Raw genomic sequence first — 55,102 nt, 5'->3', positions numbered from 1 at the left:
GGCATCCTCAAGCTCCAGGAGAAGATCGCACGCGAGTCGCTGGCGGCGCGGTACTCGGGCCCGTCGGTCGGCCAGCTGACCAGCGGCCTGGTGGCCGCGCCCGAGCCGGGCGGTGAGAAGTGACCGGGAACGCGTACGACGCCCTGCCCGAGGCCGTGACCGAGGTCTTCGGCGAGGAGGCGACGGCGGAGCGGGCGTACGACCTGCTGACGGTGGACGTCCCGGTCGGCTCGTGGATCGCGGCGCTGGAGATCGCGCGGGACAAGCTGGGCTGCACGTACTTCGACTGGCTGAGCGCGGTCGACGAGCCGGGCGTGGGCTTCCGCGTCTGCGCGCACGTCGTGGCCCTCGAAGGCCGCACGGTGCGTCGGCTCCTGGTACGGACGACGGTGAGCCACGAGGCTGCGGTGCTGCCGACGGCGGTGCCGATCTACGCGGGCGCGGAGTGGCACGAGCGCGAGACGCACGAGATGTTCGGCGTCGCGTTCACCGACCACCCGAACCTCGTACCCCTGCTCCTGCCGGAGAACTTCGAGGGCCACCCGCTGCGGAAGGACTTCGTCCTCGCGGCGCGCGTCGCGAAGGCGTGGCCGGGTGCGAAGGAGCCGGGGGAGCCTGCGGCGGGTGCGGACCACGGCGGCCCGAAGCGCCGCCAGATGCTTCCCCCGGGCGTCCCCGACCCCAACGACTGGGGCCCGATGAAGGGCCAACTCCCACCGGCCCCGGCCCGCCCGGCTCGGACGCCGCGTGCGGGTGCTGGCGCGGGCGCTGGAGCGGCCGCGGGTGCCGGGGCGGGTGCCGGTGCCGGTGCCGGTGCAGGCGTGGAGCGCCCGGTGCGCCGTGCCCGCACGGCCGCCGGGGGCTCGGCGAGCCAGGCCCCCGAGACGACGGCCCCGGCCGCGGAAGGCGCCCCGGAGGCCGCGGCCCCGGCGCGCCCGCCGCGGCGCAGCCGCTCGGCGGCGGAGGGCTCCGCGAGCCAGGCGGGCACGCCGGCCGAGGAGCAGGCGCCTGGCGCGGCCGAGGGCACCCCGGAGGCCCCGGCCCCGGCGGCCCGTCCGCCGCGCCGCTCCCGCAGTGCGGCCGACGGCTCCGCGAGCCAGGCGGGCACCCCCGAGTCGCCCGCCGCGCCGCCCCGCACCCGGAGCTCGGACGCGCCCTGGCACCACGCCCGCCCGGCGTTCGACGACGAGGCCGCCCAGGCCCCCGAGCCTGAGGCGGCACCGGAGGCCGACGCGGCACCCGCCCCCGAAGCGGATGCCGAAACGCGCCCCGACGCCGAGCCCACCGCCCCCGAGCCCACCGACACGAACCCCGACCCCGACACCGACGCCGACCCCACCCACCCCGCCGGAGGCGATCCCGCGTGAACGACGTACTGGACGTCGCCCTCCGGCTGCTCGTCGTCTTCGCCGTGTTCCTCGTGCTGCCCCTCGTCGTCGGGCAGACCGAGCACAAGGTCATGGCGCACATGCAGGGTCGCCTCGGCCCCATGTACGCCGGTGGGTTCCACGGGTGGGCCCAGCTCGTCGCCGACGGGGTCAAGTTCGCGCAGAAGGAGGACGTGGTCCCGGCCAACGCCGACCGCCGCGTCTTCCAGCTCGCGCCCGCCGTCGCCCTCCTCCCGTACCTCCTCGTTCTCGTCGCCATCCCCATCGGCCCGAGCGAAGGCGCCGTCGGCCAGGTCCTCGACGCCGGCATCTTCTTCGTGCTCGCGGTCATGGGCGTCGGCGTGCTCGGCAGCCTCATGGCCGGCTGGGCATCGGCCAACAAGTTCTCCCTGCTCGGCGGCCTGCGCACCGCCGCCCAGCTGCTCGCCTACGAGCTCCCGATGCTCCTCACCGCCGCCTCCGTCGCGATGGCCGCCGGCACGGTCTCCCTGCCCGGCATCCTGAACGCCTTCGAGTGGTGGTGGCTGCCCTGGCAGATCGTCGGCGCCCTCGTCTTCTTCGTCGCGGGCCTCGCCGAGCTGCAGCGCCCGCCGTTCGACATGCCGGTCGCCGACTCGGAGATCATCTTCGGCGCGTACACCGAGTACACCGGCCTCCGGTTCGCGCTCTTCCTGCTCGCCGAGTACGCCGGCATCGTCGTCCTCTGCGGCCTCACCACCGTCCTCTTCCTCGGCGGCTGGCACGGCCCCTTCGGCGCCGAAGGGCTCGGCTGGGTCTGGACGCTGCTCAAGACCGCGGTCCTCGCCTTCGTCGTGATCTGGCTCCGCGTCAGCTACCCCCGGCTCCGCGAGGACCAGCTCCAGAAGCTCGCCTGGACGACCCTCGTCCCGCTCGCACTCGCGCAGATCGCGCTCACCGGCATCGTGAAGGTGGCGATCCAGTAATGCCCACCGCGTCTCCCGACCGTCCCCAAGGTCTCGGCTCCGCTCGAGCAGGGGAGACCCCATCCCCCTCATCGACGCCCTCCGGGCGGCCCCGTTCCTTTCCCGGCTCCGGCCTCGCCAAGGGCCTCGCCGTGACGCTCCGTACGATGACGAAGCGCTCGCACACCGCGCAGTACCCGGACAAGCAGCCCGAACTCCCGCCCCGTACCCGCGGTGTCATCGGGCTCTTCGAGGAGAACTGCACCGTCTGCATGCTCTGCGCCCGCGAGTGCCCCGACTGGTGCATCTACATCGACTCCCACAAGGAGACGGTGCCCGCCGCCGCCCCCGGCGGCCGTGAGCGCAGCCGCAACGTCCTCGACCGCTTCGCCATCGACTTCGCCCTCTGCATGTACTGCGGTATCTGCATCGAGGTCTGCCCCTTCGACGCGCTGTTCTGGTCGCCGGAGTTCGAGTACGCCGAGACCGACATCCACGAGCTCACCCACGAGCGCGACAAGCTCCGCGAGTGGATGTGGACGGTTCCGGAACCGCCCGCGCTCGACCCGCGCGCCGAGGAGCCGAAGGAGATCGGCGCGGCCCGCAAGGCGGTCGAGAAGGCCGCCGCGGCCGCCGCGGCCGAGGCCGAGGGGGACCAGGAGTGAACCTCGCCGCCACCCGTGCCGCCGAAGCCGCCACCACGCCCGGCTTCCTCTCGCCCTCCGGCGTCGAGATCGCCTTCCTGCTCGTCGGCCTCGTCACCCTCGGCGCCGCCGTCGTGACCGTCACCACCCGCCAGCTCGTGCACGCCGCGCTCTGGCTGGTCGTGGCGCTCGGCGGGCTCGCCGTCGAGTACCTGCTCCTGACCGCCGAGTTCATCGCCTGGGTCCAGGTGCTGATCTACGTCGGTTCCGTCGTCGTCCTCCTCCTCTTCGGGCTCATGCTCACCAAGGCCCCCATCGGCCGCTCCCCGGACGCCGATTCGGGCAACCGCCCCGTCGCCCTCGCGGTCGCGCTCGTCGCGGCCGTCTCCCTTGTCTGGGTGGTCGTCGACGCCTTCCGTACGACCTGGATCGACCTGGACGGACCGGCCCAGGGCTCCACCAAGGTGACCGGCGAGATGCTCTTCCGGCACTGGGTGCTGCCCTTCGAGGCGCTCTCCGTCCTGCTGCTCGCCGCCCTGGTCGGCGCGATCGTCCTGTCCCGCAAGAACGCCAAGGAGGCCCGGGACTGATGCATCTCGCCTACCCCGCCGTCCTCGCCGCCCTGCTCTTCTGCGTCGGCCTCTACGGCGTCCTCGCCCGCCGCAACGCGATCCTGGTCCTGATGTCCGTCGAGCTGATGCTCAACGCCGTCAACCTCAACCTCGTCGCGTTCGACGTCTGGCTCCGCGACACCCTGCACGCCGGCCAGGCGCTCACCCTCTTCGTCATCGCCATCGCGGCGGCCGAGATCGGCATCGGCCTCGCGATCGTCCTGATGGTCTACCGCAACCGCGGCACCTCGGACGTCGACCGCCTCCGCGACACAGCCGAGACCGAGACCGGGACGGATCCCGAGGCCGCGGCCACCGCGCCCGACGAGAAGGCCGAGGCCACCGCGTGACCACCACGACCCTCGCCGTCCTCGTCCCCCTCCTCCCCTTCCTCGGCTCGGCCGCAGGCCTGCTCCTCGGCCGGACCGCCCCCGGCTTCGTCCGCCCGCTCGCGGTCCTGCCGACGCTCGCCGCCGCCGTCCTGGCCGCGCTCGTCGCCGCCCGGCAGGGCGGCGGGAAGCCCATCGAGGCCGCCACCCAGCTGACCCCCACCGGCTCGGTCCCCATCGACCTGGCCCTGAACATCGACGGCTTCGCCGCGCTCGTCGCCGTCCTCGTCGGCGTGGTCGCCACCTGCGTGCAGGTCTACTCGACCGGCTATCTGCGCGACGACCCGCGCTACCCCTCGTACGCCGCGCTCGTCTCCCTCTTCACCTCCGCCATGCTGCTCGTCGTCTACTCCGGCGACCTGATGGTGCTCCTGGTCGGCTGGGAGATCATGGGCATCTGCTCGTACTTCCTCGTCGGCCACTACTGGGAGACCCCCGAGGCGCGCGCCGCCTCCCTCAAGGCCTTCCTGGTCACCAAGCTCGGCGACGTCCCCTTCCTGATCGGCCTGTTCGCGCTCGCCACCGACGCGGGCACGTTCCGGATCGACGGGATCCTCGGCGCCGTCGCCGCCGGTGCCCTGGACCACCCCACGCTGATCGCGCTGCTGCTCCTCGCGGGCGTCGCGGGCAAGTCCGCGCAGTTCCCGCTGCACACCTGGCTCCCCGACGCGATGGCCGGCCCCACCCCCGTCTCCGCGCTCATCCACGCGGCGACGATGGTCGCCGCCGGTATCTACTTCGTCGCCCGGCTGCTGCCCGTCTTCGCCGCGTCGGCCGCCGCGATGACCGTGCTCGCCGTGATGGCCGCCGTGACGATGGTCGGCTCGGCGCTCGCCGCGCTCGCCCAGGACGACATCAAGCGCGTCCTCGCCTACTCGACCATCGGTCAGCTCGGCTACATGGCCGGCGCCCTGGCCGTCGGCGACCGCGGCGCCGCCGTCTTCCACCTCATGTCCCACGGCGCCTTCAAGGCCCTCCTCTTCCTCGCCGCCGGCGTCGTCATCCACGCCGCCGGTACGAACTCGCTCTCGGCCATGTCCCGGATGGGCGGCCTGACGAAGCGCATCCCCGACGCGTACTGGACGATGACCGTCGCCCTCCTCGCGCTCGTCGCCCTGCCCCCGTTCGCCGGCTTCTTCTCCAAGGAAGCCGTCCTCGTGGCCGCCGAGCACACCGCCCTCGGGGACCGCACCGTCGCCCCCGCCGGGGCCGGCTGGGCCGTCCTCGTCGCGGGCCTGCTCACCGCCCTCCTCACCGCCGCCTACGCGATGCGGCTCTGGCTCCTGGCCTTCCGCGGCCGAGGCGCACAGGTTCCCGATCACGGGCGCCAGCCGCTCGCCATGACCGCCGTGCTGTGGGTGCTCGCCATCCCCTCCCTCGGCTTCGGACTGACCGTCACGTACCTCGACGACTGGTTCGACGGCCACGCCCTCACCCCGACCGTCACCACGGCCGTCCTCGGCACGGGCATCGCCCTCGTCGGCGCCGTCGTCACGTACGCGGTCTGGCGCACCCTCGCCACGAAGGCCGTCGCCGCCCCGGCCGCCCCCGCCCGCGAGGCGGCTGCAGCGCACGTCGCCCACCCCGACGCCGAAGCGGGCAAGGTCGAGGCCGAGGCGCTGCACCTGCCGCACCCCGCCGAGGACCCGCGCGACCCCGGTCGCGCCCTGCTCGGCCCCCTGCACGCCCCCGCAGCGGCCGGCTTCCGCCTGGACGCCCTCTACGCCGCCGTGTTCGTCCGCCCCGTCCTGGCCGCCGCCTCCCTGGTCCGCTTCCTGGACCGCGAGGTCGTCGACACCTACGTACGCGGCGCGGGCACCGGAACCCAGTGGCTCGGCTGGCTCGTCCGCCGCGCCCAGACCGGCAACGTGCAGACCTACCTGAGCGCCCTGCTCGCCGGCTCCGTCGTCCTGGCGATCGCCGCCGTACTCGTCGCCGCCGGAGCGTGAGACGTGATCGATATCAGCGAATCCGTGATGCAGTTCCTTCTCGCGTTGATCGTCGCCGGCCCGCTCCTGGGTGCCGTCGCCGCTCTCCTCCCGGCCCCGCCCGGGCTGAAGGGGAAGTCGCCCGACCAAGCCGTGCTGCGCCACGGCGTGGTCGTGACCGGCGTGATCCTGGCCGCCGCGATCGTCCTCGCGCTCGGCTTCGACCACGACCAGCCGTCGAAGATCCAGGCGAGCACGGACATCAAGTGGATCCCCGCACTCGACGTGCGGCTCCACCTCGGTGTCGACGGCATTTCCCTCCCCCTCCTGGTCATGACCGCGCTGCTGACCTTCCTCTGCGCGCTCTACAGCTACTTCAAGATGCCGAGCGGCCCCTCCCCCAAGGGCTTCGTGGCGCTCCTCCTCGTCCTCGAGTCCGGCACCCTCGCGACCTTCGCCGTCCTCGACCTCATCCTGTTCTTCCTGGCCTTCGAGATGGTCCTCATCCCGATGTACTTCCTGATCGCCCGCTGGGGCGGTGCGGGCAGGCAGGCCGCGGCCTGGAAGTTCATCCTCTTCACGCTGCTCGGTTCCGTCGTCATGCTGCTCGGCCTGCTCCTCATCGGCGTGAAGGCGGGCACGTTCGACATGGTGGCACTCGCCTCTGACAACGGCCGTGGGCTCTCCACATCCGTGCAGGTCATCGCCGTTCTCGCGATCGGGATCGGGCTCGCGGTGAAGACCCCGATGTGGCCGCTGCACAGCTGGCTCCCGGACGCGCACACCGCCGCCCCCACCGTCGGCTCGGTCCTCCTCGCGGGCGTCCTGCTGAAGATGGGCACGTACGGCTTCGTGCGGATCCTCCTGCCGATCACCCCGGACGGGATGCGGACCTTCGCCCCCTACCTGGCCGCCTTCGCCGCCGTCGGCATCATCTACGGCTCCCTCGCCTGCCTCGCCCTCACGCGCCCCGGCATCAACGGCGACCTCAAGCGGCTGATCGCGTACTCCTCCGTCGGCCACATGGGCTTCGTGCTCCTCGGCATCGCGACCATGACCCCCACCGGCGTCAACGGCGCGCTCTTCGCCAACATCGCCCACGGCCTCATCACCGGCCTGCTGTTCTTCCTGGTCGGCGCGCTCAAGGACCGGTACGGCACCGCCGACCTCGACACCCTCGCCGGCGCCACCGGCGCCGCCCTCTACGGCCGCGCCCCGCGCCTCGGCGGACTGCTCGCCTTCGCCGCCGTCGCCTCCCTCGGGCTGCCCGGCCTCGCCGGCTTCTGGGGCGAGATGCTCGCCCTGTTCGGCGCCTTCGAACCGGCCGAGGGCCTCAGCCGTCCCGCCTTCCTCACCTTCATGGTCATGGGCGGCATCGGCACCCTCCTGACCGCCGCGTACCTCCTCCTCGTCGTCCGCCGCGTCTGCATGGGCGGCCCCCGGCCGAGCGGGGAGAGCGCGATCGCCGACGTCCAGGGGTACGAGTTCGCCGCCTGGACCCCGCTCGTCGCCCTCACCGTCCTCGCCGGCCTCTGGCCCGCGATCCTCCTCGGCCTCACCGACCCGGCCGTGCAGCAGCTCCTCGCGGGAGGAAACTCGTGAACCCCACGAACCTCGTCCAGTCCGTCGACTGGCTCGCGATCGCGCCGCCCACCCTCACCGCCGTGGTCGCGCTCGCCGTCCTCGTCGCGGACCTCTTCCTCCCCGAGCGCCACAAGCAGCTCCTCGGCTGGACCGCGATCGCCGGGCTCGTCGCCTCGATCGCCCTCCTTGTCCCGCTGCGCGCCGGGAACCGCTCGACCTTCTGCCTCACCACCGAGCCGGCCGCGACCGCCGCCTGCAGCTACACCGTCGACCGCTTCACCCTGGTCATCCAGTTCTTGGTGTTCGGCGGCGCCCTGCTCGCGGCCCTGCTGTCGCTCGCGGACACGCGCGACCGGCTGCCGGCGGGGGAGTACTGGTTCCTGCTGCTCTCCTCGGCGGCGGGCGCGGCCCTGCTGCCCGCCTCCCGCGACCTCGCGACCCTCGTCGTCGCCCTCGAAGTCGCCTCGCTGCCCGCGTTCGCCCTGGTCGGCATGCGCCGCGGCGACCGGCGGTCCAGCGAGGCGGCGCTGAAGTTCTTCCTGTCCTCGGTCACCGCGACGGCCGTGACCCTGCTGGGCGTGAGCTTCGTGTACGCGGCGACCGGCACCCTCCACCTCACGGAGCTGGCCCAGGCGCTCGACGACGTCCCCGGCCAGCTGGAGACCCTCGCAGGGGCGGGCGTGGCGCTCACGCTCGTCGGCTTCGCCTTCAAGACGGCCGCCGTCCCCTTCCACTTCTGGGTCCCCGACACCTACGTCGGCGCCCCGCTGCCCGTCGCCGGCTACCTCTCCGTGGTCGGCAAGGCCGTCGGCTTCACCGGCCTCATCCTGGTGACGGTCGTCGCGTTCCCCTCGTACGCCGACATCTGGGGCCCGGCCCTCGCCGTGCTCGCCGCGCTCACGATGACCGTCGGCAACGTGGCCGCCCTGCGGCAGGTCTCCACGCGCGCGTGGAGCGCGGTCCGGCTGCTCGCCTGGTCCTCCGTGGCCCAGGCCGGCTACCTCCTGGTCCCGATCGCCGCCGCCGCGTACTCCAGCGACGACGCGATCGGCGCCACCCTCGCGTACGCCCTGATGTACGCCGTCGTGAACCTCGGCGCCTTCGCGGTCGCCGCCCTGGTCGCCCGTACGCACCCCGAGAACCGGATCGCCGACTACCGCGGCCTCTACGCGGCGAGCCCCCTGCTTGCGCTCACCATGGGCTTCTTCCTGCTGAACCTGGCGGGTCTGCCCCCCGGTATCATCGGCCTCTTCGCCAAGGTCACCGTCTTCTCGGCCGCGGTCGACGCCGGCCTCGGCTGGCTGGCCGTGATCATGGGCGTGAACGTCGTGATCGGCCTCTACTACTACCTGCGGTGGACAGCCCTGCTGTTCCGCGAGCCGGTCGGGGAGCGGCCCCACGCGCGCGTGCCCGCCGCGATCACCCTGGCGGTCGGCCTCGCGGCCGTCGCGGGCGTCGTGCTGTCGGGCTACCCGCAGTTCGTCCTCCGCTTCGCGGCGGACACCCTGTTCTGACCGAGCGAAACCCCCTCACCCCCCACAGAGAATTGCATCAAGGAGCTTCACCCGTGCTGACCGGTTTCAAGGACTTCATACTCCGCGGGAACGTCGTCTCGATGGCCATCGGTCTGGCCGTCGGATCCGCCTTCACCGCCGTCGTGACCGGCTTCAGCAAGGCTTTCATCACCCCGCTCATCGGTCTCGCCACCGGCTCGGTCGGCGACTTCAGCGAGGCGAAGTTCAAGGTCGGGCAGACGATCTTCCCGTACGGCCTGGCCATCTCCGCCGCCATAGCCTTCGTGATCACCGCCGCGGTGCTCTACTTCTTCATCGTCGTCCCCATGACGAAGGTGCAGGAGAGGTTCGCCAAGGAGGAGGCCGCCGAGAAGTTCGAGATGCGCGACTGCCCCCGCTGCTTCACCGAGATCCCGGCCGTCGCCACCCGCTGCGGACACTGCACCAGCGAGGTCGAGCCCTTCGACGCCACCCTGGAGAAGGCCGACCTCCCGGCCCCGCGCTGACCGGCCGCCGCGGGCCTCACCCGTACGGCGCACACCGCCCCCCGTGGGGGCAAGGGAACCGGAGCATCCCGCCTGGCGTTGACCAGTACGGGAGGGTCCACTGGACGAAGTGGGCCACCACTGAGCAAAGGGTTCCCCTGCCGCACCACTTGGAGGGCGTACCGTGCACCGCCGGCACAACGGGCTGAGGACCGCCGTACTCCTCGGAGGGCTCTCGGCCCTCATCATCGTCATCGGCAGCTTCTTCGGCCGTACGGGGCTGATCGTCGCGCTCTTCGTGGCGCTCGGCACCAACGCGTACGCCTACTGGAACAGCGACAAGCTGGCCCTGCGGGCCATGCGGGCGCGCCCGGTGAGCGAGTTCGAGGCCCCCGCGCTCTACAAGATGGTGCGCGAACTCTCCACCCAGGCCCGCCAGCCGATGCCCCGGCTCTACATCTCGCCCACCCAGGCGCCGAACGCGTTCGCGACCGGCCGGAACCCGCGCAACGCGGCCGTGTGCTGCACCGAAGGCATCCTCGCCATCCTGGACGAGCGCGAGCTGCGCGGGGTCATCGGCCACGAGCTGAGCCATGTCTACAACCGGGACATCCTGATCTCCTCGATCGCCGGAGCGCTCGCCTCCGTGATCATGTTCCTGGTCAACTTCGCCTGGCTGATCCCGGTCGGCCGGTCCAGCGACGACGACGGCCCCGGCCTGCTCGGCATGCTCCTGATCATGATCCTCGGCCCGGTCGCCGCCTCGGTCATCCAGCTCTCCATCAGCCGCTCCCGGGAGTACGAGGCGGACGCCTCGGGCGCCCAGCTCACCGGCGACCCGCTGGCCCTGGCGAGCGCCCTGCGCAAGCTCGACGCGGGCACGAAGCAGCTGCCGCTGCCGCCGGAGCCGAAGATCGAGACAGCGAGCCACATGATGATTGCGAACCCCTTCGGAGCGGGCAGAGGCGTATCGAAGCTGTTTTCGACGCACCCGCCGATGGCGGAGCGCATCGCCCGACTCGAACAGATGGCAGGTCACCGCCCGTGAAGACAATTCTGAACATCATCTGGCTGGTTCTCTGCGGCTTCTGGATGTTCCTCGGCTACATGCTGGCGGGCATCCTGCTGTGCATCACCATCATCGGCATCCCCTTCGGGCTCGCCGCCTTCCGGATCGGCATCTACGCCCTCTGGCCCTTCGGCTACACGGTCGTGGACCGCCGGGACGCGGGCGCGCCCTCCTGCGTGGGCAATGTCCTGTGGCTGATCCTCGCGGGCTGGTGGCTCGCCCTCGGCCACATCACGACCGGCATCGTCCTGTGCATCACGATCATCGGCATCCCGCTGGGCATCGCGAACTTCAAGCTGATCCCGGTCTCGCTGCTCCCCCTGGGCAAGGAGATCGTCCCCTCGGACCAGGCGACGTACGGCTACCAGCCCCACTGACGGCGTCGGCCCACGGGCTCACGGACGGGGGCGATGGTGGCGTCGTCCCTGGCTGACCGCGTACGCGACCGTGCCCACCGCCAGGACGCCGAGGCCCGCCAGGACGGCGCCCGGGGGCAGGGCGAAGGCGAGGGCCACGCAGCCGGCCAGGCCCAGGGCGGCGAGGGGGCGGTGGGCGCGGCCCAGGGTCCACGCGGAGGCGTTGGCGATGCCGTAGTAGACGAGCACGCCGAAGGACGAGAAGGCGATCCCGCCCCGCACGTCCGCCGTGGCCGCCACCACGGCCACCACCGCGCCCACCGCGAGCTCCGCCCGGTGCGGCACCTGGAAGCGGGGGTGGACGGCCGCGAGCGCCGCCGGCAGATGGCCGTCCCTGGCCATCGCAAGGGTCGTTCGGGACACCCCGAGGATCAGCGAGAGCAGCGAGCCGAGCGCGGCGACGGCCGCCCCGGCCACGACGACGGGCACCAGCCACCCCGCACCGGCCGCCCGGGCCGCGTCGACCAGCGGCGCGGGGGAGTCGGCGAGGGCCTGCGGCCCGAGGACGGCGAGGACGCACACCGCCACGGCCGCGTAGACGGCCAGCGCGATGCCGAGGGCGAGCGGTACGGCGCGCGGGATGGTACGGGCCGGATCGCGCACCTCCTCGCCGAGCGTGGCGATCCGCGCGTACCCCGCGAACGCGAAGAAGAGCAGCCCGGCGGCCTGAAGCACCCCGCTGACCGTCACCTCGGTGTCGAGCGCGAGGCGCTGGAAGTCGGCCTCCCCCGACCCGAGCACCGTGACGACGAGGGCGGCCAGGACGGCGAGCACGAGCGCCACGACGGCCCGCGTCAGGAGCGCGGACTTGTGGACTCCGCCGTAGTTCAGCGCCGTCAGCGCGACCACGGCCGCGACCGCCACCGCGTGGGCCTGTTCCGGCCACACGTACGCCCCGACCGTGAGCGCCATCGCCGCGCAGGAGGCGGTCTTCCCGACGACGAACGACCAGCCCGCGAGGTAGCCGAAGAACGGCCCGAGGCGTTCGCGACCGTACACATACGTGCCGCCGGAGGCCGGGTAGCGGGCGGCGAGCCGGGCCGAGGCCATCGCGTTGCAGTACGCGACGAGCGCGGCGAGCCCGAGCGCCGGCAGCAGCCCCGCTCCCGCCGCCCCGGCGGCCGGGCCGAGCGCGACGAAGATGCCGGCGCCCACCATCGAACCGAGCCCGATGACGACGGCGTCGAAGACGCCGAGGGAGCGGCGCAGTTCGGGTGTCATGCACGGCACACTACGTGCGGACGGACGGTTGCGTGGACGGGCGTCGGCGTGGCGCCTGTGGGGCGTCGGTGGGGCCCGCCGCAACCGTGCCCGGCGCCCTGGCGTCTTTCCTGCCATGAACGTCATCAGTTGGATCGTCCTGGGCCTGCTCGCGGGCGTCGTCGCCAAGGTCCTGCTCCCGGGCCGCGACCCGGGCGGGCTCATCGGCACGACCCTCATCGGCATAGCCGGCGCCTTCACCGGTGGCTGGATCTCGTCCACGTTCCTGGACCGCCCGATCAACACCGGCTTCTACGACACGGCGACCTGGATCTCGGCCATCGGTGGCGCGTTGGTGCTGCTGATCGCGTACCGCATCTTCTTCGGCCACTCGCGCTCGCGCTGAGGCTAGAGCCGCGGGAGCCCCGTCTCGCGGAGGGTGATGTTGAGCCGTCCGCTGAGCCCGAGCGCGGGATCGCCGGTGCCGGGAAGGACCTTGGGGACGCCGTGATAGGCGAACCGCGAGGCCCCACCAAAGACAAAGAGATCCCCGGAAGCCAACTCGACATCCGTGTACGGCTTCCCGCGGTTCTCAGTGTTCCCAAACCGAAACACGCAACGATCCCCGAGGCTCAACGAAACGACCGGAGCCCCGGACCGCTCTTCCTTGTCCTGATGGAGCCCCATCTTGGCGCCGGCACCGGCGTCGTAGAAGTTGACGAGACAGGCATCGGGCGCGAAGGAGGAGCCGACCCCATAGGCCTCTCGAACCCCGTCCCGCCCCAAATCACCAAGCCAAGCGGGCAGTTCCACCTCGACAACGTCGAGATACCGATACGGAACCCAGCGCCGCCCGAGGCACAGCGACCGTACGGACATGACGCCGCCGCCCGGCAGCACGGTGTGCTCGTACGTCAGGGGCCCGCGCCCCCACTCCCGGCAGGCGGCCACCAACTCCCGCTGCCGGTCGAGGGAGAGCCACCCGGGCACGTGCACGGCACCGGGGGCGACGACGGCCCGCGCACGCGGAAAGAGCCCGTCCATCAGCCGTCCCGCTCGAGCCCGAGCAGCAACTCCTTGCGCCCCAGGCCGGCCGCGTACCCGCGCAGGCTCCCGTCCGCGCCGACGACCCGGTGACAGGGCCGCACCACGAGCAGCGGATTGCGCCCGATCGCGGTCCCGACGGCGCGCACGGCGGCACCGGAGGACCCGACCTTCCGGGCGATGTCTCCGTAGGAGACGGTGGTCCCGTACGGGATCTCCTCCAGGGCACGCCAGACGCGCCGCTGGAACTCCGTACCGCCGTCCGCGAACGGGATGTCGAACCGCTCGCGCCGCCCGGCGAAGTACTCGCCCAGCTGCCCGGCGATGCCCTCGAACGCCTCGGGCGCGTGCCGCCACCCGTCCTCGACGGCGGCGCCACCCTTCTGCTCGGGCAACGACAGCGAAACCAACTCGACGCCCCCGCCCTCGCCGCCGTCCCGCCCGACGAGCAACATCTGCCCCAGGGGCCCGTCGACGTACGCGTACACGGTCATGGCGGTTCCTCTCCTCGCACTCGCTTCCCGTCCAGTGTGCGAGGCTCCACAGGCCCAAAGCTGGCGGTTTTCGGACATGGCGGTCACCGCCCGCCGAACCCCGGGCCCGGGGGAGTCGGACTCAGCGGTAGTTGACGAACTGGATCGCGAAGTCGAAGTCCTTGCCCTTGAGCAGCGCCTGCACCGCCTGCAGGTCGTCACGGCTCTTCGAGCTGACCCGCAGCTCGTCGCCCTGGACCTGCGCCTTGACGCCCTTGGGGCCCTCGTCGCGGATGGCTTTCGCGACCTTCTTGGCGTTCTCCTGCGAGATGCCCTCGACGACCGACGCGAAGAGCTTGTACTCCTTGCCGGACAGCTGCGGCTCACCGTCGACGTCCAGCGACTTCAGCGAGATCCCGCGCTTGATCAGCTTGGACTGGAAGATGTCGAGGATCGCCATCACGCGCTCCTCGCCGTTCGCCTGCATCAGGATCTTCTCGCCCGACCAGGAGATCGAGGCGTTGGTGCCCTTGAAGTCGTAGCGCTGGGAGATCTCCTTGACGGCCTGGTTGAGGGCGTTGTCGACCTCCTGCCGCTCGACCTTGGAGACGATGTCGAAACTGGAGTCGGCCATGACGTGTGGCTCCTTGCGTCGAATGCGTTGCGGTTGCTTGGCGTACGGGCCAAGCCTAGTCAGTCGATCACCCTCGAACCGCTGATCAATCCGGTGGCGAAGCACCCCCGTGGATCGGGTATTGTTTACGTCGTTGCCCCGGAGCACCGCCGAAAAGCGGCTCCGAGCAGCGACATCCCATGGCGGTGTGCCCGAGTGGCCAATGGGAACGGACTGTAAATCCGTCGGCTCTGCCTACCCAGGTTCGAATCCTGGCGCCGCCACGCGATAGAGAAGGTCCCCGGTGTTCGCACCGGGGACCTTCTTCGTTGTTCGGGGAGCGGGCGGGGTGGGGGTCAGTTGCCGGCTACGGCCTTTACCGCGACCGTTACCGGGGTCGAGCCGCCGATGAGTTCCAGGGTCAGGCCTGCCGTTGCCGGGGTGTCCAGGAGTTCCGACAGGACCGCCGCTACGTCGTCGCGGGCGATGGGGCCCCGGCCCGTGGCCGCCTCCAGGCGGATCAGGCCCGTGCCCGCGTCGTTCGTCAGCATGCCGGGGCGCAGGATCGTCCAGTCCAGGGCGCCACGCGCGCGTACGTCGTCGTCCGCCGCGCCCTTGGCGCGCAGGTAGGCGTCGAAGATCTCGTCGCCCTGGTGGGACGCGTCGGCGCCCATCGAGGAGACGACGATGTAGCGGCGTACGCCCGCCCGTTCCGCCGCGTCGGCGAAGAGGACCGCCGCCCCGCGGTCCACGGTGTCCTTGCGGTCCACGCCGCTGCCCGGGCCCGCGCCCGCCGCGAAGACCGCCGCGTCCGCGCCCCGCAGAGCCGCCGCGACGTCCTCGACGGCCGCCGACTCCAGGTCCAGGACGATCGGTTCCGCGCCGGCCGCCCGCAGGTCGTCCGCCTGGTCCGGGTTTCTGATGAGCCCCGCGGGCTCGTGCCCCGCCGCCGAGAGCAGCCGCTCCAGACGCAGGGCGATCTGACCGTGTCCTCCAGCGATGACAATGCGCATACTCACGACCGTACGACGGGACCGGCCGGAGGGCTTCCCGGCTCCGGACGTTCCGGCCGCACCTGGCGCGGCAGATCGAGCGCCGCCGCCGAATCGCAGTACTCCCGTACGGCGCTGGTGCGGGCCACCACCCGGCCCCGGTGCACCACGATCCGGCTGTACGCGAGCGACAGCACGCCCGAGAGGCGTTCACCGCGGACGGCCAGCAGCTCGGCCGGGAACCCGGCCTCCACCCGTACCTCCGCGAGGCCCATCGCCGTGCGCGCCGCCGCGCTCACCGCCCCGTACGCGTCCTCGACCGCCATCCCGCCCAGCGAGGCCAGCAGATACGCGGCCTCCAGCGGGTCCCCGCGCCCCACCGGGTTCGAGACGTCCCGCAGCGCCCCGCTGCCGGCCGCGAGCCGCACCCCCGCCGACCGCAGCAGCCGCACCGGCGCCGCGCCCCGCCGCTCGGTCGCCTCGCAGCCGCCCTGCGGCAGGCAGACCACCGTCACACCGGCCGCCGCCAACTGGTCCGCGGCCCGCCGCGCCGCGTCCGGGGGCAGCCGGGAGAGGCCCGTGCACGGGCCGATCGTCACGCCGGGCCGCAGCCCGCCCGCCATGGCCGCGAACCGTGCCAGCCGCGCCGGGTCGTCCGCGTCGGTGTGCAGGTCGACCGGGCAGCCCTGCTCGGCCGCCACCTCCAGGACCGCCTCCACGTACCCCGCCGGGTCCGGATCGAGGTCCGGGCAGCCGCCCACCACGCTCGCGCCCATCTTCACGGCGTCCCGCAGCATCGCCAGCCCGTCCGCGCCCGCCGTGCCGGTCAGCAGCCGGGGCACCGCGACCGTGGTCAGGTCCACCAGGCCGCGCAGCGAGCGCCGGGCCTGGAGCACGGCCTCCAGCGGGCCGAGGCCGTGGACGTCGCCGATCCGGACGTGCGCGCGCTGCGCGGTCGCGCCGTGGCCGAGCTGGAGCAGCGCGGCCTCGGTGGACCGCCGCTGTACCTCGTCGGGGGCGTACGAGACGGGGCCCGGGGAGTCGGCGCTGAGCGCGGTGTCGGCGTGGGCGTGCGGCTCGGCGGGGGCGGGGAGCAGGAGATAGCCGGCCAGGTCCACGCGCGCGCCCACGGCGGTGAGGCTGCCCGCCGTGCCCACGGCCTCGATCCGGCCGCCGACCAGGCGTACGTCGACCGTCCGGCCGTCCGTGAGCCGGGCGTTGGAGAGCAGCAGCGAGGTGGTGTCGGCGGTGGCGGCGGACCGGTCGTCGGGCGGCTGGGGCTGCTTGCTGTCGGCTGACATCGGCCTCCTCAAGGCTCCTCGAGCTCACGGTCAGGTTCAGCTCAAGATCAAGATCACGCAGCGTGGGGCCGAGCCTAGGGGCGGGGCGCCCGCCCTTCGAGGAGGTGGGCAATAGTCGTACTGATGAGTGCCACGTGTGGCGTACGTGTGGCGTACGGGACGGGCGTGGCGAGCACCCGCGCGGGCCCGTTCGAGGCACGCGCGCGTGCCCGTCGGTGGGGCTTCGAAACGGATTTGGGCGATCGGCGGAGGACCGTGTAATGTCTTCATCGCTCGCCCCAATAGCTCAGTCGGTAGAGCGTCTCCATGGTAAGGAGAAGGTCTACGGTTCGATTCCGTATTGGGGCTCTGGTGAGAAGGAACCCACCCTCGGGTGGGAACCGGATCATCAAAGCGGTGTAGCTCAGTCGGTAGAGCAAGCGGCTCATAATCGCTGTGTCACCGGTTCAAGTCCGGTCACCGCTACAGACAGTAGCCGATTGTGGGGTCGGTCCTTCGATCGGCTACTCTTCTATGCGTTCATCCGTCCATCCGTCCGTCAAGGAGCACTCACGTGGCTGCCACCGACGTCCGCCCGAAGATCACGCTGGCCTGCGTGGAGTGCAAGGAGCGGAACTACATCACCAAGAAGAACCGGCGTAACAACCCGGACCGTCTTGAGATGAAGAAGCACTGCCCTCGCTGCAACTCGCACACTGCGCACCGCGAGACGCGTTAATCAGGCTCGTTCACGAGGCCGTCCCCGCCAGGGGGCGGCCTCGTGTCGTTTGTCGGCAACAAATCCAGGAGGTATCGAGTCCATGGCGCTCGACCAGTCCTTCGTGGGCCGGACCTATCCGCCCACCGCGCCCTACGAGGTCGGCCGGGAGAAGATCCGCGAGTTCGCCGAGGCGATCGGCGACGCGAATCCCGCCTACGTCGACCAGGGGGCGGCGAAGGCCCTCGGCCACCCCGATGTGATCGCCCCGCCGACCTTCCCGTTCGCGATCACGTTCAAGGCGGCCGGTCAGGTCGTCGAGGACCCGCAGCTGGGCCTGGACTACAGCCGCGTCGTGCACGGCGACCAGAAGTTCGCCTACACCCGTCCCGTACGGGCCGGGGACCGGCTCTCGGTCGTCACGACCATCGAGGCGATCAAGTCGATGGCGGGCAACGACATCCTGGACATCCGCGGTGAGGTCCACGACGCGACCGGCGAGCACGTCGTGACCGCCTGGACCAAGCTCGTGTCCCGCGCGCCCGAGGAGGCCTGAGCCATGACCGCGAAGATCGCCTACGACGAGGTCGAGGTCGGCACCGAGCTGCCGGCGGCCACCTTCCCCGTGACGCGCGCCACGCTCGTGCGATACGCCGGTGCCTCCGGGGACTTCAACCCGATCCACTGGAACGAGAAGTTCGCCCGCGAGGTCGGCCTGCCGGACGTCATCGCGCACGGCATGTTCACCATGGCCGAGGCCGTTCGCGTCGTCACCGACTGGGCCGGCGACCCGGCCGCCGTCGTCGAGTACGGCGTGCGCTTCACCAAGCCCGTGGTCGTGCCGAACGACGACGAGGGCGCCCTGATCGAGGTCAGCGCCAAGGTGGCGGCGAAGCTGGACGACGGTCTGGTCCGGGTGGACCTGACCGCGATGTCGGCCGGCCAGAAGGTCCTGGGCATGTCCCGGGCCGTGGTCAGGCTGGCGTAACCGGATCGGTTTCGGAAGGGGCGGCCGCCTGTGCGCGGTCGCCCCTTCTTCGGGGTTGCGTTGTTAGTGATTGAGTACTAACTTCGAAGTATGGCCAGGATGAGTGCGGAGGAGCGACGCGAGAGCGTGATCCGTGCCGCCATGAGCGAGTTCAGTCGCGGCGGGTACTACGGCACGTCCACCGAGGCCATCGCCAAGCGCGTCGGTGTCTCGCAGCCGTACCTCTTCCGGCTCTTCCCCGGGAAAAAGGCGATCTTCCTCGCCGCCTCCGAACGCTGCATCGCCGACACCGTCAAGGTCTTCGCGGATGCCGCCGACGGGCTGTCGGGGGAGGAGGCCATGCGTGCCATGGCCAACGCGTACACCAGGATCATCGCCGAGGACCCGGACCGGCTCCTGATGCAGATGCAGGTGTACGCGACGGTCGCCGCCGCCGAGGCGGCCGGTGACCACGAGTTCGGCGAGGCCGTGCGCGCGGGCTGGATGGAGCTCTGGGAGACCGTCCACCTCGCGCTCGGCGCCGAAGTGACCGAGACCACGACCTTCCTGGCGTACGGGATGCTCATCAACACCCTCGTCGCCATGGGGTTCCCGCCCGAGCACCGGGTCTGGGAGGGCCTCTACCCCTCCGCCCGGAGCCTCGGACGGCTGGAGAAGTAGCGCCACGCGTCGTCCATCTCCGCGGCTTCTCATGATCACGGAAGTTAGTCATCAATAACTAAGTGGCGTCGGGAGAGGTAGAGCCATGAACCAGCCCGCAGCCCGCCGCGGTTCCGCCGTCTGGGCCCTCGTCATCACCAGCGTCGCCGGATTCATGGCGGCCCTCGACAACCTCGTCGTCACCACCGCCCTGCCCTCGATCCGCGAGGACCTCGGGGGCGCGCTGGACGACCTCGAATGGACCGTGAGCGCGTACACCCTCACGTTCGCCGTCCTGCTGATGTTCGGCGCCGCCCTCGGCGACCGCTTCGGCCGCCGCAGGCTCTTCGTCGTCGGCATCGCGATCTTCACCCTGGCCTCCGCCGGCGCCGCCCTCGCCCCCGGCATCGACGCGCTGATCGCCGCCCGGGCCGTCCAGGGCGTCGGCGCCGCGATCATGATGCCGCTCACCCTCACCCTGCTCACCGCGGCCGTCCCGGCCGCCAAGCGCGGGATGGCCTTCGGCATCTGGGGCGCCGTCAACGGACTCGCCGTCGCCTCCGGACCCCTCATCGGCGGCAGCCTCACCGAACACATCTCCTGGCAGTGGATCTTCTGGCTGAACGTTCCGCTCGGCCTCGCCCTGCTGCCGCTCGCCCGGCTGCGCCTCGTCGAGTCGTACGGCACCGGCGCCCGCCTCGACGTCGTCGGCACCCTCCTCGCCAGCGGCGGCCTCTTCGGCATCGTGTACGCGCTGATCCGCGGCCCGATCGACGGCTGGGCCTCCGTCACCGTGCTCACCGGGCTCGTCGCCGGAGGCGCGCTCCTCGCCGCCTTCGTCCGCCACGGCATACGCGGCAGGGCGCCGATGCTGCCCATGCGGCTCTTCCGCAACCGCGCCTTCGCCGGGATCAACGCGGCCAGCCTGCTGATGTTCCTCGGCATGTTCGGCTCGATCTTCCTGCTCAGCCAGTACATGCAGGGCGTCCTCGGCTACTCGCCCACCGAGGCGGGGCTGCGGATGCTGCCCTGGACCGGCATGCCGATGCTCGTCGCGCCGATCGCGGGCGCCCTGTCCGACCGGATCGGCGGCCGCCCGGTCGTCGCGGCCGGTCTCGCCCTCCAGGCCCTGGGCCTCGCCTGGTTCGCGCTCGTCGTGACCGCCGACGCCTCGTACGCCGTCCAGCTCCCCGCCCTGATCATCAGCGGCATCGGCATGGCGCTGTACTTCGCCCCGGCGGCGAACCTGGTCATGTCCAGCGTCCGCCCGTCCGAGCAGGGCGTCGCCTCCGGCGCGAACAACGCGTTGCGCGAGGTCGGCGGCGCGCTCGGTGTCGCCGTGATGGCCTCGATCTTCGCGGCGCAGGGCGGCTACGGCTCGGCCCAGCAGTTCGTCGACGGCCTGCAGCCGGCCCTCTGGGTCGGCTCGGGCGCCGTCGCCCTCGGCGCTGTGGCGGTCCTTTTCGCGCCGTCGAGGCGGCAGCGGGAGCGGGAGAAGGCCGAGGCGGAGGAGGCCGGGGCGGAGAAGCGGGATGCCGTTCCCGCCTGACGGCACCGTTCTGTGACAGGCCCCGCCCGCAGCGGCGGGGCCCGTCACATTTCCACTGGGGCAGTCGAAAGGCCCCGTACTCTTGAGCCCGTGCAGGAACTCCACGACGCCCCCCTCGCCCCCCTGACCACCTTCCGGCTCGGCGGCCCCGCCGCGCGGCTCGTCACGGCCGTCACCGACGACGAGGTGATCGCCGTCGTCCGCGAGGCCGACCGCGCGGGCACCCCGCTGCTGGTCATCGGCGGTGGATCCAATCTGGTCATCGGCGACAAGGGCTTCGACGGAACCGCTCTGCGCATCGCCACCACCGGCTTCACGCTCGACGGTACGAAGCTTGAGCTGGCCGCCGGCGAGGTCTGGACGGAAGCCGTCGCCCGGACCGTCGAGGCCGGGCTCGCCGGGATCGAGTGCCTGGCCGGGATCCCCGGCTCCGCGGGTGCCACCCCGATCCAGAACGTGGGCGCCTACGGGCAGGACGTCTCCGCGACGATCACCGAGGTCGTCGCGTACGACCGCCGGGCCGACGAGACCGTCACCCTCACCAACGCCGAGTGCGCCTTCTCGTACCGCCACAGCCGCTTCAAGGACGACCCGGACCGCTACATCGTGCTGCGCGTCCGCTTCGAGCTCGAGGACGCGGACGGGCTGTCCGCGCCGATCAAGTACGCGGAGACCGCCCGCTCCCTCGGCGTCGAGGCCGGCGACCGCGTCCCGCTCGCGCGGGCCCGGGAGACGGTCCTCGGCCTGCGCGCCGGGAAGGGCATGGTCCTCGACCCGGCCGACCACGACACCTGGTCCGCCGGCTCCTTCTTCACCAACCCGATCCTGACCGCGGGGGAGTACGAGACCTTCCTCACGCGCGTCGCCGGGCGGCTCGGCCCGGACGTGACCCCGCCCGCGTACCCGGCGGGCGAGGACGGGCAGGTCAAGACCTCGGCCGCCTGGCTCATCGACAAGGCCGGCTTCACCAAGGGGTACGGCTCCGGCCCTGCCCGCATCTCCACCAAGCACACCCTCGCGCTCACCAACCGGGGCGAGGCGACCACCGAGGACCTCCTCGCGCTCGCCCGTGAGGTCGTCGCCGGCGTGCGGGACGCCTTCGGGGTCACGCTCGTCAACGAGCCGGTGACGGTCGGCGTCAGCATCTGACCCTTTGGATCCGATGCATCGGATCCGATCTCCCTCTTCTTCTCTCTTGGATCCGATGTATGGGATCCAATATTTCCGTGGAACCCTTCGGGTCCCCCACGTTGTCGAGTGAGTGACAGGCTCCCGGGAAGCGGGGCCGCACGCTCGTCGAGGGGGGAGCCGTGGAGGGGAACGGCCCACCGGAGTTCGCCGACTTCGCGGAGTCGGCGTACGCCTCACTCCTGCGCACCGCCCGGCTCCTGACCGGGGACCCGCACGCCGCCGAGGACCTCGTCCAGGCGGCGCTGGTCAAGGTCTACCTGCGCTGGGGCGGCGCGGGCCGCTGGGACTCGCCGCAGGCCTACGCCCGCAAGGTCGTCGTCAACCTGTACGCGACCTGGCGTCGGCGCCGCTGGCACACCGAGGTCGTGCGCCCCGGCGACGACGGCGCGTCCGTGCCCGGCGCCCACGACATGGCCGACGGTGTCGACGCCCGCCTCGAACTGGCCCGCGCGCTCGCGACCCTGCCCCGCGGGCAGCGCGCGGTGGTGGTGCTCCGCTTCTACGAGGACCTGTCCGTGGAACAGACGGCCGCACTGCTCGGCTGCTCGCCCGGGACGGTCAAGAGCCGGACCAACAGGGCCCTGGAACGGCTGCGGGCCGCCGGCGCGCTCGCCGGATACGCGGAAACGGGAAGGGGCGCGTGATGGACGGTTCCGAGGACTCCCTGCGGCGCGGAATGCGCGACCTGGTTGAGGAGACGGACGCGGCCACCGCGCCCGTGAACACGGTCAACACGGAAAGTGCGGTCAACACCGTCATCGGGCGCGGGCGGCGGATCCGGCACCTGCGGCGGTCCCTCGCCGCCGGCGCGGCGACGCTCGCGATCGCGGGCGGCTCGGTCCTGGGCGTCCAAGGCCAAGGGGCGGACCCGGGCCCACCGTCCGCACCCGCGCCTTCGGAGCCCGTCGCCCCACCCTCGTACCCGTACGAGGGGAAGTACCGGCCCCAGCCGCCGTCGGGCCCCGGCGACCCGCTGGACACCGGGCCCCGCGCGCCGGTCGAGAACACGCGCTACCGCTACGACCTGTCCGCCGTCTGCGACCTGCGGTACGCCGTCTTCGGCGGGCGCGTCTGGGAGCGGGCCGACGACGGCGCCGCGGTCACGGTGCGGTGGGCGGGCGACCGCATGCGCGGGTACATGAGCTGGTCGGACGGCCGCAAGGACCGCGCCGAACCCGACACCGCGGTCTTCGAGACCGACACGCCCGAACTGACCGAACTCCGCTTCCGCCTGCTGGCCGGGCCCGCGCCGGAGTGCCTCGGTCAGGAGCCCGCGCGGCGGTACCGGGACGCGCCGGCGGCCACCCTCGGCCCGGAGCGGCCCGAACGGGGCGTGCGGTACCCGTACGACATGACCAAGGAGTGCGACCTGCGGTACGCGGTCTTCGCGGGGCGCCTCTGGCAGGCCGAGAGCGACGGGCGGTCGCAGACGATCGTCGACTGGGCGAACGACCTCCCTCTGGCGGCCTTCATGACCCTGAAGTCCGATCGGCAGGCGGTCCTGGAGTGGCCGGCCGGGGCTGCCGAGACCCCGCGCACGACCACGTACCACCCGGTGGACGCACGGGACGACGACTGCCAGCAAGACCAGTAAGGCCGGTAAGAGGCGCCCCGCGCCCTCCCGCCTCAGTACGCGACCCCCACGCCCTGGCCGACCGTCGCCCGGTCGTCGATCATCGCCAGCATGGCGTGGGCGACGTCGGCGCGGGCGAGGGAGCGGCCCCGGGGCGGGGTGCCGCCGACGACCGAGCGGTAGCGGCCGGTGACGGGCTTGTTCGTCAGCTTGGGCGGGCGTACGGAGGTCCACTCCGTGGCGCTCGCCGCCACCTCGGCCTCCATCACGCGCAGGTCGTCGTAGATGTCCTTCAGGACCGAGTTGATGATCGCGAGCACGGCCTTGTCGACGACGGTCTGGCCGTTCGGGACGGGGCCGAGCGGCGCGGCGCTGACCACGAGGAGGCGCCGGACGCCCTCGGCGTCCATCGAGGCGAGGACCGAGCGCGTGAGCTTCGCGGCGATTCCGGCGTCGGCGCGGCTGCGGGCGCCGATCCCCGAGAGCACGGCGTCCTTGCCCGCGACCGCTCCGTGCAGCGCGCCGGGGTCCGTGAGGTCGGCGCGGTAGACCTCCAGGCGGTCACCGGTGACGGTGAGCCGTGCCGGGTCGCGGACGACGGCCGTCACCTCGTGTCCCGCGTCGAGTGCCTGGCGGACGATCTCCTGGCCGACTCCGCCGGTCGCTCCGAAGACAGTGAGCTTCATGGCACACCTCGCATTCGATGGGGTGGGTGAGTGTTCACTCACCCACTAGGGTGGGTGAGTACTCACTCACCCGTCAAGTGCGGTTGGAGCCTGCATGGACCAGAAGCCGACCCGTGTCCGGATCATCGACGCGGCCCACAGCCTCATGCGCACCGCAGGCCTGGCCCGCACCACCACCAAGGAGATCGCCAAGGCGGCGGGCTGCTCCGAGGCGGCGCTCTACAAGTACTTCCCGAGCAAGGAAGACCTGTTCGTGACCGTCCTCAACGAGCGGCTGCCCCAGCTCGGTGGACTCCTCGGCACCCTCGTCACCGACCCCGGCGGCCGGAGCGTCGAGGAGAACCTCACCGAGATCGCCCGCCAGGCCGCGCTCTTCTACGAGCAGACCTTCCCGATCGCCGCCTCGCTCTACGCCGAGCCGAGCCTCAAGCGCCGCCACGACGCGGTGATGCGCGAGCTCGGCGTCGGCCCCCACCGCCCGATCGAGGGCCTCGCCGCCTACCTCCGCGCCGAGCAGCAGCACGGCCGCATCGGCCCCACCGCCGACCCGCTGGCCGCCGCCTCCCTGCTCCTGGGCGCCTGTGTCCAGCGCGCCTTCGCCTGGGAGATGACCGGCGACGGCCGGCCCCCGCAGGACGTCGACACCTTCGCGGCCGCGCTCGCCCGCACCCTCATGACGGGGATCAGCTAGCCGGTGTCGCCAGCCAGTCGTCGACGCCCGAGAGCAGCTTCCGCCGTACGTCCTCCGGAGCCGCCGAGGCGCGGATCGACTGACGGGCCAGCTCGGCCAGTTCCGCGTCCGTGAAGGCGTGGTGGCGGCGGGCGATCTCGTACTGGGCGGCCAGCCGGGAGCCGAAGAGCAGCGGGTCGTCCGCGCCCAGGGCCATCGGGACGCCGGCCTCGAAGAGGGTCCGCAGCGGGACGTCCTCGTGCTTCTCGTAGACCCCGAGCGCCACGTTGGACGCCGGGCAGACCTCGCAGGTCACGCCCTTCTCGGCGAGTTTGCGCAGCACCCGGGGGTCCTCCGCCGCCCGCACCCCGTGGCCGATCCGCGCCGCCCGGAGGTCGTCCAGGCAGTCCCGTACGGACGAGGGCCCCGTCAGCTCGCCGCCGTGCGGGGCCGCCAGCAGGCCGCCGTCGCGGGCGATCGCGAAGGCCCGGTCGAAGTCGCGGGCCATGCCCCGGCGCTCGTCGTTGGAGAGCCCGAAGCCGACCACGCCCCGGTCCGCGTACCGCACGGCGAGCCGGGCGAGCGTACGGGCCTCCAGCGGGTGCTTCATCCGGTTCGCCGCCACCACGACCCGCATCCCGAGACCGGTCTCCCGCGCGGCCGAGTCGACCGCGTCCAGGATGACCTCCATGGCCGGGATCAGACCGCCGAGCAGCGGGGCGTACGAGGTCGGGTCGACCTGGATCTCCAGCCACCCCGAGCCGTCCCGCACATCCTCCTGGGCCGCCTCGCGTACGAGCCGCCGGATGTCCTCGGGCTCCCGCAGGCAGGACCGGGCGATGTCGTACAGCCGCTGGAAGCGGAACCAGCCGCGCTCGTCGGTGGCCCGCAGCTTAGGCGGGGTGCCGCTGCTCAGCGCCTCCGGCAGATGGACGCCGTACTTGTCCGCCAGCTCGATGAGCGTCGTGGACCGCATAGAACCCGTGAAGTGCAGGTGCAGATGCGCCTTGGGCAGCAGATTGATGTCGCGGGAAACGTGCTCGGAAACGTGCTCCATTGAAGGATCTTGCCGCACCCGAATGGACGAACACAGCCCCTTTCCCCGATCGGGACCTTGCTAGAACGTAAAAACGGGCCCCTGGTTCCGAAGAACCAGGGGCCCGGGAGCGGAGGCGCGACTAGTCGCGGGCCTCCGCGAGCAGCTTCTGGATCCGGGACACGCCCTCCTTGAGGTCGTCGTCACCGAGCGCGTACGAGAGCCGCAGGTAGCCCGGCGTGCCGAAGGCCTCGCCCGGGACGACCGCGACCTCGGCCTCGTCCAGGATCAGGGCGGCCAGCTCGACCGAGGTCTGCGGGCGCTTGCCGCGGATCTCCTTGCCGAGCAGCCCCTTCACCGACGGGTACACGTAGAACGCGCCCTCGGGCGTCGGGCAGTAGACGCCCTCGATCTCGTTGAGCATGTGCACGATCGTCTGGCGGCGCCGGTCGAAGGCGTGGCCCATCTCCTCGACTGCCTTCAGGTCGCCCGAGACGGCGGCGAGGGCGGCGGCCTGCGCCACGTTGCTCACGTTCGACGTGGCGTGCGACTGCAGGTTCGTCGCGGCCTTCACGACGTCCTTCGGGCCGATGATCCACCCCACACGCCAGCCGGTCATCGCGTACGTCTTGGCGACACCGTTGACCACGATGCACTTGTCGCGCAGCTCGGGCATGACCGCCGGCAGGGAGACGGCGGAGGCGCCGCCGTAGACCAGGTGCTCGTAGATCTCGTCCGTCAGCACCCACAGACCGTGCTCGACGGCCCAGCGGCCGATCGCCTCGGTGTCGGCCTCGCTGTACACGGCGCCGGTCGGGTTCGAGGGGGAGACGAAGAGGACGACCTTCGTCCGCTCCGTGCGCGCCGCCTCCAGCTGCTCCACCGAGACGCGGTAGCCGGTGGTCTCGTCGGCGACGACCTCGACCGGGACACCGCCCGCGAGCCGGATCGACTCGGGGTACGTCGTCCAGTACGGGGCCGGGACGATGACCTCGTCGCCCGGGTCGAGGATGGCGGCGAACGCCTCGTAGATCGCCTGCTTGCCGCCGTTGGTCACCAGGACCTGGGAGGCGTCGACCTCGTAGCCGGAGTCGCGCAGCGTCTTGGCGACGATCGCGGCCTTCAGCTCGGGCAGGCCGCCGGCCGGCGTGTAGCGGTGGAACTTCGGGTTCTTGCACGCCTCGACGGCGGCTTCGACGATGTAGTCAGGCGTCGGGAAGTCGGGCTCACCCGCGCCGAAACCGATCACCGGGCGCCCGGCGGCCTTGAGGGCCTTGGCCTTGGCGTCGACGGCGAGGGTGGCGGACTCGGAGATCGCACCGATGCGGGCGGAGACCCGGCGCTCGGTCGGAGGGGTAGCAGCGCTCATACGGCCCATGCTCCCAGACCCGCTTCCCGCCCGGCACACAGGTTTCAGGGAGCGGACAGGAACGGTCATTCCTGGTCGCGGGTGGGGTGGCCGGGACGCTTGGCCGCTTTCTGTTCGACGTGGGGCTCATGAACACGTACACTCACTGCTCGTTGGCCCTCACCGACCACGTCTCACGATGCGGTAGGTTGGGGAAGCCACAAAGGGTCGTAGCTCAATTGGTAGAGCACCGGTCTCCAAAACCGGCGGTTGGGGGTTCAAGTCCCTCCGGCCCTGCTACACACACCGCCAGGATGTGTGCGCATGTACGTACTTCTATGCACCGCCGTGCGGATCCACCCGGCACGGCACTGCCATGACCCGGGATCAGGTGAGAAGCGTGACGGACGCCGTGGGCTCCATCGACATGCCTGATGCCGAGGACGAGGCTCCGGACTCGAAGAAGAAGGCCCGCAAGGGCGGCAAGCGCGGAAAGAAGGGCCCCCTGGGCCGTCTCGCGCTCTTCTACCGCCAGATCGTCGCGGAGCTTCGCAAGGTCGTCTGGCCCACTCGCAGCCAGCTGACGACGTACACCACGGTAGTGATTGTCTTCGTTGTCATCATGATCGGCCTTGTCACCGTGATTGACTATGGCTTCCAGGAAGCAGTCAAGTACGTCTTCGGCTGACTTCTTGTTCCACCCCATCAGTAACCAGGAAGAAGCAGCCACCGTGTCTGACCCGAACCTGAACGAGTCTGTGTCCGAGGACGAGCTCGACATCCTCGAGGCGGCCGACGAGGACCAGGCCGAGGCTGCTGACGCCGCTGCGGGCGAGGCTGCCGAAGAGGCCGCCCTCCAGATCGAGGACGACTCCGACGCGGACGAGTCCGACGACGAGGTCGAGTCCGACGAGGACGACTCCGACGTCGAGGCCGAGACCGAAGAGGTCGAGGAGGTCGTCGAGGCCGAGGTCGAGGAGGAGCCCGCCGCTCCCGTCGACCCGATCCAGGCGCTGCGTGACGAACTCCGCGGCCTGCCCGGCGAGTGGTACGTGATCCACACCTACGCGGGCTACGAGAAGCGCGTGAAGGCCAACCTGGAGCAGCGCGCCGTCTCGCTGAACGTCGAGGAGTTCATCTACCAGGCCGAGGTGCCCGAGGAAGAGATCGTCCAGATCAAGAACGGCGAGCGCAAGAACGTCCGGCAGAACAAGCTGCCCGGCTACGTGCTCGTTCGCATGGATCTGACGAACGAGTCCTGGGGCGTCGTCCGCAACACCCCCGGCGTCACCGGCTTCGTGGGCAACGCCTACGACCCGTACCCGCTGACCCTGGACGAGATCGTCAAGATGCTCGCCCCCGAGGCCGAGGAGAAGGCCGCTCGCGAGGCCGCCGAGGCCGAGGGCAAGCCGGCTCCGGCCCGCAAGGTCACCGTCGAGGTCCTGGACTTCGAGGTCGGCGACTCGGTCACCGTCACCGACGGCCCCTTCGCCACCCTGCAGGCCACGATCAACGAGATCAACGCCGACTCGAAGAAGGTCAAGGGCCTCGTCGAGATCTTCGGTCGCGAGACCCCGGTCGAGCTCAGCTTCGACCAGATCCAGAAGAACTGACCCTCACGGGCACATCTTCACATCGGTTTTCCGACCAGGTCAGAGTGGCTCACAGCCGCTCTGACCTGCTCGGTTTTTAGCCGCACGTCTATACCCGTTATCGTTGTGCGGTATGCCTCCATCCGGATGACCGGATGGCGGGCTGAACACTCTCACTAGGACCCGGAGAGAGCAATGCCTCCCAAGAAGAAGAAGGTCACGGGGCTTATCAAGCTCCAGATCAACGCTGGTGCGGCCAACCCGGCCCCGCCGGTCGGCCCCGCGCTCGGCCAGCACGGCGTCAACATCATGGAGTTCTGCAAGGCCTACAACGCCGCGACCGAGTCGCAGCGTGGCATGGTCGTGCCGGTGGAGATCACGGTCTACGAAGACCGCAGCTTCACCTTCATCACCAAGACTCCGCCGGCCGCCAAGCTGATCCTCAAGGCCGCGGGTGTGGACAAGGGCTCCGGCGAGCCGCACAAGACCAAGGTCGCCAAGCTGACGGCTGCCCAGGTCCGCGAGATCGCCACGGTCAAGCTCCCCGACCTGAACGCCAACGACCTTGACGCCGCGTCGAAGATCATCGCCGGCACCGCCCGTTCCATGGGCATCACGGTCGAGGGCTGATCACCCCCCTCGTGACCTCCAGTGGTAGGGCCTGCGCGGCCCGCACCACGACTCCATACCTGAACCAACAGGAGCAGAAGTGAAGCGCAGCAAGGCTCTCCGCGGCGCGGACGCCAAGATCGACCGGGAGCGTAACTACGCCCCCCTCGAGGCCGTCCGTCTCGCCAAGGACACCGCCACCACCAAGTTCGACGGCACCGTCGAGGTCGCCTTCCGCCTGGGCGTCGACCCGCGCAAGGCCGACCAGATGGTCCGTGGCACCGTGAACCTCCCGCACGGCACCGGTAAGACCGCCCGGGTCCTGGTCTTCGCGACCGGTGACCGTGCCGAGGCCGCAGTTGCCGCTGGCGCCGACATCGTCGGTTCCGACGAGCTCATCGACGAGATCTCCAAGGGCCAGCGCCTGAACGAGTTCGACGCCGTCGTCGCCACCCCGGACCTCATGGGCAAGGTCGGCCGCCTCGGCCGCGTCCTCGGCCCGCGTGGTCTCATGCCGAACCCGAAGACCGGCACCGTCACCCCCGATGTCGCCAAGGCTGTCAACGACATCAAGGGCGGCAAGATCGAGTTCCGCGTCGACAAGCACTCGAACCTGCACTTCATCATCGGCAAGGTCTCCTTCGACGAGACGAAGCTGGTCGAGAACTACGCCGCGGCTCTGGAGGAGATCCTCCGTCTGAAGCCGTCCGCCGCCAAGGGCCGCTACATCAAGAAGGCGACCCTGGCGACGACGATGGGCCCCGGCATCCCGCTGGACTCCAACCGCACCCGCAACCTCCTCGTCGAGGAGGACCCGGCAGCTGTCTGACCGGGCCGAGCCCCACAGGCTCACTGAGTGGTCAGCCGGCCCCCAGCCCCTCTCCGGAGGGGCCGGGGGCCGGCTTTTTTCATACGGGGCTGTCGGCGCGGTGGGATACCGTTCGGATGACCGAGTAGCTGAAGATTTTTTGGGGTGGGGACTCATGCGCAAGACCGCGTGGAAGCGCGCCGGCGTCTCGCTGGTCGCCGTGGCCGTCGTGGCCGGTGTCGCGGGCTGTCAGGACGGCGACGAGGGGAAGAAGAAGGCCGCGGACGCGCCCGCGAAGCCGCAGCTGCAGACCCAGGCGGCCGTCACGAAGGTCATCCAGGCCGCGTACGAGAAGACCTCGGCCGCGAAGTCGGCGAAGGTCAAGATGACCATGACGATGCCGGCCGGCCTCGAGGGCGGCGGCACCATGGAGATGACCGGCGTCCAGGGCTGGGACCCGGCCGCGATGGACATGACCGTCAAGGGCTCGATGCTCGCCGCGGGGGACCCCGACGCCCCCGAGCAGGTCCGCATGATCATGCTCGACGGCGCGATGTACATGGACCTCGGCACCAAGATGGCCGCCGAGACCGACGGCAAGCGCTGGATGAAGCTCGACCTCAAGGCCGCCGCGGACATGTCCGGGGACAAGGACCTCCAGAAGTCGATGACCGGCGGCCTGGAGAACATGAACCAGGACCCGGCCAAGCAGATCGCCCTGATGCTGGACTCGCCGAACCTGAAGCACGTGGGCCCGGAGAAGGTCGACGGCGTGGAGGCGCAGCACTACAAGGGCTCGCTGACCCTGGAGCAGATGGTCGCCACGAACAAGTCCCTCGACGTGCTCTCCGAGCAGGAGCGCAAGGACCTGATCGCGAACATCAAGAAGTCCGGCATCACGGGGTACGACACCGAGCTGTGGGTGAACGGCGACGGCTACCCGGTGAAGATGGACATCGGTATGAAGACGCCGCAGGGCGCGGTCTCGATCGTGGCCCACTACTCGGACTACGGCGCCAAGGCCGCGGTCGAGGCCCCGCCGGCCAAGGACACGGTCGACCTCTTCAAGATGCTCAAGGAGATGGGCGAAGCGGGCGGCGAGGGCGAAGGTCAGGCCTGAGCCGACTGAGCCGTACGGGCGGATTTGCTCCCGGCCGCCACCGTCACGTACTCTTCCACAGAAGCCAAAGACCGCTGGTCGTTGCCGTGCTCTCGCAAGAGGGTCCGGTGGCCGAAGGTTCGCTGAGATGCGAACGGCCCGCGCAGGTGATCGTGGAAGAGTTCCCGGTTCGTTTCGATCCGGTCGAGCTGAGCCCCGTGCGCCTGCGCCGGGGCGTTTCTCTTTGTTCAGCCCCTTCTGAGCGGTCCTCATCACCCGGAAGGAGGCCGACGCTCTATGGCAAGGCCCGACAAGGCTGCCGCGGTAGCCGAGCTCAAGGACAAGTTCCAGAGCTCGAGCGCCGTCGTGCTGACCGAGTACCGGGGTCTCACCGTGGCCCAGCTCAAGACGCTGCGCCGTTCGCTCGGTGAGAACGCCCAGTACGCCGTGGTGAAGAACACGCTGACCAAGATTGCGGCCAACGAGGCCGGGATCACCTCGCTCGACGACCAGTTCACCGGTCCGACGGGCGCTGCCTTCATCACCGGTGACCCGGTGGAGTCGGCGAAGGGTCTTCGTGACTTCGCCAAGGACAACCCGAATCTCATCATCAAGGGCGGTGTCCTTGATGGTAAGGCGCTCTCCGCCGATGAGATCAAGAAGCTTGCGGACCTCGAGTCCCGCGAGGTTCTGCTCAGCAAGCTGGCCGGTGCCTTCAAGGGCAAGCAGTCCCAGACTGCTTCGCTCCTCCAGGCGCTGCCGTCGAAGTTCGTCCGCACCGCGGAGGCGCTTCGCGTCAAGCTCGCCGAGCAGGGCGGTGCCGAGTAATTCGGCTCGCGCACTGATCCGCGCCGCCTAGTGCGTGGGTCGTAGCGGGCCGTTACGCCCGCCTCTATATACATCCGGCACCTGCCGATTTAGTGGAAGGATCGCCCATCATGGCGAAGCTCTCTCAGGAAGACCTCCTCGCCCAGTTCGAGGAGATGACCCTCATCGAGCTCTCCGAGTTCGTGAAGGCGTTCGAGGACAAGTTCGACGTCACCGCCGCTGCGGCCGTCGCCGTTGCCGGCCCCGCCGGCCCGGGCGCCGTCGCCGACGCCGTCGAGGAGCAGGACGAGTTCGACGTCATCCTCGAGGGTGCGGGCGACAAGAAGATCCAGGTCATCAAGGTCGTGCGCGAGCTCACCTCCCTGGGTCTGAAGGAGGCCAAGGACCTCGTCGACGGCACCCCGAAGCCGGTTCTCGAGAAGGTCGCCAAGGAGGCCGCGGAGAAGGCTGCCGAGTCCCTCAAGGCCGCCGGCGCCTCCGTCACGGTCAAGTAAGACCCTGCGAGTCTCCTGACTCGTTCTGGCGCCTCTCAGGCGCCTCGCCAAGGGCGATCACCCATCCGGGTGGTCGCCCTTCGGCGTACCCGGGGACGGGCGTGGCGGCGGGTGTGAGAGCCCTCCCGGGCGGAGTATGGTGATCTTCGCCGTGCGCCCCCGCTGACCGGGGGGCCTTGACGAACCGCACGCAGCGCGCAATTCTCAGGACGCGTCGTCACAACGATCCGTATCCGAGGCATGGATCGACGGCGGAACGGGCAGTATCGAGGTGCGCCGCACGGCGCGAGGTACCGCGGAGTTGAGAACAACGAGGGTCGCGAAAAACTCGCCCTGGACATCAGTGGGCCAAGTGGCTACACTGACCCTTTGCGCTGCCTGTTAGCTGCCCCCTGCCCGTCACCTGGGGCATACCCTCGCGAGAGCATTGTCGGCAGACCTGACCTGACCTGGGCTTTTGACCATATCGGGAAATGTCTGTCCCTCTGCGTCGCTGGGGACCGGTACGCGCGTAGTGAGTCCGAGCCCTCGGAAGGACCCCCTCTTGGCCGCCTCGCGCAACGCCTCGACCAATACGAACAACGGCGCCAGCACCGCCCCGCTGCGCATCTCCTTTGCAAAGATCAAGGAGCCCCTCGAGGTTCCGAACCTCCTCGCGCTGCAGACCGAGAGCTTTGACTGGCTGCTCGGCAACGCCGCCTGGAAGGCTCGCGTCGAGGCAGCTCTCGAGTCGGGACAGGACGTCCCCAGGAAGTCGGGTCTGGAAGAGATCTTCGAGGAGATCTCGCCGATCGAGGACTTCTCCGGGTCGATGTCGCTGACCTTCCGCGACCACCGCTTCGAGCCCCCGAAGAACTCGATCGACGAGTGCAAGGACCGTGACTTCACGTACGGCGCCCCGCTCTTCGTCACCGCCGAGTTCACCAACAACGAGACCGGCGAGATCAAGTCCCAGACGGTCTTCATGGGCGACTTCCCGCTCATGACGAACAAGGGCACCTTCGTCATCAACGGCACCGAGCGTGTCGTGGTCTCGCAGCTGGTGCGTTCGCCGGGCGTCTACTTCGACTCCTCGATCGACAAGACGTCCGACAAGGACATCTTCTCCGCCAAGATCATCCCGTCCCGGGGTGCCTGGCTGGAGATGGAGATCGACAAGCGCGACATGGTCGGTGTCCGCATCGACCGCAAGCGCAAGCAGTCCGTCACCGTCCTCCTCAAGGCTCTCGGCTGGACCACCGAGCAGATCCTGCAGGAGTTCGGCGAGTACGAGTCCATGCGCGCCACCCTGGAGAAGGACCACACCCAGGGCCAGGACGACGCGCTGCTCGACATCTACCGCAAGCTCCGTCCGGGCGAGCCGCCGACCCGCGAGGCCGCTCAGACGCTGCTCGAGAACCTCTACTTCAACCCGAAGCGCTACGACCTCGCGAAGGTCGGCCGCTACAAGGTGAACAAGAAGCTCGGCGCGGACGAGCCGCTGGACGCCGGTGTCCTGACCACCGACGACATCATCGCCACGATCAAGTACCTGGTGAAGCTCCACGCGGGCGAGACCGAGACGATCGGCGAGTCGGGCCGGGAGATCGTCGTCGAGACCGACGACATCGACCACTTCGGCAACCGTCGTCTGCGCAACGTCGGCGAGCTCATCCAGAACCAGGTCCGTACGGGTCTGGCTCGTATGGAGCGCGTCGTGCGTGAGCGCATGACCACCCAGGACGTCGAGGCGATCACGCCGCAGACCCTGATCAACATCCGGCCGGTCGTCGCCTCCATCAAGGAGTTCTTCGGCACCAGCCAGCTGTCGCAGTTCATGGACCAGAACAACCCGCTGTCGGGTCTGACGCACAAGCGTCGTCTCTCGGCGCTGGGTCCCGGTGGTCTGTCCCGTGAGCGGGCCGGCTTCGAGGTCCGAGACGTGCACCCGTCCCACTACGGACGCATGTGCCCGATCGAGACCCCCGAAGGCCCGAACATCGGTCTGATCGGTTCGCTCGCCTCGTACGGCCGCGTCAACGCGTTCGGCTTCATCGAGACGCCGTACCGCAAGGTCGTCGACGGCCAGGTCACCGACGAGGTCGACTACATCACCGCCGACGAGGAGGACCGCTTCGTCATCGCCCAGGCGAACGCGACCCTGAACGACGAGCTCCGCTTCACCGAGCCGCGCGTTCTGGTTCGCCGCCGTGGTGGCGAGGTCGACTACGTCCCGCCGACCGAGGTCGACTACATGGACGTCTCGCCGCGCCAGATGGTGTCGGTCGCGACGGCCATGATCCCCTTCCTCGAGCACGACGACGCCAACCGTGCCCTCATGGGCGCGAACATGATGCGTCAGGCGGTGCCGCTGATTAAGTCCGAGGCCCCGCTCGTCGGCACCGGCATGGAGTACCGCTGTGCCACCGACGCCGGTGACGTGCCGAAGGCCGACAAGGACGGTGTCGTCCAGGAGGTCTCGGCCGACTACATCACCGTCGCCAACGACGACGGCACGTACACCACGTACCGGATGGCCAAGTTCTCCCGCTCGAACCAGGGCACCTCGGTCAACCAGAAGGTCGTCGTCTCCGAGGGCGACCGGGTCATCGAGGGCCAGGTCCTCGCCGACGGTCCGGCCACCGAGAACGGTGAGATGGCGCTCGGCAAGAACCTGCTCGTGGCGTTCATGCCGTGGGAGGGTCACAACTACGAGGACGCGATCATCCTGTCGCAGCGCCTCGTGCAGGACGACGTCCTCTCCTCGATCCACATCGAGGAGCACGAGGTCGACGCCCGTGACACCAAGCTCGGCCCGGAGGAGATCACCCGGGACATCCCGAACGTCTCCGAGGAGGTCCTCGCCGACCTCGACGAGCGCGGCATCATCCGTATCGGTGCCGAGGTCGTCGCCGGCGACATCCTCGTCGGCAAGGTCACGCCCAAGGGTGAGACCGAGCTGACCCCGGAGGAGCGTCTGCTCCGCGCGATCTTCGGTGAGAAGGCGCGTGAGGTCCGTGACACCTCGCTGAAGGTGCCGCACGGCGAGACCGGCAAGGTCATCGGCGTCCGCGTCTTCGACCGCGAGGAGGGCGACGAGCTTCCCCCGGGCGTGAACCAGCTGGTCCGCGTCTACGTCGCCCAGAAGCGCAAGATCACCGATGGTGACAAGCTCGCCGGCCGTCACGGCAACAAGGGTGTCATCTCCAAGATCCTTCCGATCGAGGACATGCCCTTCCTCGAGGACGGCACCCCGGTCGACATCATCCTGAACCCGCTGGGTGTCCCGTCCCGAATGAACCCGGGACAGGTCCTGGAGATCCACCTCGGCTGGCTCGCCAGCCGCGGCTGGGACGTCTCCGGCCTCGCGGACGACTGGGCGAAGCGCCTGCAGGCCATCGGCGCCGACCAGGTCGCCCCGGGCACCAACGTCGCCACCCCCGTCTTCGACGGTGCGCGTGAGGACGAGCTCGCGGGTCTGCTCCAGCACACGATCCCGAACCGCGACGGCGAGCGCATGGTGCTCCCCTCCGGCAAGGCGCGTCTGTTCGACGGCCGCTCCGGCGAGCCGTTCCCGGACCCGATCTCGGTCGGGTACATGTACATCCTCAAGCTCCACCACCTGGTCGACGACAAGCTGCACGCCCGGTCGACCGGTCCGTACTCGATGATCACCCAGCAGCCGCTGGGTGGTAAGGCCCAGTTCGGTGGCCAGCGCTTCGGTGAGATGGAGGTGTGGGCGCTCGAGGCATACGGCGCCGCGTACGCCCTCCAGGAGCTGCTGACGATCAAGTCCGACGACGTGACCGGCCGCGTGAAGGTCTACGAGGCCATCGTCAAGGGCGAGAACATCCCTGAGCCCGGCATCCCCGAGTCCTTCAAGGTGCTCATCAAGGAGATGCAGTCCCTGTGCCTCAACGTGGAGGTGCTGTCCTCGGACGGCATGTCCATCGAGATGCGCGACACCGACGAGGACGTCTTCCGCGCAGCGGAGGAGCTCGGTATCGACCTGTCCCGGCGCGAGCCGAGCAGCGTCGAAGAGGTCTGACGGGAGTCCGGTACGGGGGCTCAGCGATGAGCCCCCGGCCGGCCCCAGGACCCCCGTTTCAGACCCCAAGACTTACAACCCTGAGAGGGATTGACGCATAGTGCTCGACGTCAACTTCTTCGATGAGCTCCGGATCGGTCTGGCCACCGCTGACGACATCCGTCAGTGGAGCCACGGCGAGGTCAAGAAGCCCGAGACCATCAACTACCGCACGCTCAAGCCCGAGAAGGACGGACTCTTCTGCGAGAAGATCTTCGGTCCGACCCGGGACTGGGAGTGCTACTGCGGCAAGTACAAGCGTGTCCGCTTCAAGGGCATCATCTGTGAGCGGTGTGGCGTCGAGGTCACCCGCGCCAAGGTGCGCCGTGAGCGGATGGGCCACATCGAGCTCGCCGCTCCCGTCACCCACATCTGGTACTTCAAGGGCGTCCCGTCGCGCCTCGGATACCTGCTCGACCTCGCGCCGAAGGACCTCGAGAAGGTCATCTACTTCGCCGCTTACATGATCACGTTCGTCGACGACGAGCGTCGTACGCGTGACCTGCCCTCGCTGGAGGCGCACGTCTCCGTCGAGCGTCAGCAGATCGAGAACCGTCGCGACTCCGACCTGGAGGCCCGCGCCAAGAAGCTCGAGACCGACCTGGCCGAGCTCGAGGCCGAGGGTGCCAAGGCCGACGTGCGCCGCAAGGTGCGCGAGGGCGCCGAGCGTGAGATGAAGCAGCTGCGCGACCGTGCGCAGCGCGAGATCGACCGTCTCGACGAGGTCTGGAACCGCTTCAAGAACCTCAAGGTCCAGGACCTGGAGGGCGACGAGCTCCTCTACCGCGAGCTGCGTGACCGCTTCGGCACGTACTTCGACGGTTCGATGGGTGCCGCGGCGCTGCAGAAGCGCCTGGAGTCCTTCGACCTGGAGGAGGAGGCCGAGCGCCTCCGCGAGATCATCCGTACCGGCAAGGGCCAGAAGAAGACCCGTGCGCTCAAGCGCCTCAAGGTCGTCTCCGCGTTCCTGCAGACCGCGAACAGCCCCAAGGGCATGGTTCTCGACTGCGTGCCGGTGATCCCGCCGGACCTGCGTCCGATGGTGCAGCTGGACGGTGGCCGCTTCGCGACCTCCGACCTGAACGACCTGTACCGCCGTGTGATCAACCGCAACAACCGTCTGAAGCGTCTGCTCGACCTCGGTGCCCCCGAGATCATCGTGAACAACGAGAAGCGGATGCTCCAGGAGGCGGTCGACGCCCTCTTCGACAACGGCCGTCGTGGTCGCCCGGTCACGGGCCCCGGCAACCGTCCGCTGAAGTCCCTCAGCGACATGCTGAAGGGCAAGCAGGGTCGATTCCGTCAGAACCTGCTCGGTAAGCGTGTGGACTACTCCGCGCGTTCCGTCATCGTCGTCGGTCCGCAGCTGAAGCTGCACCAGTGTGGTCTGCCGAAGGCCATGGCGCTGGAGCTCTTCAAGCCGTTCGTGATGAAGCGCCTGGTCGACCTGAACCACGCGCAGAACATCAAGAGCGCCAAGCGGATGGTCGAGCGCGGCCGCACGGTCGTGTACGACGTCCTCGAAGAGGTCATCGCCGAGCACCCGGTTCTGCTGAACCGTGCGCCCACGCTGCACCGCCTCGGCATCCAGGCCTTCGAGCCGCAGCTGGTCGAGGGCAAGGCCATCCAGATCCACCCGCTCGTCTGCACCGCGTTCAACGCGGACTTCGACGGTGACCAGATGGCCGTCCACCTGCCGCTCTCCGCGGAGGCGCAGGCCGAGGCCCGCATCCTGATGCTGTCCTCGAACAACATCCTCAAGCCGGCCGACGGCCGTCCGGTCACGATGCCGACCCAGGACATGGTCCTCGGTCTGTTCTTCCTGACCACCGACGGTGAGCTGCGCGACACCAAGGGCGAGGGCCGCGCGTTCGGCTCCACCGCGGAGGCCACCATGGCCTTCGACGCCGGCGAGCTCGCGCTGCAGTCGTCCGTCGACATCCGCTTCCCGATCGGCACCGTTCCGCCGCGCGGCTGGGTTCCCCCGGTCGCCGAGGAGGGCGAGCCGGAGTGGCAGCAGGGTGACTCGTTCCGTCTGCGTACGTCGCTGGGCCGCGCGCTCTTCAACGAGCTGCTGCCCGAGGACTACCCCTTCGTCGACTACTCGGTCGGCAAGAAGCAGCTCTCCGAGATCGTCAACGACCTCGCCGAGCGCTACCCCAAGGTCATCGTGGCGGCGACGCTCGACAACCTGAAGGCGGCGGGCTTCTACTGGGCGACCCGTTCCGGCGTCACCGTGGCCATCTCCGACGTCGTCGTTCCCGAGGCGAAGAAGGCCATCGTCGCGGGCTACGAGGCTCAGGACGAGAAGGTCCAGAAGCAGTACGAGCGCGGTCTCATCACCAAGGAAGAGCGCACTCAGGAGCTCATCGCGATCTGGACCAAGGCGACCAACGAGGTTGCCGAGGCCATGAACGAGAACTTCCCCAAGACGAACCCCATCTTCATGATGGTTGACTCGGGTGCCCGAGGAAACATGATGCAGATGCGGCAGATCGCCGGTATGCGTGGTCTGGTGTCGAACGCCAAGAACGAGACGATCCCGCGTCCCATCAAGGCGTCCTTCCGTGAGGGCCTCACCGTCCTCGAGTACTTCATCTCGACGCACGGTGCCCGTAAGGGTCTGGCCGACACCGCCCTGCGTACCGCCGACTCGGGTTACCTGACCCGTCGTCTGGTGGACGTCTCGCAGGACGTGATCATCCGCGAGGAGGACTGCGGCACCGAGCGCGGTCTGAAGCTGAAGATCGCCGAGAAGGGTGCCGACGGCATCCTGCGGAAGACGGACGACGTCGAGACCTCCGTGTACGCGCGGATGCTCGCCGAGGACGTCGTCGTGGACGGCAAGGTCATCGCGCCGGCCAACGTCGACCTGGGTGACGTGCTCATCGACGCCCTCGTGGGCGCCGGCGTGGAGGAGGTCAAGACCCGCTCGGTCCTGACCTGTGAGTCCGCCGTCGGTACCTGTGCCTTCTGCTACGGCCGTTCGCTGGCCACCGGCAAGCTGGTCGACATCGGTGAGGCCGTCGGCATCATCGCGGCCCAGTCCATCGGTGAGCCCGGTACCCAGCTGACGATGCGTACCTTCCACACCGGTGGTGTGGCCGGTGACGACATCACCCAGGGTCTGCCCCGTGTTGTCGAGCTCTTCGAGGCCCGTCAGCCCAAGGGTGTCGCCCCGATCTCGGAGGCGGCCGGCCGCGTCCGCATCGAGGAGACCGAGAAGACCAAGAAGATCGTCGTCACCCCGGACGACGGCAGCGACGAGACGGCGTTCCCGATCTCGAAGCGTGCCCGTCTGCTGGTGGGCGAGGGCGACCACGTCGAGGTGGGCCAGAAGCTCACCGTGGGTGCCACCAACCCGCACGACGTGCTGCGGATCCTCGGTCAGCGCGCGGTCCAGGTCCACCTGGTCGGCGAAGTCCAGAAGGTCTACAACTCGCAGGGTGTGTCGATCCACGACAAGCACATCGAGATCATCATCCGGCAGATGCTGCGCCGCGTGACGATCATCGAGTCCGGCGACGCGGAGCTGCTGCCGGGCGAGCTCGTCGAGCGCTCGAAGTTCGAGACCGAGAACCGTCGTGTGGTCACCGAGGGCGGTCACCCCGCCTCCGGCCGTCCGCAGCTGATGGGTATCACCAAGGCCTCGCTGGCGACGGAGTCCTGGCTGTCGGCCGCCTCCTTCCAGGAGACGACCCGAGTCCTGACGGATGCGGCGATCAACGCCAAGTCCGACAGCCTCATCGGCCTCAAGGAGAACGTCATCATCGGTAAGCTCATCCCGGCCGGTACGGGTCTGTCCCGCTACCGCAACATCCGGGTCGAGCCGACCGAGGAGGCCAAGGCCGCGATGTACTCGGCCGTCGGCTACGACGACATCGACTACTCGCCGTTCGGCACGGGCTCCGGCCAGGCCGTTCCGCTGGAGGACTACGACTACGGTCCGTACAACCAGTAAGCGAGTCGCTTGATCGACCGAAGGGCGGTCACCCCGTTGCGTACGGGGTGGCCGCCCTTCGGGTTTTTCACCGGCTCGCGATCTCCCACAGGGCGAAGCCCAGGCCTGCCGTGGCGGTGAGGGCGGCGACCGAGGCCAGGGGCCAGCGGGCGCGTTCCAGGGCGTCGAGGCGGGCCTCGTGGTCGGCGAGCTGTTTGTCGGTCTGGTCGCTGCGCTGGACGAGGAGGGCGAGCGAGCCGTCGACGCGGGCGAAGCCGGCCTCCAGCGTGCCGCGGAGCCGCTCCAGTTCCAGCGCCACCGCCACGGGGTCGTTCGGATCAGACTCGGTCATCCGCCGCCCCCGGGGTGGTGCGCAGCCAGGAGGGCAGCAGGTGCTGGACGGCCGGTACCGCCATCACCCGGGTCAGGGCGGCGGCGACGGCGAGCGCTCCGGCGACCCAGGGGAGGGTCGCGGGGAGGCCGGAGGCGTCGACGATCGCGGGGAGGACGACGGCGATGCCGACCGCGCTCTGCAGGACGGTGCGGACGGTCCGCTTCGTGTTCTCGGACAGGGCCATGGGGGCTCCTCGGGTTCAGGTGGTGTGGGGGACCTTGAGCGCGTTCCAGGAGGTGGCGCCCGGCCAGCCGTCGGCGTCGGTGCCGCGGAAGCCGAGCTTGCGCTGCCAGGCGGCGTACGACTGGCGGTCGGACTCGGACCAGCGGGGGCTCGGGCCGACCTGGTAGCGGCCGCAGCCCTCGGCCATCAGCCGGCGGCCCATCGCGGTGACGATCGGGGAGCTCGGGTTCGCCTTGAAGAACGCGGTGCCGGGGAACGGCTGGTAGCGCGGCGGGGCGGGCTTCTGCGGGGTGGTCGGGGGCTGCTTCGACGGGGCCGTGCCGAGCCGCTTCTGGACCCGTTCGCGCATGCCGGGCATCGCGAAGCCGCGCGGGTCGCTCTTCCAGTCCGACCACTCCAGGTGGCCGATGACGGACTTGGCGCCCCAGCCGTGGGCGCGGCAGAGCGCGGCGGAGGTCCGTTCGATGGCGTCGAGCTGGGCGGCCGGCCAGGGGTCGGCGCCGTTGCCGAGGTTGATGCACTCGAAGCCGTAGAAGCGGGAGTTGCCGTCGACGGCGCCGGGACTGCCCTGGTGCATCCGGGGGGCCGGGGGCCGGGCCCCGTACGTCTCGGTGATCACGGCCTGGAGGACCGAGGGGTCGCCGCCGCCGGCGTGGTTGGCGCGGCCGTTGGCGACGAGGTGGACGGTGCCGTCCTTGGCGATCACGCCATGGCAGAGCGGGCCCGGCAGTCCGGCGTAGCCGTTGTAGCAGAGCTCGACGGACGAGGCGGTGCCGCTGGAGACCGTGTGGTGGATCATCACGCCGACGACGGGACCCCAGGCTCCCGCCTGGTTGCGGTGGTGGGTGCGCCAGCTGTCGTGCTCGACGACCTTGACGCCTTCGGCGCGGAGCGCGGCGACGAGCCGGTCCGCGGTGAGGGGAGTGGCCATGGGTGACCTCCAGGCTTGCGGGCGGGGCGGGGGTGCGGGCATGCGGGCATGAAAAAAGCCCGCTCGGGGCGGGCGTCCGTACGGGTGTGGGGGGCTTAAGGAACGGGTTGCGGGGTCGGCTCCGGCTCGGGCTCCGGCGGGGCCCAGGTCGCGCAGAGCGCGGCGTAGGCGGCGCGGCGGTGCTCGAAGTCGGCGAGGGCGGCCGCGACGGCCTGCTGGACGGCGGTGGGGTCGGGGGTGACCGGGTCCGCGTCCAGCGGGTTGACGACGACCGTGGCGTAGCCGCGCAGGGCGGTGCCCGCCTCTCCGACGGCGGTGACCTGAGCGGTGACGTAGACCGCCGGGTAGGCGCCGGTCAGCTGGTCGGGTTCGAGTGGGCCGCCGAGGGTGTTGTCGTACAGGCGGACGCTGATGGTGTGGCGGCTCTCGGTGACGGTGCCGCGACCGGCGTAGTCGATGGCCAGGCCCCAGGGCTGGTCGGGGTCGGGGGTCATGGGTGGCTCCTTTCGAGTCGAGGGGTCGGGCGGGTCAGGTCTGGCGGCCGTGCAGGAGGACCGTTTGGGCGTAGACGTTGCCGGAGCCGCTCGTGACGATGCCGTGGATCTCGAACGTGCTGGTGGCGCCGAAGCCGCCCTGCATGTCGGCGGTGACCGGGCCGGTGTGGTCGAAGGTGGAGCCGGCGGCGACGGTCGGGCCGAACTGGACGCCGTCGACCATCACCCGGATCTGGCCGACGGCGGTGCCGGAGATCCGGGTGTACATCCGCAGCCGCGTCTTGGGCTGCCAGATCGGGTTCTGGGACTGGGCGATGGTGGTCCAGACGGTGGCGTTGGTGGCCGCCCAGTGTGCGCTGGCCATGCTCTGCGGCGGGAGCATCGACAGCCACGGCCGGGCGAGACCGCCGGTGAGGACGTCGTCCGAGAGGACCTCGTGGCCGAAGGAGTCGTTGACCCGCAGCACCGGCTTGGTCCCGCCCGGGCCGCTGCCGCTGATCTGGACGAGGGTGGTGGCCGTGTTCGGGTCCTGCGGGTCCGTCTGCCGCTTCACCGTGAGTGAGCCGTTGACGACGTCGTTGAGGACGGGGCGCGTGTTCACGGCGGTGGACAGGGCCTGGATCCGGCGCTCCATCTGGATCAGCCGGTCGATGATGTCCTCGGGGAGCTGGGTCATCATGCCTCCTCGATGTAGAGCTCGGCGGTGTCGGGGCGGCCGCGCTCCGGGGGGCTGACCTTGACGCCGATGATGCGGTAGCGGCGGTCGAGGCCTCCGGGGTGCCACTCGTCGGTGATCCGGATCCGGGCGGTCCGGCCGAGGAGCGCCGGCGGGACGATCCCGCCGAGCCTGATGGTGATCGCGGGGATCAGTACGGATCCGGCGGCCCCGGCCAGGTTGGCGGCGGCCAGGGAGTTCAGCGTCGGGACGTCGCTGACCTCGTTGTGGTCCGAGGACAGGTCGACCCGCGGCCAGCCGGCGTTCAGGAGCGTCGTGTCGACCTTCTCCGCCGACATGGTCGGCCGGGACTCGGCGGCGGCGTTGGTGTTCGCCGACGCGCCTCGGGCGAGGGCGGTGGTGCCGCCGCGGGTCGCGTCGTCCGGGAAGGAGTACGACAGGATGGCGCCGGGCCGGTCGAAGATCATGTCGGTCGCGCCGGTACGGATCTTCGGGTGGCCGAGCCGGAGCTGGCGGATGCGCTCGCCGGTGACCGGGTCGCGGTAGACGAGGATCTGCTGCTCGAAGCCGTTCTCCTGGGCGGCGAGCTGGTCGAGGGCCTCCTGGTAGACGGTCTCGTCGCCGAGCCGCCAGGCCGCCGTCCGTTTGACCGGGGAGGTCTCCGTGCCGACGGCGATACCGCTCCGGCCCAGTCCGGCCTGGACCTCCGTCCACAGTCGGCGGGCGATGGCCAGCTGGTCGGTCGGCGTGGCGTAGGTGATGTCGGTGCGGATGCGGCGGCGGGTGGCGTACGAGTCGAAGGTGGCCGCCTGGATGCCCAGGGTCAGCACACCGCGCCCGCTGGACTGGAGTGTGGTGGTCCAGACGATGCCGCCCCACCACAGGTCCCCGCCGCGTTCCAGGTAGACGGTGGTGCGGCCGGCCAGGACCTTGCGGACCCGGTCGGCCATCTCCTTGTTGGGTACGGGGACGGTGCCGGACAGGGAACCGGCCCGGCCGATGTAGTCCTCGAACTGGACGTCCCGCAGCGGCAGGATGTCGATGGTCTGGTCGGTGAACAGGTCGCAGAAGATCGCCCGGTAGGGCGTGTCGAGTGCCATCGCGGGCCCCCTTACAGGACGTAGGTGGCGGAGACGTACACGGTCCGGCCGGTGGGGATGACCGCGGTGGGTGTCCAGGAACGGAGCGTGACCTGGGCGGTGGTGGCGTAGATCGTGCCGACACCGCACCCTTGGGTGTCCGTGGCCGTCGTGTCGAAGGTCATGGCCGGGGACCAGCCGGTCGGCAGGGTGCACAGTGGCTGCTCGGCGATGCTGCCGTTGGCGGGTGCGGTGATGTTCGCGCCGGTACGTGTGAGCGAGACCCGCACCATGACGACACCGGCGCGGGTGCGGCGGCCGGAGAACGAGCCGAGACTCCAGCCGGTCAGCGCCGTCGCACCGGTGAAGACGGGCTCGATGTCGTACGGCGCGTGGTAGTTGACCCACGCCGTCCCGCTCCACCGCTGCAGCACACCGTTGTTCTCGCGGAACTGCCCGGGGTAACTGCCCGTCGACAGAGTCCCGTTGACGGCGATGCCGCCGATCTCCTTCGGGTAGGCGACCCAGGCGTTGCCGTCCCAGCGCTGCAAGTAGTGGGAGTTGTCGTTGTCCTGGTACTGGCCCGGGTACGCGCCGGTGGTGCCGGCGTTGTTGTACACGGGCAGGATGCCGCCGGCGCTCACGACCGTGGTGCGCAGGTCGGTGACGACACCGCTGTCGGCCCAGCCGACGCCGCCGGTACCGGCCGAGGCCCCCGGCTTGACCCGGATGGAGAACAGCGTGAGCGAGAGCGGGGGCGGGGTGGGGGCCACCGGTGTGGCGGCGGCCTCGCCCCGGACGATCTCGACGGTCGCCTCGTACTTGCCGCCCGCGTCGGCGTCGTGGTCCTGGACGCGGAGGACGACGAGGTCGATGCGCGGGTTGAGGGGATCGCCGTCGCCGAAGGTGAGGGTGATGTCCTCGTCCAGGGCGACGGGGTAGGCGCCATCAGTGGTGGCGCCCTGGATGACGGCCCTGCCGTGGTAGACGGTGGCCGTCATCGGGCCGTTGCCGCTCAGCCACAGACCGCCGACCCGGAACTTGCCGTCGTACGTGCCGGGCAGGACGCCGGAGCGGGAGGCGAGCGGGTTGGCGGGCGTCATGGCGCCGAGGGAGGTGATTCGGGTGTTCTGGCGGGTCTGCCCTGTGGGCAGGAGCCAGCCGGAGCGTACGGGCATGGGAACTCCTGTCGGACGGTCTGTGTGCCGGGTCAGTTCTGGGGGCTGACCACGACGAAGGTGTTGTCGAAGTGACCCTTGATCTGGGTCGTGTTGGCGCCGACCTTGAACATGCCGGTGATGGCGTACGTGGCGCCCGGGGTCATGCCGTAGAAGCGCGTCACGGACGACACCGACGCGTTGATCGAGCCGGTGTGGACCGCCGCGGTCTCGTCGTTCTCCGCGATCAGCGTCGTCGTTCCCTGCGTCAGCCGGAGACCCATCGAGACCTGGGTGGGCGTGGTCGACTGGGCGTTCATCCGTGCGCCGTAGGTGATCAGTACGGCTCCCGACGCCGGCGCGGTGAACTCGACCCTGACCGGGGTGCCGACCGTCTCCGAAAGCGTCGCGGTGTAGGTCGTCGACGTCGTCCATCCTGAGTCGTTGGACCCGCTGTAGTACGGCCCCGGGACCGCCGGCTTCCACGCCGAACCGTTCCAGCGCTGGAGCACGCCGCCCGCGGTGTCCCGGTACTGGCCCGTGTAGGTGGCCGTGAGGGTGCCCGCGCTGTTCGGGATGATGCCGCCGAGCGCGGACGGGTACGGCACCCAGGCGCCGCCGTCCCAGCGCTGGAGCGCGCCGCCGGAGTCCTGGAACTGGCCCGGGTAGGCGCCCGGGACGACCGGGCCCTCGACGGGGAGGATGCCGCCGAGGGAGACGACCGTGGTGCGCAGGTCCTTCAGGGCGGTGTTCCAGTTGATGCCGCCGTTGCCCGCGCTGGCCCCGGCGGGCACCGTCACCTCGTACAGCGGGAGGCTGCGCGGCGGGGCCGCCGGGGCCTTCGGCGTCGGTTCGGCCTTGCCCACGATGATCTCCACCAGGGCCTCGTTGCGCCCCGGACCGTCGTACAGCGGGTCGTAGACCTTGAGGACGACGAGGTCGACGCGGTTGTACTGGGCGTCGCCCGGCCCGAAGGTGACCGTCTCCGAGGCCGGCAGGGTCACCGGGTAGACGCCCTGGGAGATGTCGCCCTGGATGACGGCCCGGCCGTCGGAGACGGTCGCGGCCATGGCGGAGGCGCCCGTCATCCAGAAGCCGGAGAGCCGGTGCTGGCCGTTGTAGGAGCCCGGCAGGATGCCGGAGCGGACCTGGACGGGGTTGACCGCGGTGGTCGCGCCGATCTGGGTGAGGCGGGTGTCCTCGCGGGTCTGGCCGGTCTCGTTGACCCAGCTGCTGCGCAGGTTCATGGGGTTCTCCAATCAGGAAGGTGCGGAGGGGCGGCGGAGCTCAGGACTTGATCCACTCGGCGGTGAGGGTGCAGGCGTAGCCGGAGCCGCCGAGCGTCTTCACCGCCGCGGTGTGGCTCTGGTACGCGGCCAGTTGCAGCGTGTTCCCGGCGTTGAGCTTCAGCAGGGCGCTGCCGCCCACGGCGATCGCGCCGTTGCCCGCCGGGGTGAGCCAGGTGGCGCGCTGCACGCCGGAGCCGTTGACCACGAGACGGGCGCCGCGCATTCCGGTCTGGGCGTCGTTGGCGAAGACGGCGTGCCCCGAGACCCGCCACCAGCCGGTGCGCGGCACCGTGTAGGTGTGGGTTCCGTTCCAGCCGGTCGCCTCGTCGACGTCGACGTTCGGCAGGTTGAGCGCCGTCCAGGTGTTCGGCGTGATGCTCTGTACGTGGGCCGACAACGTCTGCGAGGCGCAGAACAGGATGCCCGCCCGGCCCTGCGCGTACTGCCAGGACTGGCCGTCCCAGCGCTGTAGGACACCCGATTCGTCGCGGTACTGCCCCGCGTACGTGCCGGCGGTCGCCGTGCCGCTCGGGGCGATGCCGCCGAGCGCCCGGGGGTAGGAGACCCAGGTCGTGCCGTCCCAGCGCTGGAGGGCGGAGCCGGCGTCGCGGTACTGGCCTACGTACGCGCCCTTGAAGCCGCTGGTGGGCGTGATGCCTCCGAGCGCGACCACCGGCCAGTGCTGGGCGGTGACCCCGCCGGTGGTCCAGGCGACGCCGCCGGTACCGGCCGAGGTTCCGGCCCGGACGGTGACCGTGTAGAGCGGGAGGGTGGAGCCGGCGCCGGAGGCCGGAGCGACCGGAACGGCCCTGGCCTCGCCCTTGACCAGGCGTACGACCGCTTCCGTCGTGCCGGTCTTGTCGTACAGGTCGTCGACGACGGCCAGCTCGATCAGGTCGATCCGGTCGTACTGCGGGTCACCGTCCTCGATCGTGAGCGTCTGCGGTGAGACGGCGGCGACCATGTAGGCGCCCTGGTCGGTGTCCTTGCCCTGCACGATCGCCCGGCCGGTGCCGATCACGCACTCCATCGGCGCGGTCCCGGTCAGGACGAAGCCGCCCGGCACGATGCCGGGGCGGGAGCGCAGCGGTGTCTCCTCGGCGCTCTGACCACTGGGGGTCAGCAGGGCGGCGAGGGCGAGGCGGGTGTCCTCGCGGGTCTGGCCGGTGGCGGTGAGCCAGGCGGCGGTGACGGTCATGGTGCGCCTCTCTGTTCGGCGGTGGGCGGCGGAGGGACGGTGACCGGTCGGCTCACCACTCGGCGCTGCGCCAGCGGACCGTCATGAGGGCCTCCTGGCCGGCTCCGTCGGGCCGGAACGCCAGCTCCGTGCGGCCCGGCTCCAGGAGGAAGAGCTCCTCGGGGCTGGAGTCGGCCATCGCGGTGTGCCGGCGGGAGGCGGTGTTGTTGAGCGTGACTGTGCCCTCGGCGGTGTCGACGACCAGCACGTCGCCGGCGGCCAGGTCGATGGCGTACCGCAGCCGGCGCCGGCTGGTCCGCTCGGTGACGGTCGGCATGGAGCACGGACCGTGGAAGGTGATCACCGGGTGCGTGGCGGCCGAGCCGGTGTTCTCGGCGACGACGTCGCCGGTGGACGTGGCCCGGCCCCAGTCGAGGGGCCAGGTCAGCGGCCAGGTCAGGCCGGACTCCGGCTGCGGGGCGACGGTGGTGACGGTCTGCTCGTTGACGGCGTAGCGGCGCGGGTCGGTGGCCAGCCACTGGACGGACATCTTGGAGCTGCCCTGGGTGGCGAAGCCCTGGTCGGCAGGGATGACCCGCTGCGCGATCCGGGCGCGTACGGTGAGCAGTTCGCCGTGCAGTCGGACGGTGAGCCAGCGCTCCTCGTCGAGGAGGGCGAGTCCCTGCCGCAGGGCACGGACGGCCGCCGTGGCGGCGCTGTACTCCGGTACGAGCACGACCGATCCACCGACCTTGCGCGGCTTGGCGTACCGGGAGCCGGGCCAGGCGCCGTGCGAGGTGGGCCGCTCGGCGTCGGAAGAGTCGTACTCGGGCAGGTCTTCCCAGCCGGTCAGGCCGGACCGGTCGACGGCGAACGGGGTGCCGGGGCCGATGAGAAGCCCGGCCCACTGGATCTGCCCGTCCTGGGTGATCAGCGAGCCGGGCGCGAGGTCGGCGGTGAATTCGGTTCCGGTGGCGTATGCGGTTGTGGTCTCGGCCATGGGGCCGTCACCTCACTTCTGATGGGACGTCAGTGGTGGACGGTCATCGGTGCGCGGTCGCGAGGAAGAGCAGATCCTCGGCGGTCGACCGGGGGCCGGCGCCGGGCTTCTCGTGGAAGTCCCGGACGCGGTGAGGCCGCGGGGGAGCTTCGGTGAGGGCCGGGACGCGGCGGTTCTCCAGTTGCGCGAGCGAGTCGATCCGGTAGTCGTCAGGCGAGCCGGGGGAGACGATGCCGCCCTCGGCGAGCATCGGGATCTTGTCGAGTTCGACGCCGAACTTCTTGCCGGTGAGGGGGATCTCGAAGCTGAGCTTGTTGAGTCCGTCGATGATCCAGTTGGCGAAGGCGATGAGGCCGTTGATGGGCCCCTTGACGACGCCGAGCACGGTGCTCATACCGCCCTCGATCAGGTCGCCGATCCCGCGCAGGGACCTGGTCACCGCGTCCTTCGCGGTGCGGAAGAACCCGGGCACCTTGTCGGTGATCCAGCGGCTGATCGGCTGGATGGCGCTCTTGATGCCGCCGATCGTGCGGGACGCGATGGTACGCAGGGCGTTGGAGGCGGAGCGGACGGCGGAGCCGATCCTGGAGATCCCGCCGATCGCGGATCCGACGATCTTGAGCGCCGTCTTGAACACGGTGAGGTACGCCTTGACGTACGTCCCCACGGCCTGCCCGAGGACCTTCATGATCGGCTGGATGAAGGTCAAGACCGCCCGGAAGCCCTTGACCGCCTGATCGAAGACCTGCCTGATGATCCGCTGGCCGGTCTCGGAGGTGAGGGCCAGTTCGATGAGGTACGCCGCGATGGGCACGATCAGGCCGACGAGGAAGCCGAGCGGGTTGGCCCGCATGGCGACGTTGATGCCCGTCATGGCGACGGCGGCGACGGTCATGACGGTGCCGAAGGTGCCCATCAGACCGGAGACGAGGTCGGCGATGGGCAGCAGCGGCAGGAGGATCCCGAGGACGGCGCCGGCGCCGGTGGCGATCTTGGCGGTCGCGGTGCGGGCTTTGCCGGCCGCGGTGCCGATCCGTCGGACGCCCGTGGGCGCTGCGGACCGGCGGATCCTGGTCACGGCGGCCGCGGCCCCGGCCGCGCCCTGGCCGAGGTTGCGCAGGGAGGTGCCGGCGTTGCGGACGCCGGCGGCGAGGCTGTCGAGGCCGCCGCCCGCACGCTGGGCGTCCTGCTTGAGCCGCCGCAGTGAGGTGCCCGCCTGGCCGAGCCCCTGTCTCAGCGAGTCCATGACCGGGGCCACGCCCCGGAACGGGTTCGGCAGAGCGGCCGCGGCACTCATCCGCGCGCCTTCACCAGGTACATGAGCGCCTGCGCGGTCGAGTGCGGATCACTGCCCCGGGCCGCGTGGTAGTGCTCGATGTGCAGCCCGGCGCTGGCGCCGACGGTCTGCGGGCCCTGGGCCATGCGGGCGCGGCGGGCGGTGAGGGCGAGCAGCCGGTCCAGCTTGGAGAGCGGGAGGACGGCCTCGGCCTCGCCGGCCTCGGCGAGGATCGCCGGGACACCGCCGGTGCGGGGCATGACGACACCACCGGTCGCGAGCATGGGGATGGTCGGCAGGTTGACGCCGAAGGTCTTGCCGCCGACCATCGGCACCCAGCCGGGCACCGTGACCTTGACCTTGTTCAGGGCGCCGATCATCCGGTTGATCAGGCCGATGACGGAGTTGATGGGGCCCTTGACGCCGTTCTTGATGCCCTCGAACGCCCGGGACGCGATGTCCTTGAGGCCGTTCCAGATGGACGACATCTTGTCCTTGACGGCGCTGAACGCCTTCGGGATTGCGGTCTTGATCCAGTTGACCACGGGGGTGATGACCCGCTTGATGCCGTTCCAGACGGTGCTGATGACGGTCTTGATCGCCTTCATGACCGTGGTGATGACCGTCTTCCAGATCTTCACGTAGGTCTTGATGACGGTGGCGACGGCCTTGACGACGGTGGAGATGGCCTTCTTGATGCCGTTCCAGACCGTCTTGATCAGGGAACCGGCCTTCTTCATGATCGGCCCGACGGCCTTCATGACGGAGCTGATGACGGTCTTGATGGCGCTGAACGCCTTCTTCATGATCGTCTGCATCGTCTTCGAGCGGGCCGCCATATCGACGATCGTCTCGATGAGCGGCATGAAGAGTTCGAGCAGCCGGGCGAGGATGTTGCCCTTCATGGACTTGTTGAGCTTGTCCTGGCCCTTGGCCGCCTTGCCCGCACCCGACTCGTACTTGCCGAGCTTGCCGCCGGCCGACTGAGCGGTGTTGCCGGCCTTCTTCATGGCGCGCTCGGCCTGGTCCGAGGCGGTCTTGAGGTTCTTGAGCTGGGTGCTGGAGCCCTGGGCGGCGCTCCGGAGATTCTTGAGCTGCCCGTTCGCCGACCGGCCGGCGTCCCCGACCTTCTTGACCGAGGAACCGGCCCCGGACGCCTGCGTCTTGAGCGTACGCAGGGAGTCGGAAGCCTTCTTCATGGAACTGACGAGAGACATGGGTGTACCTCCTTCCGTGGTGGGGGTGGGTCAGGAGCCGCCGGCACCGGCGATGGCCGCGGCAGCCTCTGTCGCGTCCTGCTTGAGGGTCCGGAAACGGGTCTGCAGGTTCTGGCCGGCGCGGTCGAGCTTCTCGGCGGCTTCCGTGGCCGAGCGGAGGTCCTGCGGAATCTTGTTGGGCGCGAAGTCCGCCATGTGGCCCTTGAGGGTGCCTGCTTCCCGGGTGACGTCCTTGAGCCTGTCGAGGTTGGTGTTGTCGATCGCCAGGCCGATCTCTTTGACGCCCTTGGCCGTCTTGCCGAGCGACCGGCTGGACGGCATGTCCGCGACGAGTTCGTTGAAGGTCCGGATTTCGGGGTTGACCGCGACCAGGGCGTCCTTGAGCTCTCCCAGCGCGGTGGGGCTGAGGGCTCCTCGGGCCATGGCGATGATCGGAGCGGACTCGGCCTCGGCGCGAGGGCGGGCCCAGGGAATACCGCTGTCGGTCATCGCGAGGATCCGGCCCTGAGAAGCTGGGTTGCTACGCCGGCCGATCTTCCTCGTCAGCTTTTCAAATCCCGCGTTGAACAGCTTTCCGAGGTCGAAGACCTTTCCCAGCATCATGACGCCGAGGGCGCCCAGGGCCAGCGGAATGAGGCTGGTCAATTCCTTCTGGTCCTTGATGGCGCCAAGCAGGTCCTTGAAGCCCAGCCCTTCGAGGAGGGCTTCCCACCAGGTCTTGGTCTCGTCCTTTCCGCCCTTGACCGCATCGATGATCTCCTTTGCCTTGGCGTCGAGTTCGGCCTTGGTGGCGGCAGCCGGAGGTGGAGTCTTGTTGGCGTTGACGGCCTTGCTGACTTCTTCGAGCTTTGTTTTCACCTCGCCAATTCTGGCGAGCAGTTCTGCGTGATCGTCGGCCATGATGCTCCCTCGAATCTTTTCTCGGGGTTGACCCGGCAGGCGGGCCGTTGCTAGCTTTCTGGGTCGTGTGAACTGGGGAGGGTCGCAGTGGGGCAGTTCTTTTATGTGGTGGGAGCCTGTCTCGCCATCGTGGGGGGATTTTTCGCCCTCGTGACGACCGGAAATGTCCTGACGTTTCTCCGGCTGCGCGCCCTCGAACGTCGGGGCGTCGAGGGGGAAGCGGTCTCCTATGCCCATGACGTCATGAACGGCAAGATCCGCGTCCACTACCGGGTCTCTCTCCCGGAGGGGGAGCGCCAAGGGGACTTCTACGAGCTCCAGGTCCAGGAGCCGGCCCCGGTGGGGACGGTGGTTCCCGTCGTCTACGACAGGAAGCGGCCGTCGAGAGCGAAGACGGGCGCCCTGGAGGACATCGACTCGTCCTCGGAGGGCTGGATCGCGAAGTACGTCACCGGCGGCGGGCTCGCCCTGCTCGCGCTCGGGATCGTGCTGGGCAACCTGTTCTCCTGACGCGCTCGGCGTCAGGGCCGTGAACAGCACGACAGCCACCTGCTCCCAGGAAAAACGGGGACAGGTGGCTGTTGCTTCGGTTGCGCCTGCGGCGGTTCAGTCCTGGCGTGAGGCGCGGTCCTTGCGGTTGTCGCCGCTGGAGGTCCGGCGGGCCTCCGCGAGGGCGTCGTTCCAGCCCGCCGTGTACGCGAGGGTCTCGCAGCGGGTGACCTCGGCGTACAGGCTGCCGAGCAACGCTCTCTTGTCGAGGGCGACGGGTCCGTCGAGGAGCTGGCGGAGGCGGTCCTGGAGAGGGGTGTGCGGTCGCGATGCCTCGGCCTGCTGGGTCATGGACGCCTGCCTTCCCTGTGCTTGCCCTTGCCTGTGTGGCGGCGCCGCGGAGTGAGGAGCGGGGGCACCACGTGTTCGAACTGCTGTGCGAATAGCAGTGTGGAACACCTGTTCGGTGTTTGTCGAGCGCGAATCGCCTGACGCTCCGTCTGAGGCCACCACTTCGGGTGGGGTTGGTCCGAATCCGGGTGGCTCGGGGCGAGCGGGTACGCTGGATGCACGTTTCCTGGATGGGACCACTTCGGGGAGCCAAGGGTTGTCGGGGGTGCGAGGGGACCCTAGGGGGCGGAAGGCAGTGCTTACGCATGGACAGGGAGCCGAGCGCCGGCCGGCGCGCACCGGTCGTCGACTGGCTGGAGATGAACCCGGATCTGCCTCATCTGTTCGCGCGGGTGTCCGAACTGGTCCATGTCTCAGGATTCGCGCCTGAGGATCTCGTGGTCGTCTCCCGGGCCGAGATCGACCGCCGTGAGACCGCCGCCTTCACCGCCGGCTGGGCCGAGGCCGTCTCGGACGAACTCCCGCGCATACGCCGCGAGTACGAGAGGCGCGTGGCGGACGCCTACGCACAGGGACAGAGTGACGCGCGTGGAATCCGGCGCCCCCAGCGACGGGCGGAGGGCGACCCGGACGGGGCCCGTGTCATCGCGCTGCCCTTCGCCCGGTTCCTCGAACCGCCGGCCGTGGTCCTCCAGGCCGAGGAGCGGGTACGCGGTGAGCGCGAGCGCTTCGAACGGCGGCAGGAGCCCGAGCGGGGGCCCGAGCCAGGACCCGAAACCGAGCTGAGGCCCGACCAGAGGCCCGAAACCGAGTTGAGGTCCGCCCCGGAGCCAGAGTCCGAGCTGAGGCCCGACCCGGACGCTGAGCTCCAGCACGCGACCGCGTCCCCCGGGTCCGAGGACTCCCGCCCCCGCACCGACGAGCCCGGTATCGAACAGGACGGCCCGCCCACCACCCCGGAGGTCCGTACCCGCCGGACCGCCCAGCCGGTACGGAAGGTCGTACGCGGCAAGGGCGGGCGCCCGATAGTGCCGCCGCTCGGCGTCCCCGCCCAGCCGGGACCCGGCACCGACCGCCGCGCGGCGGGGGCCGGTGAACCGGACTCGCGCGCGCAGGGGCGCCGACTGTCCGAACGGGCCAGGGCCCTGGAGGGGGAGCTGGCCGAGCGAGCACAGGAAGCGCCCCCGGAGACCGATCCCTGACGGGAGCGGCTCCGGGGGCCGTGGGGGTGTCAGCCGAAGAACCGGGCGAGGGCTCCGGGAGAGACCACCTCGCCGGTGTTCCCCTCCTCCGCGGAGCCATCGTCCTGCCCTTCTCCGTCCTCGTCGGTGGCACCCGGACGCGGAACGGGCTTCGGGGGCTCGGGCGGGTCGTCGTCCTCGCCCGTGTTGACGCAGGCGAACATCCAGTTGGCGACGGCCAGGTGGTCCACCGCCGCCGCGAGGAGATGGTCGGTGATCGACCACTCCGCGGCCTCGCCGTGCAGCTCCTGCTGCACGGCGCTGTCCCGCGGCAGATGCTTGATCAGTGTCATCACGCGCCGGCTGGAGAGCTCTCCCCGGTGCCAGTCGAGGAGATCGGTGCCGTAATAGCGGAGGAGATCCGCCTCAAGGGCCTCGGCGTGTTCGTCGACGAACTCGACGAGGCTCAGTCTTCCCCCAGGCCGAGCCCGGTCTCGCGACCGTAGGCCTCCAGGATGGCGGCGATGTCCTGCATCGTGATGTCGTGCTGTTCGAACCGGGCGAACTGCTCCTCACCCATCAGGAGCGCGAGCAGGCCGTCCACGTCGTTGTCGTCGAGCTTGCGCAGGCCCTTGGCGGTCGCGCGGGAGAGCTCGGTGGGCAGGGTGTAGGACTCGCCGTCCAGCTCGAAGGACCAGGCGCGGCCGTGGGCCTCCTGTCGCTGGGCGCGGGCGGCGTTGACGTCGAAACGGGCCATGGTGATGCGTACTCCTTGTTCGAGTGAGTGAAGAGGAGAGGGGGCGGGGGGGGGGGGGGGGGGGGCCGCCCCCCCCCCGGGGAGAATAGAAATAAAGTGGGCCAGTAAAATAGATAAGTAAAATAGAATGTAGCCAGGAGGATAGGGGAGCCCAAAAAAAATAG

At 70.1% G+C, this 55,102-nt stretch carries 58 protein-coding genes and 4 tRNA genes (1 of these 62 cut by a window edge); 37 read left to right on the top strand and 25 right to left on the bottom strand.

All coding sequences use genetic code 11. The annotated features are described in order from the left end of the window. The 12 genes from AB0F56_RS34365 to AB0F56_RS34310 all read left to right on the top strand — a co-directional run. Positions 1 to 123, top strand: the end of a protein-coding gene (locus AB0F56_RS34365; RefSeq protein WP_362016984.1) for an NADH-quinone oxidoreductase subunit B family protein. Its footprint begins 450 nt before the window's first position; 123 of the gene's 573 nt are visible here — the last part of the coding sequence; its start codon lies beyond the left edge, outside the window; it ends in the stop codon at positions 121 to 123. Next, entirely contained in the window at positions 120 to 1,367 is a 1,248-nt protein-coding gene (locus tag AB0F56_RS34360; protein ID WP_362016982.1) for an NADH-quinone oxidoreductase subunit C, read from the top strand. The genes AB0F56_RS34365 and AB0F56_RS34360 overlap by 4 nt, the downstream gene beginning before the upstream one ends. Next, positions 1,364 to 2,332: a complex I subunit 1 family protein gene (locus tag AB0F56_RS34355; RefSeq protein WP_362016980.1), complete on the top strand. Its 969-nt coding sequence runs from the start codon at positions 1,364 to 1,366 to the stop codon at positions 2,330 to 2,332. The genes AB0F56_RS34360 and AB0F56_RS34355 overlap by 4 nt, the downstream gene beginning before the upstream one ends. Before the next feature lie 146 nt (positions 2,333 to 2,478). Beyond that, positions 2,479 to 2,976 carry a 4Fe-4S binding protein gene (locus AB0F56_RS34350; protein WP_362016978.1) on the top strand — a complete coding sequence of 166 codons (498 nt, stop codon included), beginning with the start codon at positions 2,479 to 2,481 and terminating at the stop codon, positions 2,974 to 2,976. Beyond that, positions 2,973 to 3,545 (top strand): NADH-quinone oxidoreductase subunit J, encoded by a 573-nt coding sequence (locus tag AB0F56_RS34345; protein ID WP_362016976.1) that lies wholly within the window; start codon positions 2,973 to 2,975, stop codon positions 3,543 to 3,545. Before AB0F56_RS34350 ends, AB0F56_RS34345 begins: the two co-directional genes overlap by 4 nt. Continuing rightward, on the top strand, positions 3,545 to 3,916 hold the full coding sequence (nuoK, locus tag AB0F56_RS34340; protein ID WP_362016975.1) for an NADH-quinone oxidoreductase subunit NuoK: 372 nt from the start codon (positions 3,545 to 3,547) through the stop codon (positions 3,914 to 3,916). The genes AB0F56_RS34345 and nuoK overlap by 1 nt, the downstream gene beginning before the upstream one ends. Continuing rightward, positions 3,913 to 5,904 (top strand): NADH-quinone oxidoreductase subunit L, encoded by a 1,992-nt coding sequence (locus tag AB0F56_RS34335; protein WP_362016973.1) that lies wholly within the window; start codon positions 3,913 to 3,915, stop codon positions 5,902 to 5,904. Before nuoK ends, AB0F56_RS34335 begins: the two co-directional genes overlap by 4 nt. Before the next feature lie 27 nt (positions 5,905 to 5,931). Further along, complete coding sequence (locus AB0F56_RS34330; RefSeq protein ID WP_362016994.1) at positions 5,932 to 7,485, top strand: NADH-quinone oxidoreductase subunit M; 1,554 nt, start codon at positions 5,932 to 5,934, stop codon at positions 7,483 to 7,485. Beyond that, the gene (locus tag AB0F56_RS34325) at positions 7,482 to 8,981 is read left to right on the top strand and encodes an NADH-quinone oxidoreductase subunit N (RefSeq protein ID WP_362016971.1); all 1,500 of its coding nucleotides are present in this window, start codon (positions 7,482 to 7,484) and stop codon (positions 8,979 to 8,981) included. Before AB0F56_RS34330 ends, AB0F56_RS34325 begins: the two co-directional genes overlap by 4 nt. Positions 8,982 to 9,034: 53 nt before the next feature. Next, positions 9,035 to 9,487 carry a large conductance mechanosensitive channel protein MscL gene (mscL, locus tag AB0F56_RS34320; protein WP_362016969.1) on the top strand — a complete coding sequence of 151 codons (453 nt, stop codon included), beginning with the start codon at positions 9,035 to 9,037 and terminating at the stop codon, positions 9,485 to 9,487. Between the two features lie 163 nt (positions 9,488 to 9,650). Next, positions 9,651 to 10,514: a zinc metalloprotease HtpX gene (htpX, locus tag AB0F56_RS34315; protein ID WP_362016967.1), complete on the top strand. Its 864-nt coding sequence runs from the start codon at positions 9,651 to 9,653 to the stop codon at positions 10,512 to 10,514. Further along, positions 10,511 to 10,912 carry a YccF domain-containing protein gene (locus AB0F56_RS34310; RefSeq protein WP_362016965.1) on the top strand — a complete coding sequence of 134 codons (402 nt, stop codon included), beginning with the start codon at positions 10,511 to 10,513 and terminating at the stop codon, positions 10,910 to 10,912. Before htpX ends, AB0F56_RS34310 begins: the two co-directional genes overlap by 4 nt. A gap of 18 nt (positions 10,913 to 10,930) precedes the next feature. On the opposite strand, the gene AB0F56_RS34305 is transcribed toward AB0F56_RS34310, so the two are convergent. Continuing rightward, positions 10,931 to 12,172, bottom strand: coding sequence for an APC family permease (locus tag AB0F56_RS34305; RefSeq protein ID WP_362016963.1), 1,242 nt, complete (start codon positions 12,170 to 12,172; stop codon positions 10,931 to 10,933). Positions 12,173 to 12,287: 115 nt separating this feature from the next. Here AB0F56_RS34305 and AB0F56_RS34300 point away from each other — a divergent pair, with 115 nt between their 5' ends. After that, a complete protein-coding gene (locus AB0F56_RS34300; RefSeq protein WP_362016961.1) occupies positions 12,288 to 12,557 on the top strand; it encodes a GlsB/YeaQ/YmgE family stress response membrane protein in 270 nt (89 codons plus the stop codon). A 2-nt stretch (positions 12,558 to 12,559) separates the two neighbouring features. Here the strand turns inward: AB0F56_RS34300 and AB0F56_RS34295 are convergent, their stop codons facing one another. The 3 genes from AB0F56_RS34295 to AB0F56_RS34285 form a co-directional block, all read right to left on the bottom strand. Then, entirely contained in the window at positions 12,560 to 13,195 is a 636-nt protein-coding gene (locus AB0F56_RS34295; RefSeq protein WP_362016959.1) for an alpha-ketoglutarate-dependent dioxygenase AlkB, read from the bottom strand. Beyond that, a complete protein-coding gene (locus AB0F56_RS34290; RefSeq protein ID WP_362016957.1) occupies positions 13,195 to 13,689 on the bottom strand; it encodes a methylated-DNA--[protein]-cysteine S-methyltransferase in 495 nt (164 codons plus the stop codon). Before AB0F56_RS34290 ends, AB0F56_RS34295 begins: the two co-directional genes overlap by 1 nt. A gap of 121 nt (positions 13,690 to 13,810) precedes the next feature. Continuing rightward, positions 13,811 to 14,302, bottom strand: a complete 492-nt coding sequence (locus AB0F56_RS34285; RefSeq protein WP_362016956.1) for a YajQ family cyclic di-GMP-binding protein — start codon at positions 14,300 to 14,302, stop codon at positions 13,811 to 13,813. Between the two features lie 181 nt (positions 14,303 to 14,483). On the opposite strand from AB0F56_RS34285, the gene AB0F56_RS34280 reads away from it, so the two are divergent. Further along, positions 14,484 to 14,565 (top strand) — tRNA-Tyr (locus AB0F56_RS34280). A gap of 72 nt (positions 14,566 to 14,637) precedes the next feature. Here AB0F56_RS34280 and AB0F56_RS34275 read toward each other — a convergent pair. After that, the gene (locus AB0F56_RS34275) at positions 14,638 to 15,294 is read right to left on the bottom strand and encodes an SDR family oxidoreductase (protein WP_362016954.1); all 657 of its coding nucleotides are present in this window, start codon (positions 15,292 to 15,294) and stop codon (positions 14,638 to 14,640) included. A 2-nt stretch (positions 15,295 to 15,296) separates the two neighbouring features. Next, a complete protein-coding gene (locus AB0F56_RS34270) occupies positions 15,297 to 16,574 on the bottom strand; it encodes an amidohydrolase family protein (protein ID WP_362016952.1) in 1,278 nt (425 codons plus the stop codon). 275 nt (positions 16,575 to 16,849) lie between these two features. Between AB0F56_RS34270 and AB0F56_RS34265 the strand changes: the two genes are divergently transcribed. The 10 genes from AB0F56_RS34265 (at position 16,850) to AB0F56_RS34220 (ending at position 23,232) form a co-directional block, all read left to right on the top strand. Beyond that, positions 16,850 to 16,922: transfer RNA gene (locus AB0F56_RS34265), tRNA-Thr, on the top strand. Between the two features lie 44 nt (positions 16,923 to 16,966). Further along, positions 16,967 to 17,039, top strand: a tRNA-Met gene (locus AB0F56_RS34260). Between the two features lie 88 nt (positions 17,040 to 17,127). Beyond that, entirely contained in the window at positions 17,128 to 17,292 is a 165-nt protein-coding gene (gene rpmG / locus AB0F56_RS34255) for a 50S ribosomal protein L33 (protein WP_003956487.1), read from the top strand. An 82-nt stretch (positions 17,293 to 17,374) separates the two neighbouring features. Then, positions 17,375 to 17,827, top strand: coding sequence for a MaoC family dehydratase N-terminal domain-containing protein (locus tag AB0F56_RS34250; protein ID WP_362016950.1), 453 nt, complete (start codon positions 17,375 to 17,377; stop codon positions 17,825 to 17,827). A gap of 3 nt (positions 17,828 to 17,830) precedes the next feature. After that, positions 17,831 to 18,259, top strand: a complete 429-nt coding sequence (locus AB0F56_RS34245; protein WP_362016948.1) for a MaoC family dehydratase — start codon at positions 17,831 to 17,833, stop codon at positions 18,257 to 18,259. 90 nt (positions 18,260 to 18,349) lie between these two features. Beyond that, complete coding sequence (locus AB0F56_RS34240; protein WP_362016946.1) at positions 18,350 to 18,919, top strand: helix-turn-helix domain-containing protein; 570 nt, start codon at positions 18,350 to 18,352, stop codon at positions 18,917 to 18,919. A gap of 85 nt (positions 18,920 to 19,004) precedes the next feature. Further along, a complete protein-coding gene (locus AB0F56_RS34235; protein ID WP_362016944.1) occupies positions 19,005 to 20,447 on the top strand; it encodes a DHA2 family efflux MFS transporter permease subunit in 1,443 nt (480 codons plus the stop codon). Between the two features lie 90 nt (positions 20,448 to 20,537). Continuing rightward, the gene (locus AB0F56_RS34230; protein WP_362016942.1) at positions 20,538 to 21,596 is read left to right on the top strand and encodes a UDP-N-acetylmuramate dehydrogenase; all 1,059 of its coding nucleotides are present in this window, start codon (positions 20,538 to 20,540) and stop codon (positions 21,594 to 21,596) included. A gap of 161 nt (positions 21,597 to 21,757) precedes the next feature. Continuing rightward, the gene (locus AB0F56_RS34225; protein WP_362016940.1) at positions 21,758 to 22,282 is read left to right on the top strand and encodes a SigE family RNA polymerase sigma factor; all 525 of its coding nucleotides are present in this window, start codon (positions 21,758 to 21,760) and stop codon (positions 22,280 to 22,282) included. Then, complete coding sequence (locus tag AB0F56_RS34220; RefSeq protein WP_362016939.1) at positions 22,282 to 23,232, top strand: hypothetical protein; 951 nt, start codon at positions 22,282 to 22,284, stop codon at positions 23,230 to 23,232. The genes AB0F56_RS34225 and AB0F56_RS34220 overlap by 1 nt, the downstream gene beginning before the upstream one ends. 32 nt (positions 23,233 to 23,264) lie before the next feature. On the opposite strand, the gene AB0F56_RS34215 is transcribed toward AB0F56_RS34220, so the two are convergent. Next, entirely contained in the window at positions 23,265 to 23,897 is a 633-nt protein-coding gene (locus AB0F56_RS34215; RefSeq protein ID WP_362016938.1) for an NAD(P)H-binding protein, read from the bottom strand. A 94-nt stretch (positions 23,898 to 23,991) separates the two neighbouring features. On the opposite strand from AB0F56_RS34215, the gene AB0F56_RS34210 reads away from it, so the two are divergent. Then, positions 23,992 to 24,588, top strand: coding sequence for a TetR/AcrR family transcriptional regulator (locus tag AB0F56_RS34210; RefSeq protein ID WP_362016937.1), 597 nt, complete (start codon positions 23,992 to 23,994; stop codon positions 24,586 to 24,588). On the opposite strand, the gene AB0F56_RS34205 is transcribed toward AB0F56_RS34210, so the two are convergent. Together AB0F56_RS34205 and AB0F56_RS34200 are read right to left on the bottom strand one after the other, a co-directional pair. After that, positions 24,581 to 25,624: an adenosine deaminase gene (locus tag AB0F56_RS34205; RefSeq protein WP_362016936.1), complete on the bottom strand. Its 1,044-nt coding sequence runs from the start codon at positions 25,622 to 25,624 to the stop codon at positions 24,581 to 24,583. The genes AB0F56_RS34210 and AB0F56_RS34205 overlap by 8 nt on opposite strands. A gap of 121 nt (positions 25,625 to 25,745) precedes the next feature. Further along, entirely contained in the window at positions 25,746 to 26,972 is a 1,227-nt protein-coding gene (locus tag AB0F56_RS34200; protein ID WP_362016935.1) for a pyridoxal phosphate-dependent aminotransferase, read from the bottom strand. Positions 26,973 to 27,175: 203 nt separating this feature from the next. On the opposite strand from AB0F56_RS34200, the gene AB0F56_RS34195 reads away from it, so the two are divergent. The 10 genes from AB0F56_RS34195 (at position 27,176) to AB0F56_RS34150 (ending at position 40,408) form a co-directional block, all read left to right on the top strand. Then, positions 27,176 to 27,248 (top strand) — tRNA-Trp (locus tag AB0F56_RS34195). Positions 27,249 to 27,351: 103 nt separating this feature from the next. Next, complete coding sequence (gene secE, locus AB0F56_RS34190) at positions 27,352 to 27,639, top strand: preprotein translocase subunit SecE (RefSeq protein WP_137993978.1); 288 nt, start codon at positions 27,352 to 27,354, stop codon at positions 27,637 to 27,639. 43 nt (positions 27,640 to 27,682) lie between these two features. Continuing rightward, entirely contained in the window at positions 27,683 to 28,564 is an 882-nt protein-coding gene (gene nusG / locus AB0F56_RS34185) for a transcription termination/antitermination protein NusG (protein WP_362016934.1), read from the top strand. Between the two features lie 174 nt (positions 28,565 to 28,738). After that, a complete protein-coding gene (gene rplK, locus AB0F56_RS34180) occupies positions 28,739 to 29,173 on the top strand; it encodes a 50S ribosomal protein L11 (protein ID WP_030318720.1) in 435 nt (144 codons plus the stop codon). A 79-nt stretch (positions 29,174 to 29,252) separates the two neighbouring features. Beyond that, positions 29,253 to 29,981 (top strand): 50S ribosomal protein L1, encoded by a 729-nt coding sequence (gene rplA, locus AB0F56_RS34175; protein WP_362016932.1) that lies wholly within the window; start codon positions 29,253 to 29,255, stop codon positions 29,979 to 29,981. 154 nt (positions 29,982 to 30,135) lie between these two features. Beyond that, a complete protein-coding gene (locus AB0F56_RS34170) occupies positions 30,136 to 31,080 on the top strand; it encodes a hypothetical protein (RefSeq protein ID WP_362016930.1) in 945 nt (314 codons plus the stop codon). A 276-nt stretch (positions 31,081 to 31,356) separates the two neighbouring features. Then, positions 31,357 to 31,887, top strand: coding sequence for a 50S ribosomal protein L10 (rplJ, locus tag AB0F56_RS34165; RefSeq protein WP_352188356.1), 531 nt, complete (start codon positions 31,357 to 31,359; stop codon positions 31,885 to 31,887). 110 nt (positions 31,888 to 31,997) lie between these two features. Continuing rightward, entirely contained in the window at positions 31,998 to 32,381 is a 384-nt protein-coding gene (gene rplL, locus AB0F56_RS34160; protein WP_362016928.1) for a 50S ribosomal protein L7/L12, read from the top strand. 544 nt (positions 32,382 to 32,925) lie between these two features. Then, a complete protein-coding gene (gene rpoB, locus AB0F56_RS34155) occupies positions 32,926 to 36,408 on the top strand; it encodes a DNA-directed RNA polymerase subunit beta (protein WP_362016926.1) in 3,483 nt (1,160 codons plus the stop codon). A 100-nt stretch (positions 36,409 to 36,508) separates the two neighbouring features. Further along, complete coding sequence (locus AB0F56_RS34150; RefSeq protein ID WP_362016924.1) at positions 36,509 to 40,408, top strand: DNA-directed RNA polymerase subunit beta'; 3,900 nt, start codon at positions 36,509 to 36,511, stop codon at positions 40,406 to 40,408. Positions 40,409 to 40,475: 67 nt separating this feature from the next. Here the strand turns inward: AB0F56_RS34150 and AB0F56_RS34145 are convergent, their stop codons facing one another. The 13 genes from AB0F56_RS34145 to AB0F56_RS34085 all read right to left on the bottom strand — a co-directional run bounded on the left by AB0F56_RS34145 (position 40,476) and on the right by AB0F56_RS34085 (position 52,160). After that, positions 40,476 to 40,739 (bottom strand): hypothetical protein, encoded by a 264-nt coding sequence (locus tag AB0F56_RS34145; protein WP_315891558.1) that lies wholly within the window; start codon positions 40,737 to 40,739, stop codon positions 40,476 to 40,478. Continuing rightward, a complete protein-coding gene (locus AB0F56_RS34140; protein ID WP_362016992.1) occupies positions 40,726 to 40,959 on the bottom strand; it encodes a hypothetical protein in 234 nt (77 codons plus the stop codon). Before AB0F56_RS34140 ends, AB0F56_RS34145 begins: the two co-directional genes overlap by 14 nt. 21 nt (positions 40,960 to 40,980) lie before the next feature. Then, positions 40,981 to 41,895 (bottom strand): peptidoglycan-binding protein, encoded by a 915-nt coding sequence (locus tag AB0F56_RS34135; RefSeq protein ID WP_362016922.1) that lies wholly within the window; start codon positions 41,893 to 41,895, stop codon positions 40,981 to 40,983. Between the two features lie 95 nt (positions 41,896 to 41,990). Next, entirely contained in the window at positions 41,991 to 42,389 is a 399-nt protein-coding gene (locus tag AB0F56_RS34130; protein ID WP_362016920.1) for an ATP-binding protein, read from the bottom strand. Positions 42,390 to 42,423: 34 nt separating this feature from the next. Next, the gene (locus AB0F56_RS34125) at positions 42,424 to 43,068 is read right to left on the bottom strand and encodes a hypothetical protein (RefSeq protein WP_362016918.1); all 645 of its coding nucleotides are present in this window, start codon (positions 43,066 to 43,068) and stop codon (positions 42,424 to 42,426) included. Beyond that, a complete protein-coding gene (locus AB0F56_RS34120; RefSeq protein WP_362016916.1) occupies positions 43,065 to 44,165 on the bottom strand; it encodes a hypothetical protein in 1,101 nt (366 codons plus the stop codon). Before AB0F56_RS34120 ends, AB0F56_RS34125 begins: the two co-directional genes overlap by 4 nt. A gap of 11 nt (positions 44,166 to 44,176) precedes the next feature. Beyond that, positions 44,177 to 45,322, bottom strand: coding sequence for a hypothetical protein (locus AB0F56_RS34115; RefSeq protein ID WP_362016914.1), 1,146 nt, complete (start codon positions 45,320 to 45,322; stop codon positions 44,177 to 44,179). 32 nt (positions 45,323 to 45,354) lie between these two features. Further along, entirely contained in the window at positions 45,355 to 46,548 is a 1,194-nt protein-coding gene (locus AB0F56_RS34110) for a hypothetical protein (protein ID WP_362016912.1), read from the bottom strand. 40 nt (positions 46,549 to 46,588) lie between these two features. Further along, on the bottom strand, positions 46,589 to 47,788 hold the full coding sequence (locus tag AB0F56_RS34105; protein WP_362016910.1) for a hypothetical protein: 1,200 nt from the start codon (positions 47,786 to 47,788) through the stop codon (positions 46,589 to 46,591). 52 nt (positions 47,789 to 47,840) lie between these two features. Then, complete coding sequence (locus tag AB0F56_RS34100; protein ID WP_362016908.1) at positions 47,841 to 48,767, bottom strand: phage tail protein; 927 nt, start codon at positions 48,765 to 48,767, stop codon at positions 47,841 to 47,843. A 43-nt stretch (positions 48,768 to 48,810) separates the two neighbouring features. Then, positions 48,811 to 50,064 (bottom strand): tape-measure protein, encoded by a 1,254-nt coding sequence (locus AB0F56_RS34095; RefSeq protein WP_362016906.1) that lies wholly within the window; start codon positions 50,062 to 50,064, stop codon positions 48,811 to 48,813. Next, entirely contained in the window at positions 50,061 to 51,260 is a 1,200-nt protein-coding gene (locus tag AB0F56_RS34090; RefSeq protein ID WP_362016905.1) for a phage tail protein, read from the bottom strand. The genes AB0F56_RS34095 and AB0F56_RS34090 overlap by 4 nt, the downstream gene beginning before the upstream one ends. 30 nt (positions 51,261 to 51,290) lie before the next feature. Then, positions 51,291 to 52,160, bottom strand: a complete 870-nt coding sequence (locus AB0F56_RS34085) for a hypothetical protein (RefSeq protein WP_362016903.1) — start codon at positions 52,158 to 52,160, stop codon at positions 51,291 to 51,293. Positions 52,161 to 52,247: 87 nt separating this feature from the next. Between AB0F56_RS34085 and AB0F56_RS34080 the strand changes: the two genes are divergently transcribed. Further along, complete coding sequence (locus AB0F56_RS34080) at positions 52,248 to 52,670, top strand: DUF3592 domain-containing protein (protein WP_362016901.1); 423 nt, start codon at positions 52,248 to 52,250, stop codon at positions 52,668 to 52,670. A gap of 96 nt (positions 52,671 to 52,766) precedes the next feature. Here AB0F56_RS34080 and AB0F56_RS34075 read toward each other — a convergent pair whose 3' ends face one another. Beyond that, complete coding sequence (locus AB0F56_RS34075) at positions 52,767 to 53,000, bottom strand: hypothetical protein (RefSeq protein ID WP_362016899.1); 234 nt, start codon at positions 52,998 to 53,000, stop codon at positions 52,767 to 52,769. 305 nt (positions 53,001 to 53,305) lie between these two features. Here AB0F56_RS34075 and AB0F56_RS34070 point away from each other — a divergent pair, with 305 nt between their 5' ends. Then, entirely contained in the window at positions 53,306 to 54,202 is an 897-nt protein-coding gene (locus AB0F56_RS34070) for a hypothetical protein (RefSeq protein WP_362016897.1), read from the top strand. A 29-nt stretch (positions 54,203 to 54,231) separates the two neighbouring features. Here AB0F56_RS34070 and AB0F56_RS34065 read toward each other — a convergent pair whose 3' ends face one another. Together AB0F56_RS34065 and AB0F56_RS34060 are read right to left on the bottom strand one after the other, a co-directional pair. Then, positions 54,232 to 54,534, bottom strand: a complete 303-nt coding sequence (locus AB0F56_RS34065) for a hypothetical protein (RefSeq protein ID WP_362016895.1) — start codon at positions 54,532 to 54,534, stop codon at positions 54,232 to 54,234. 113 nt (positions 54,535 to 54,647) lie between these two features. After that, positions 54,648 to 54,938, bottom strand: coding sequence for a hypothetical protein (locus AB0F56_RS34060; protein WP_362016893.1), 291 nt, complete (start codon positions 54,936 to 54,938; stop codon positions 54,648 to 54,650). Positions 54,939 to 55,102: the final 164 nt, after the last annotated feature.

This window comes from Streptomyces sp. NPDC026092, from assembly GCF_040638605.1.
Lineage (GTDB): Bacteria > Actinomycetota > Actinomycetes > Streptomycetales > Streptomycetaceae > Streptomyces.
The sequence above is the reverse complement of the archived record's forward strand: the minus strand, read 5'-3'. Positions and strand labels throughout refer to the sequence as shown.

Bases quoted from the DNA above. Each gene is read 5' to 3' on its own strand.
- AB0F56_RS34205 (WP_362016936.1), bottom strand. From the start codon at position 25,624: ATGGAGCACGTTTCCGAGCACGTTTCCCGCGACATCAATCTGCTGCCC.
- rplK (WP_030318720.1), top strand. From the start codon at position 28,739: ATGCCTCCCAAGAAGAAGAAGGTCACGGGGCTTATCAAGCTCCAGATC.
- nuoK (WP_362016975.1), top strand. From the start codon at position 3,545: ATGCATCTCGCCTACCCCGCCGTCCTCGCCGCCCTGCTCTTCTGCGTC.
- AB0F56_RS34295 (WP_362016959.1), bottom strand. From the start codon at position 13,195: ATGGACGGGCTCTTTCCGCGTGCGCGGGCCGTCGTCGCCCCCGGTGCC.
- AB0F56_RS34250 (WP_362016950.1), top strand. From the start codon at position 17,375: ATGGCGCTCGACCAGTCCTTCGTGGGCCGGACCTATCCGCCCACCGCG.
- AB0F56_RS34085 (WP_362016903.1), bottom strand. From the start codon at position 52,160: ATGGCCGACGATCACGCAGAACTGCTCGCCAGAATTGGCGAGGTGAAA.
- AB0F56_RS34115 (WP_362016914.1), bottom strand. From the start codon at position 45,322: ATGCCCGTACGCTCCGGCTGGCTCCTGCCCACAGGGCAGACCCGCCAG.
- AB0F56_RS34350 (WP_362016978.1), top strand. From the start codon at position 2,479: ATGACGAAGCGCTCGCACACCGCGCAGTACCCGGACAAGCAGCCCGAA.
- AB0F56_RS34095 (WP_362016906.1), bottom strand. From the start codon at position 50,064: ATGAGTGCCGCGGCCGCTCTGCCGAACCCGTTCCGGGGCGTGGCCCCG.
- AB0F56_RS34125 (WP_362016918.1), bottom strand. From the start codon at position 43,068: ATGATGACCCAGCTCCCCGAGGACATCATCGACCGGCTGATCCAGATG.
- AB0F56_RS34200 (WP_362016935.1), bottom strand. From the start codon at position 26,972: ATGAGCGCTGCTACCCCTCCGACCGAGCGCCGGGTCTCCGCCCGCATC.
- AB0F56_RS34105 (WP_362016910.1), bottom strand. From the start codon at position 47,788: ATGACCGTCACCGCCGCCTGGCTCACCGCCACCGGCCAGACCCGCGAG.
- rplJ (WP_352188356.1), top strand. From the start codon at position 31,357: ATGGCAAGGCCCGACAAGGCTGCCGCGGTAGCCGAGCTCAAGGACAAG.
- AB0F56_RS34120 (WP_362016916.1), bottom strand. From the start codon at position 44,165: ATGGCACTCGACACGCCCTACCGGGCGATCTTCTGCGACCTGTTCACC.
- rplL (WP_362016928.1), top strand. From the start codon at position 31,998: ATGGCGAAGCTCTCTCAGGAAGACCTCCTCGCCCAGTTCGAGGAGATG.
- AB0F56_RS34060 (WP_362016893.1), bottom strand. From the start codon at position 54,938: ATGGCCCGTTTCGACGTCAACGCCGCCCGCGCCCAGCGACAGGAGGCC.
- AB0F56_RS34245 (WP_362016948.1), top strand. From the start codon at position 17,831: ATGACCGCGAAGATCGCCTACGACGAGGTCGAGGTCGGCACCGAGCTG.
- AB0F56_RS34145 (WP_315891558.1), bottom strand. From the start codon at position 40,739: ATGACCGAGTCTGATCCGAACGACCCCGTGGCGGTGGCGCTGGAACTG.
- AB0F56_RS34100 (WP_362016908.1), bottom strand. From the start codon at position 48,767: ATGGCCGAGACCACAACCGCATACGCCACCGGAACCGAATTCACCGCC.
- AB0F56_RS34135 (WP_362016922.1), bottom strand. From the start codon at position 41,895: ATGGCCACTCCCCTCACCGCGGACCGGCTCGTCGCCGCGCTCCGCGCC.
- AB0F56_RS34300 (WP_362016961.1), top strand. From the start codon at position 12,288: ATGAACGTCATCAGTTGGATCGTCCTGGGCCTGCTCGCGGGCGTCGTC.
- AB0F56_RS34270 (WP_362016952.1), bottom strand. From the start codon at position 16,574: ATGTCAGCCGACAGCAAGCAGCCCCAGCCGCCCGACGACCGGTCCGCC.
- AB0F56_RS34215 (WP_362016938.1), bottom strand. From the start codon at position 23,897: ATGAAGCTCACTGTCTTCGGAGCGACCGGCGGAGTCGGCCAGGAGATC.
- AB0F56_RS34330 (WP_362016994.1), top strand. From the start codon at position 5,932: ATGCAGTTCCTTCTCGCGTTGATCGTCGCCGGCCCGCTCCTGGGTGCC.
- AB0F56_RS34290 (WP_362016957.1), bottom strand. From the start codon at position 13,689: ATGACCGTGTACGCGTACGTCGACGGGCCCCTGGGGCAGATGTTGCTC.
- AB0F56_RS34285 (WP_362016956.1), bottom strand. From the start codon at position 14,302: ATGGCCGACTCCAGTTTCGACATCGTCTCCAAGGTCGAGCGGCAGGAG.
- AB0F56_RS34305 (WP_362016963.1), bottom strand. From the start codon at position 12,172: ATGACACCCGAACTGCGCCGCTCCCTCGGCGTCTTCGACGCCGTCGTC.
- AB0F56_RS34070 (WP_362016897.1), top strand. From the start codon at position 53,306: ATGGACAGGGAGCCGAGCGCCGGCCGGCGCGCACCGGTCGTCGACTGG.
- AB0F56_RS34065 (WP_362016895.1), bottom strand. From the start codon at position 54,534: ATGACACTGATCAAGCATCTGCCGCGGGACAGCGCCGTGCAGCAGGAG.
- AB0F56_RS34130 (WP_362016920.1), bottom strand. From the start codon at position 42,389: ATGACCCCCGACCCCGACCAGCCCTGGGGCCTGGCCATCGACTACGCC.
- AB0F56_RS34210 (WP_362016937.1), top strand. From the start codon at position 23,992: ATGGACCAGAAGCCGACCCGTGTCCGGATCATCGACGCGGCCCACAGC.
- AB0F56_RS34170 (WP_362016930.1), top strand. From the start codon at position 30,136: ATGCGCAAGACCGCGTGGAAGCGCGCCGGCGTCTCGCTGGTCGCCGTG.
- AB0F56_RS34090 (WP_362016905.1), bottom strand. From the start codon at position 51,260: ATGTCTCTCGTCAGTTCCATGAAGAAGGCTTCCGACTCCCTGCGTACG.
- AB0F56_RS34240 (WP_362016946.1), top strand. From the start codon at position 18,350: ATGGCCAGGATGAGTGCGGAGGAGCGACGCGAGAGCGTGATCCGTGCC.
- AB0F56_RS34110 (WP_362016912.1), bottom strand. From the start codon at position 46,548: ATGAACCTGCGCAGCAGCTGGGTCAACGAGACCGGCCAGACCCGCGAG.
- AB0F56_RS34075 (WP_362016899.1), bottom strand. From the start codon at position 53,000: ATGACCCAGCAGGCCGAGGCATCGCGACCGCACACCCCTCTCCAGGAC.
- AB0F56_RS34220 (WP_362016939.1), top strand. From the start codon at position 22,282: ATGGACGGTTCCGAGGACTCCCTGCGGCGCGGAATGCGCGACCTGGTT.
- AB0F56_RS34275 (WP_362016954.1), bottom strand. From the start codon at position 15,294: ATGCGCATTGTCATCGCTGGAGGACACGGTCAGATCGCCCTGCGTCTG.
- AB0F56_RS34235 (WP_362016944.1), top strand. From the start codon at position 19,005: ATGAACCAGCCCGCAGCCCGCCGCGGTTCCGCCGTCTGGGCCCTCGTC.